Origin of the sequence: Cellulosimicrobium composti (assembly GCF_010287905.1) — a bacterium.
GTDB classification, from domain to species: Bacteria; Actinomycetota; Actinomycetes; order Actinomycetales; family Cellulomonadaceae; genus Cellulosimicrobium; species Cellulosimicrobium composti.
On record NZ_JAAFAN010000023.1, the window covers coordinates 1 to 55,301 of the forward strand.

At 75.2% G+C, this 55,301-nt stretch carries 55 protein-coding genes; 18 read left to right on the forward strand and 37 right to left on the reverse strand.

From position 1 onward, the window contains the following. Both GYH36_RS08535 and GYH36_RS08540 read right to left on the reverse strand, forming a co-directional pair. Window positions 1-283 (reverse strand): hypothetical protein (locus GYH36_RS08535; RefSeq protein WP_203231707.1); only part of this gene is annotated, 283 nt, incomplete at its 3' end. Window positions 284-370: 87 nt separating this feature from the next. Continuing rightward, a complete protein-coding gene (locus tag GYH36_RS08540) occupies window positions 371-976 on the reverse strand; it encodes a TetR/AcrR family transcriptional regulator (RefSeq protein WP_024839929.1) in 606 nt (201 codons plus the stop codon). Window positions 977-1,092: 116 nt separating this feature from the next. Here GYH36_RS08540 and GYH36_RS08545 point away from each other — a divergent pair, with 116 nt between their 5' ends. Then, entirely contained in the window at window positions 1,093-1,944 is an 852-nt protein-coding gene (locus GYH36_RS08545) for an SDR family NAD(P)-dependent oxidoreductase (protein WP_162289637.1), read from the forward strand. A 19-nt stretch (window positions 1,945-1,963) separates the two neighbouring features. On the opposite strand, the gene GYH36_RS08550 is transcribed toward GYH36_RS08545, so the two are convergent. Further along, window positions 1,964-2,851 (reverse strand): ketopantoate reductase family protein, encoded by an 888-nt coding sequence (locus GYH36_RS08550; protein ID WP_034603699.1) that lies wholly within the window; start codon window positions 2,849-2,851, stop codon window positions 1,964-1,966. 37 nt (window positions 2,852-2,888) lie between these two features. Then, on the reverse strand, window positions 2,889-4,142 hold the full coding sequence (locus GYH36_RS08555) for a YibE/F family protein (RefSeq protein ID WP_312028565.1): 1,254 nt from the start codon (window positions 4,140-4,142) through the stop codon (window positions 2,889-2,891). A gap of 118 nt (window positions 4,143-4,260) precedes the next feature. On the opposite strand from GYH36_RS08555, the gene GYH36_RS08560 reads away from it, so the two are divergent. Next, window positions 4,261-4,632, forward strand: a complete 372-nt coding sequence (locus GYH36_RS08560) for a hypothetical protein (protein WP_115941677.1) — start codon at window positions 4,261-4,263, stop codon at window positions 4,630-4,632. A 104-nt stretch (window positions 4,633-4,736) separates the two neighbouring features. On the opposite strand, the gene GYH36_RS08565 is transcribed toward GYH36_RS08560, so the two are convergent. From GYH36_RS08565 to rpmG, 5 genes are all read right to left on the reverse strand, one after another. Then, on the reverse strand, window positions 4,737-5,018 hold the full coding sequence (locus GYH36_RS08565; RefSeq protein WP_021482680.1) for an HU family DNA-binding protein: 282 nt from the start codon (window positions 5,016-5,018) through the stop codon (window positions 4,737-4,739). 155 nt (window positions 5,019-5,173) lie between these two features. Then, window positions 5,174-6,547 (reverse strand): zinc metallochaperone AztD, encoded by a 1,374-nt coding sequence (gene aztD / locus GYH36_RS08570; protein ID WP_115941676.1) that lies wholly within the window; start codon window positions 6,545-6,547, stop codon window positions 5,174-5,176. Window positions 6,548-6,765: 218 nt separating this feature from the next. Next, complete coding sequence (rpmJ, locus tag GYH36_RS08575; RefSeq protein ID WP_024839935.1) at window positions 6,766-6,888, reverse strand: 50S ribosomal protein L36; 123 nt, start codon at window positions 6,886-6,888, stop codon at window positions 6,766-6,768. After that, entirely contained in the window at window positions 6,885-7,181 is a 297-nt protein-coding gene (locus GYH36_RS08580) for a type B 50S ribosomal protein L31 (RefSeq protein WP_162289638.1), read from the reverse strand. The genes rpmJ and GYH36_RS08580 overlap by 4 nt, the downstream gene beginning before the upstream one ends. Before the next feature lie 113 nt (window positions 7,182-7,294). Beyond that, on the reverse strand, window positions 7,295-7,462 hold the full coding sequence (rpmG, locus tag GYH36_RS08585; protein WP_024839937.1) for a 50S ribosomal protein L33: 168 nt from the start codon (window positions 7,460-7,462) through the stop codon (window positions 7,295-7,297). Window positions 7,463-7,745: 283 nt separating this feature from the next. Here rpmG and GYH36_RS08590 point away from each other — a divergent pair, with 283 nt between their 5' ends. Together GYH36_RS08590 and GYH36_RS08595 are read left to right on the forward strand one after the other, a co-directional pair. Next, window positions 7,746-9,902 carry a right-handed parallel beta-helix repeat-containing protein gene (locus GYH36_RS08590; protein ID WP_162289639.1) on the forward strand — a complete coding sequence of 719 codons (2,157 nt, stop codon included), beginning with the start codon at window positions 7,746-7,748 and terminating at the stop codon, window positions 9,900-9,902. Next, the gene (locus GYH36_RS08595; RefSeq protein WP_162289640.1) at window positions 9,899-11,896 is read left to right on the forward strand and encodes a DUF1349 domain-containing protein; all 1,998 of its coding nucleotides are present in this window, start codon (window positions 9,899-9,901) and stop codon (window positions 11,894-11,896) included. Before GYH36_RS08590 ends, GYH36_RS08595 begins: the two co-directional genes overlap by 4 nt. A 238-nt stretch (window positions 11,897-12,134) precedes the next feature. Here GYH36_RS08595 and GYH36_RS08600 read toward each other — a convergent pair whose 3' ends face one another. The 8 genes from GYH36_RS08600 to GYH36_RS08635 all read right to left on the reverse strand — a co-directional run bounded on the left by GYH36_RS08600 (window position 12,135) and on the right by GYH36_RS08635 (window position 18,562). Then, window positions 12,135-12,764, reverse strand: a complete 630-nt coding sequence (locus GYH36_RS08600; RefSeq protein WP_115941674.1) for a DUF1775 domain-containing protein — start codon at window positions 12,762-12,764, stop codon at window positions 12,135-12,137. Continuing rightward, window positions 12,761-14,464: a copper resistance CopC/CopD family protein gene (locus GYH36_RS08605; protein WP_162289641.1), complete on the reverse strand. Its 1,704-nt coding sequence runs from the start codon at window positions 14,462-14,464 to the stop codon at window positions 12,761-12,763. The genes GYH36_RS08600 and GYH36_RS08605 overlap by 4 nt, the downstream gene beginning before the upstream one ends. Window positions 14,465-14,467: 3 nt before the next feature. Then, the gene (locus GYH36_RS08610) at window positions 14,468-15,214 is read right to left on the reverse strand and encodes a YcnI family copper-binding membrane protein (protein WP_115941672.1); all 747 of its coding nucleotides are present in this window, start codon (window positions 15,212-15,214) and stop codon (window positions 14,468-14,470) included. A 160-nt stretch (window positions 15,215-15,374) separates the two neighbouring features. Then, window positions 15,375-15,911: a hypothetical protein gene (locus GYH36_RS08615; RefSeq protein WP_162289642.1), complete on the reverse strand. Its 537-nt coding sequence runs from the start codon at window positions 15,909-15,911 to the stop codon at window positions 15,375-15,377. 88 nt (window positions 15,912-15,999) lie between these two features. Then, window positions 16,000-16,695 carry a copper resistance CopC family protein gene (locus GYH36_RS08620; protein WP_024839942.1) on the reverse strand — a complete coding sequence of 232 codons (696 nt, stop codon included), beginning with the start codon at window positions 16,693-16,695 and terminating at the stop codon, window positions 16,000-16,002. An 88-nt stretch (window positions 16,696-16,783) separates the two neighbouring features. Next, complete coding sequence (locus GYH36_RS08625; protein WP_162289643.1) at window positions 16,784-17,479, reverse strand: hypothetical protein; 696 nt, start codon at window positions 17,477-17,479, stop codon at window positions 16,784-16,786. Window positions 17,480-17,489: 10 nt separating this feature from the next. Continuing rightward, on the reverse strand, window positions 17,490-18,179 hold the full coding sequence (locus GYH36_RS08630; RefSeq protein ID WP_024839944.1) for a Pr6Pr family membrane protein: 690 nt from the start codon (window positions 18,177-18,179) through the stop codon (window positions 17,490-17,492). A gap of 179 nt (window positions 18,180-18,358) precedes the next feature. Continuing rightward, a complete protein-coding gene (locus tag GYH36_RS08635; RefSeq protein ID WP_024839945.1) occupies window positions 18,359-18,562 on the reverse strand; it encodes a cold-shock protein in 204 nt (67 codons plus the stop codon). A 583-nt stretch (window positions 18,563-19,145) separates the two neighbouring features. Between GYH36_RS08635 and GYH36_RS08640 the strand changes: the two genes are divergently transcribed. After that, window positions 19,146-20,420, forward strand: coding sequence for an amidohydrolase (locus GYH36_RS08640; protein ID WP_162289644.1), 1,275 nt, complete (start codon window positions 19,146-19,148; stop codon window positions 20,418-20,420). Between the two features lie 68 nt (window positions 20,421-20,488). Then, window positions 20,489-20,905, forward strand: a complete 417-nt coding sequence (locus GYH36_RS08645; protein ID WP_115941667.1) for a hypothetical protein — start codon at window positions 20,489-20,491, stop codon at window positions 20,903-20,905. A 17-nt stretch (window positions 20,906-20,922) separates the two neighbouring features. Here the strand turns inward: GYH36_RS08645 and GYH36_RS08650 are convergent, their stop codons facing one another. After that, window positions 20,923-21,330 (reverse strand): TraR/DksA family transcriptional regulator, encoded by a 408-nt coding sequence (locus GYH36_RS08650; protein ID WP_081772243.1) that lies wholly within the window; start codon window positions 21,328-21,330, stop codon window positions 20,923-20,925. A 189-nt stretch (window positions 21,331-21,519) separates the two neighbouring features. Between GYH36_RS08650 and GYH36_RS08655 the strand changes: the two genes are divergently transcribed. From GYH36_RS08655 to GYH36_RS08665, 3 genes are all read left to right on the forward strand, one after another. Beyond that, on the forward strand, window positions 21,520-22,449 hold the full coding sequence (locus tag GYH36_RS08655; RefSeq protein WP_115941666.1) for a quinone oxidoreductase family protein: 930 nt from the start codon (window positions 21,520-21,522) through the stop codon (window positions 22,447-22,449). Between the two features lie 134 nt (window positions 22,450-22,583). Further along, on the forward strand, window positions 22,584-23,045 hold the full coding sequence (locus GYH36_RS08660; protein WP_162289645.1) for a hypothetical protein: 462 nt from the start codon (window positions 22,584-22,586) through the stop codon (window positions 23,043-23,045). Window positions 23,046-23,155: 110 nt separating this feature from the next. After that, window positions 23,156-23,638, forward strand: coding sequence for an SRPBCC family protein (locus tag GYH36_RS08665; RefSeq protein WP_155098783.1), 483 nt, complete (start codon window positions 23,156-23,158; stop codon window positions 23,636-23,638). 18 nt (window positions 23,639-23,656) lie between these two features. Here GYH36_RS08665 and GYH36_RS08670 read toward each other — a convergent pair whose 3' ends face one another. Continuing rightward, window positions 23,657-24,529, reverse strand: a complete 873-nt coding sequence (locus tag GYH36_RS08670; protein ID WP_024839952.1) for an RNA polymerase sigma-70 factor — start codon at window positions 24,527-24,529, stop codon at window positions 23,657-23,659. Beyond that, window positions 24,526-25,116: a carboxymuconolactone decarboxylase family protein gene (locus GYH36_RS08675; RefSeq protein WP_115941664.1), complete on the reverse strand. Its 591-nt coding sequence runs from the start codon at window positions 25,114-25,116 to the stop codon at window positions 24,526-24,528. The genes GYH36_RS08670 and GYH36_RS08675 overlap by 4 nt, the downstream gene beginning before the upstream one ends. A 139-nt stretch (window positions 25,117-25,255) precedes the next feature. On the opposite strand from GYH36_RS08675, the gene GYH36_RS08680 reads away from it, so the two are divergent. Both GYH36_RS08680 and GYH36_RS08685 read left to right on the forward strand, forming a co-directional pair. Continuing rightward, on the forward strand, window positions 25,256-26,494 hold the full coding sequence (locus GYH36_RS08680) for a sensor histidine kinase (protein WP_162289646.1): 1,239 nt from the start codon (window positions 25,256-25,258) through the stop codon (window positions 26,492-26,494). Further along, window positions 26,491-27,156, forward strand: a complete 666-nt coding sequence (locus GYH36_RS08685) for a response regulator (protein WP_024839955.1) — start codon at window positions 26,491-26,493, stop codon at window positions 27,154-27,156. Before GYH36_RS08680 ends, GYH36_RS08685 begins: the two co-directional genes overlap by 4 nt. 19 nt (window positions 27,157-27,175) lie before the next feature. On the opposite strand, the gene GYH36_RS08690 is transcribed toward GYH36_RS08685, so the two are convergent. After that, the gene (locus GYH36_RS08690) at window positions 27,176-27,919 is read right to left on the reverse strand and encodes an alpha/beta fold hydrolase (protein ID WP_162289647.1); all 744 of its coding nucleotides are present in this window, start codon (window positions 27,917-27,919) and stop codon (window positions 27,176-27,178) included. A 19-nt stretch (window positions 27,920-27,938) separates the two neighbouring features. After that, on the reverse strand, window positions 27,939-28,949 hold the full coding sequence (locus tag GYH36_RS08695; protein ID WP_162289648.1) for an SDR family NAD(P)-dependent oxidoreductase: 1,011 nt from the start codon (window positions 28,947-28,949) through the stop codon (window positions 27,939-27,941). A gap of 94 nt (window positions 28,950-29,043) precedes the next feature. Between GYH36_RS08695 and GYH36_RS08700 the strand changes: the two genes are divergently transcribed. Together GYH36_RS08700 and GYH36_RS08705 are read left to right on the forward strand one after the other, a co-directional pair. After that, window positions 29,044-29,550: a winged helix-turn-helix transcriptional regulator gene (locus GYH36_RS08700; protein WP_162289649.1), complete on the forward strand. Its 507-nt coding sequence runs from the start codon at window positions 29,044-29,046 to the stop codon at window positions 29,548-29,550. A gap of 92 nt (window positions 29,551-29,642) precedes the next feature. Further along, window positions 29,643-29,954 (forward strand): SHOCT domain-containing protein, encoded by a 312-nt coding sequence (locus GYH36_RS08705; protein WP_115941661.1) that lies wholly within the window; start codon window positions 29,643-29,645, stop codon window positions 29,952-29,954. Window positions 29,955-30,034: 80 nt separating this feature from the next. Here the strand turns inward: GYH36_RS08705 and GYH36_RS08710 are convergent, their stop codons facing one another. The 5 genes from GYH36_RS08710 to GYH36_RS08725 all read right to left on the reverse strand — a co-directional run bounded on the left by GYH36_RS08710 (window position 30,035) and on the right by GYH36_RS08725 (window position 36,306). Then, entirely contained in the window at window positions 30,035-31,384 is a 1,350-nt protein-coding gene (locus GYH36_RS08710) for a dicarboxylate/amino acid:cation symporter (RefSeq protein ID WP_376739816.1), read from the reverse strand. 404 nt (window positions 31,385-31,788) lie between these two features. After that, entirely contained in the window at window positions 31,789-31,941 is a 153-nt protein-coding gene (locus tag GYH36_RS20465; RefSeq protein WP_376739815.1) for a putative leader peptide, read from the reverse strand. An 80-nt stretch (window positions 31,942-32,021) separates the two neighbouring features. Continuing rightward, a complete protein-coding gene (locus tag GYH36_RS08715) occupies window positions 32,022-33,998 on the reverse strand; it encodes a penicillin-binding transpeptidase domain-containing protein (RefSeq protein ID WP_312028566.1) in 1,977 nt (658 codons plus the stop codon). 134 nt (window positions 33,999-34,132) lie between these two features. Next, window positions 34,133-34,810 carry a hypothetical protein gene (locus GYH36_RS08720; protein ID WP_115941659.1) on the reverse strand — a complete coding sequence of 226 codons (678 nt, stop codon included), beginning with the start codon at window positions 34,808-34,810 and terminating at the stop codon, window positions 34,133-34,135. Continuing rightward, window positions 34,807-36,306: a hypothetical protein gene (locus GYH36_RS08725; protein WP_024839963.1), complete on the reverse strand. Its 1,500-nt coding sequence runs from the start codon at window positions 36,304-36,306 to the stop codon at window positions 34,807-34,809. Before GYH36_RS08725 ends, GYH36_RS08720 begins: the two co-directional genes overlap by 4 nt. Before the next feature lie 187 nt (window positions 36,307-36,493). Here GYH36_RS08725 and GYH36_RS08730 point away from each other — a divergent pair, with 187 nt between their 5' ends. Beyond that, window positions 36,494-37,105 (forward strand): TMEM175 family protein, encoded by a 612-nt coding sequence (locus GYH36_RS08730; RefSeq protein ID WP_024839964.1) that lies wholly within the window; start codon window positions 36,494-36,496, stop codon window positions 37,103-37,105. Window positions 37,106-37,122: 17 nt separating this feature from the next. Here GYH36_RS08730 and GYH36_RS08735 read toward each other — a convergent pair whose 3' ends face one another. From GYH36_RS08735 to GYH36_RS08775, 9 genes are all read right to left on the reverse strand, one after another. Beyond that, entirely contained in the window at window positions 37,123-38,337 is a 1,215-nt protein-coding gene (locus GYH36_RS08735; protein WP_162289650.1) for a MalY/PatB family protein, read from the reverse strand. A gap of 105 nt (window positions 38,338-38,442) precedes the next feature. Beyond that, window positions 38,443-39,075 carry a DedA family protein gene (locus GYH36_RS08740; protein ID WP_203231713.1) on the reverse strand — a complete coding sequence of 211 codons (633 nt, stop codon included), beginning with the start codon at window positions 39,073-39,075 and terminating at the stop codon, window positions 38,443-38,445. Window positions 39,076-39,286: 211 nt separating this feature from the next. Continuing rightward, window positions 39,287-42,205 (reverse strand): carbohydrate-binding protein, encoded by a 2,919-nt coding sequence (locus GYH36_RS08745; protein ID WP_179151486.1) that lies wholly within the window; start codon window positions 42,203-42,205, stop codon window positions 39,287-39,289. Between the two features lie 164 nt (window positions 42,206-42,369). Next, a complete protein-coding gene (locus GYH36_RS08750) occupies window positions 42,370-43,710 on the reverse strand; it encodes an ABC transporter substrate-binding protein (RefSeq protein WP_162289652.1) in 1,341 nt (446 codons plus the stop codon). 94 nt (window positions 43,711-43,804) lie between these two features. Then, window positions 43,805-44,758 (reverse strand): carbohydrate ABC transporter permease, encoded by a 954-nt coding sequence (locus GYH36_RS08755; RefSeq protein WP_162289653.1) that lies wholly within the window; start codon window positions 44,756-44,758, stop codon window positions 43,805-43,807. A gap of 7 nt (window positions 44,759-44,765) precedes the next feature. After that, entirely contained in the window at window positions 44,766-45,701 is a 936-nt protein-coding gene (locus tag GYH36_RS08760) for a carbohydrate ABC transporter permease (RefSeq protein ID WP_024839970.1), read from the reverse strand. Further along, window positions 45,698-47,884 (reverse strand): alpha-galactosidase, encoded by a 2,187-nt coding sequence (locus GYH36_RS08765; protein WP_312028567.1) that lies wholly within the window; start codon window positions 47,882-47,884, stop codon window positions 45,698-45,700. Before GYH36_RS08765 ends, GYH36_RS08760 begins: the two co-directional genes overlap by 4 nt. Window positions 47,885-48,032: 148 nt before the next feature. Next, a complete protein-coding gene (locus GYH36_RS08770; RefSeq protein WP_034603702.1) occupies window positions 48,033-49,049 on the reverse strand; it encodes a LacI family DNA-binding transcriptional regulator in 1,017 nt (338 codons plus the stop codon). 68 nt (window positions 49,050-49,117) lie between these two features. After that, window positions 49,118-50,302: a serine hydrolase domain-containing protein gene (locus GYH36_RS08775; protein ID WP_162289655.1), complete on the reverse strand. Its 1,185-nt coding sequence runs from the start codon at window positions 50,300-50,302 to the stop codon at window positions 49,118-49,120. Between the two features lie 123 nt (window positions 50,303-50,425). Here GYH36_RS08775 and GYH36_RS08780 point away from each other — a divergent pair, with 123 nt between their 5' ends. After that, window positions 50,426-51,448 carry an LLM class flavin-dependent oxidoreductase gene (locus GYH36_RS08780; RefSeq protein ID WP_024839974.1) on the forward strand — a complete coding sequence of 341 codons (1,023 nt, stop codon included), beginning with the start codon at window positions 50,426-50,428 and terminating at the stop codon, window positions 51,446-51,448. A 69-nt stretch (window positions 51,449-51,517) separates the two neighbouring features. On the opposite strand, the gene GYH36_RS08785 is transcribed toward GYH36_RS08780, so the two are convergent. Continuing rightward, window positions 51,518-52,504, reverse strand: coding sequence for a hypothetical protein (locus GYH36_RS08785; protein ID WP_162289656.1), 987 nt, complete (start codon window positions 52,502-52,504; stop codon window positions 51,518-51,520). 165 nt (window positions 52,505-52,669) lie between these two features. On the opposite strand from GYH36_RS08785, the gene GYH36_RS08790 reads away from it, so the two are divergent. From GYH36_RS08790 to GYH36_RS08800, 3 genes are all read left to right on the forward strand, one after another. Beyond that, window positions 52,670-52,903 carry a hypothetical protein gene (locus GYH36_RS08790; protein ID WP_024839976.1) on the forward strand — a complete coding sequence of 78 codons (234 nt, stop codon included), beginning with the start codon at window positions 52,670-52,672 and terminating at the stop codon, window positions 52,901-52,903. A 97-nt stretch (window positions 52,904-53,000) separates the two neighbouring features. Beyond that, on the forward strand, window positions 53,001-53,417 hold the full coding sequence (locus GYH36_RS08795; RefSeq protein WP_162289657.1) for a VOC family protein: 417 nt from the start codon (window positions 53,001-53,003) through the stop codon (window positions 53,415-53,417). 44 nt (window positions 53,418-53,461) lie between these two features. Further along, window positions 53,462-55,207 (forward strand): SpoIIE family protein phosphatase, encoded by a 1,746-nt coding sequence (locus tag GYH36_RS08800; RefSeq protein ID WP_162289658.1) that lies wholly within the window; start codon window positions 53,462-53,464, stop codon window positions 55,205-55,207. Window positions 55,208-55,301 lie beyond the last annotated feature (94 nt).

A 55,301-nucleotide genomic window follows, 5' to 3' on the forward strand; every position in this document is an offset into this window, starting at 1 on the left:
GTCGCCGCCCGGGGGTGACGGGCGGAGCTCCCGGCGCCGCGGCGCGCGCGGCCCACGCGGCGGCGGCCGGCTGGCTCGCGCGCAGGGCGTCGAGCGCGACCTGGCGGCGGGCGAGCGCGTCGGCGGCGTCGTTCGACGCGGCGGCGACCTCGAACGCGAGGGGCCCGGTGAGGTCGAGCAGGCACCGGTCGCAGCGCGAGGACCGCAGCGGTGCGGCGCACGCGGGGCAGGAACGCGTCTCGGGCAGCCGCGCCAGCGCGACGTCGACCCACGGCTCTCTCATGCCGCACATCCTGGCGAACCTGTGAGCCCGCTGGGGACGCGTCCCCCGGGGGTCGCGTGGCGGTCCGGTGAAGGTCGCGGGCGGCGGTCAGCGGCCGGGGCGCGCGCGCAGGCCGTCGAGCGCCGCGTCGAGGACCTGGTCCGCGAACTCCTCGGTCAGCGGTCCGCTGCGGTGGAGCCACCGGCTGAGCACGGGCCCCCAGACGAGGTCGACCGCGACGTCGAGGTCGACGTCCGCCGCGAGCTGTCCGGCCTCCTGCGCGCTCCGCAGCCGCTGCCGCTTGGCGTCCCGGAGGGGTCCGTCGAGGCGGTCGCGGTACAGCTCGGCCACCGTCGCGTCGTGCACGGCCTCCGCGGCGAGCGCCCGCATCGGGGCGTCGAGCCGCGGGTCGGTGAGCTCCGCGACGGTCGCGCGCAGGACGAGGCGGAGGTCCGCGACGAGGTCGCCGGTGTCCGGCAGCACGGGGGCCTGGCCGTCGTCCCCCTCGCTCAGGGCGAGGAACGCGTCGAGGAGGATCGCGGCCTTCGAGGGCCACCACCGGTAGATGGTCTGCTTGCCGACGCGCGCGCGGGCGGCGATGCCCTCGATGCTGAGCCGCGCGTAGGGGACCTCCTGGACGAGCTCGAGCGCGGCGTCGAGGACGGCGCGCCGCGAGGCCGCACTGCGCCGCGAGGGGTCGGGGGTAGGAGCCATGGGCGCCACCCTACCGCGACGAGACGGACCGTTCCGTCTTGACGCTGGGCCGCGGCTTGCCCTATGGTCATCACAACGAGACGAACCGTCTCGTCTCATCAACGAGAGGTCTCACCGTGCGACACACCCCCGGAACCCCCCGCACCTGGTTCGTCACCGGCGCGAGCCGCGGCATCGGCCACGCGATCGCGGTCGCGGCGCTCGACCGCGGCGACGTCGTGGTCGCCGCGTCGCGCACCGCGTCCGTCGAGGCGTTCGCCCCGGAGCACCGCGACCGCGTGCTCGCGCTCCCCCTCGACGTCACCGACCGCGACGCCGTCGTGGCCGCCGTCGACACGGCCGTCGAGCGGGTCGGGCGGCTCGACGTCGTCGTGAACAACGCCGGCACCCTGTCCATGGGCATGGTCGAGGAGTTCACCGAGGCCGAGGCGCGGGCCCAGCTCGAGGTCAACGTCTTCGGCGCGCTGTGGGTCAGCCAGGCGGTCCTGCCGCACCTGCGGCGCCAGGGCTCGGGCCACCTGCTCCAGATGTCGAGCGTCGCCGCGCTCGCCGGCTTCCCCGGCACCGGCCTGTACAGCGCGAGCAAGTTCGCGCTCGAGGGCATGAGCGAGGCCCTCGCGACGGAGGCCGCGACCTTCGGCGTCAGGGTGACCGTCGTCCAGCCCGGCGGGTACTGGACCGACCTCTACACGAGCATGGCGAGCACGACCCCGCTCGACGCGTACGCGCCCCTGCGCGCGGAGCTCGAGAAGCAGTGGGCGGACGGCTCGGTCGACAGCGACCCGCGCCTCGCCGCCCAGGCCGTGCTCACGCTCGTCGACAGCGACGACCCGCCCCTGCGCCTCCTGCTCGGCAGCATGGTCTACGACCTCGCGCACGACGTCACGGCGCAGCGCCGGGCGACGTGGGCGGCGTGGGAGGGCGTGAGCCGGGCGGCCGAGCACGCCGTTCCCGCCCCGGAAGCCTGACCGTGCCGGTCCGGTGCCGTCAGCCGCCGAGGCGCTCGACGAGCGCGCGCGTCAGCGGGGCGTCGACCCCAGCGCGATCGGCGGCGCGGACGACGGCTCCGCCGATCGCGTCGGTCTCCAGCGGCCGACCCGCCTCGGCGTCGCGCAGCATCGACGACTTCGCCTCGGGCCCGAAGCGGTCGTAGAAGGCGAGCGTCCGCTCCGGGTCCGACGGCGCCCCGCTCGCCGTCGCGACGGCCGCGACCTCGCGCACGAGCGCCTCGAGCTCGGCGCGGTGGGTCGTGCGCACCTCCCCGATCGTGGCCCGGTGCGCCGTCGTGAGGAGCGCGAACGGGGCGAGGAAGGCGAGCTTGGACCACAGGAGCGCGGTCTCGTCCGCGTGGACGGTGGTGCGCACGCCGGCGTCCTCCAGGAGGGCGCGCACCGCCTCGACGCGCTCCGGCGCGACGCCGCCCGGGGCGAGGTCGACGTCGACGAACGTGCTCGTGTGCTCGATCTCCCCGGGCGCGACGCGCGTGGACTCGACCCGGATCGTCGCGGGCAGGACGCGCTGCGTCCCGTAGCGCGCGCGCAGCGTGCCCAGGTGGTCGAGCCCGTTGAGGAACGGGACGACGACGCCGTCGCCGAGCGTCTCGGGCGGCACCCGGTCCAGCGCCTCGTCGAGCGTCGTCTGCTTGACCGCGACGAGGACGACGTCGACGGGGGCGTCGAGGCGCGTGGCCGCGCGGGCCGGGACGTGGAGGTCGCCGACCTGCCGGCTGCGCACGTGGACGCCGTGCTCGGCGAGCGCGGCGGCCGTCGCGTCGCTCGCGAGGAAGGTCACCGCGGCACCGGACCGCACGAGGAGCGCGCCGACCAGGCCGCCCACGCCCCCGGGTCCCAGCACCGCCACGTCGCTCGGAGTCACCGTCGTCGTCCTCTCGTCGTGCCGTCGCCCGCGCTGGTCAGCGCGCGGCGACCTCGACCCTACCCACGGCGACCGACCCCGCCGCTCCCGCCCCGGGCACGGTGAGCGCCGCGATGCCGGTGGTGACGGGGATGGCGAGCACGAGGCCGATCGACCCGACGAGCGTGCGCACGACCTCCTCCGCGATCTCGCCCGAGGTGAGGCTCGTCGCGAGGCCCTGGTCGGACAGGTAGACCGCCATGAGCAGCGGCAGGGCCGCGCCGACGTACGCGAACGCGATGGTGTAGACGGTCGAGGCGATGTGGTCGCGCCCGATGCGCATCGCGCGCGCGAACAGCTCGCGCCGGGTCGCGAGCGGCGCGACGGCGCGCAGCTCCCACACCGCGGACGCCTGGGTGATCGTCACGTCGTTGAGCACGCCCATGCCGGCGAGCACGATCCCGCACAGCACGACGCCCTGGATGTCGAGCGACGGCGCGTACTGCGGGACCCACAGCGACTCCTCCGACGTGAGGCCCGTGATGTTCGCCGCGCCAGACCCCCACCACCCCAGCAGGGCGGTGATCGCGAGCCCCACGAGCGTGCCGAGCAGCGCGGTCGACGTGCGTGCGGTGAAACCGTGGGCGACGTACAGCACGACGAACATGACGAGCGACGACGTCACGAGCGCGACGCCCAGCGCGTTCTGCCCGGTGAGGAGCGCGGGGAGCGTGAACGCCGTGATGACGACGAACGCACCCGCGAGGCCCGCGAGCGCCGCGAGCCCGCGCCAGCGGGCGACGGCGAGCACGACGACGGCGTACGCGGCCGCGAGGAGGCCGATGGGCAGGCCGCGCTCGAAGTCGAGGAACACGTACGGGCTGCCGCCCGCGCCCGCGGCCTCGGCGATGTACAGGACGCGGAGCCGGTCTCCCTCGTCGAACCCGTAGGCGACGTACTCCGGCGGGGCGTTGACGGTGATCTCCTCGCCGCCCACGTCCTCGCCCGCCGCCCGCGAGCCCGCGTCGAGGCGCGCCGGCACGAGGCTCGCCGCCTCGTCGACGGGCCCGACGACCGTCGCGCGCAGGATCGTGCTGCCCTCGGCGGCGACGGGCACGCGGTCCGGGACGTCGGACGCGGCGGGCCACAGCGCGGCCAGACCGGCGAGCGTCGCGAGGAGCGCGGGCACGAGGAGCGCCGCGAGGACGAGGCGCACGCGCCGCGTCGCCGGCGCCGCCGGGCCGTGGCCGTGCGCGGGGGCGTCCCGGCGGGAGGTCCGGTGCTCGGGGGCGACGTCGGTGCTCTCGCTCACGCGGAGGATGCTGCCACGGCGAGGGCGCGGGACCGGGCGGCACGCGCCGTCGCGGCCGGTAGCATCCCGCAGGGCCGGGCGTCCGCCTCGCCGCCGCCACGACGCACGAGGAGCCACCATGGCCACGGTCGACTACTTCCTCTCGGGTGACCCGGAGGTCGCCAAGCAGCACCTGCACGCCGCGCTCCAGGAGCAGGGCTTCGCCGTCACCGTCCGCCCCACGGGCCAGTGGGCCGCGGAGCGCGGCTCGAGGACGAAGACGTTCTGGCTCGGCGCGTTCGCCGGCAAGGCCCAGCACCTCGTCTTCACGGTGGACTTCATGGTCCACGGCGACCAGCTCGTCGCGCGCATCGACCGCCCCACGGGCCACGGCGCGATGGCCGGCGCGATCGGCATCGCCCGCTCGAACACGGCGTTCGCCGAGGTCGACCAGGCGATCGGCACGCGCCTGACGAGCCACGGCGTGCTCGCGCACGTCGTCCACGCCTGAGCACGACCGCAGCACGACCCCGAGCACGACGAAGGCCCGGGACCCTCAGGGGTCCCGGGCCTTCGTGCCGCTGACCGCGCCGACGACGGGCGGTCAGCGGGACGTCACTTGGCGACGGCCTTCTTGAGCAGGCTGCCGGCGCTGATCTTCACGCCGTAACCGGCCGGGATCGAGATCTCCTCGCCCGTACGGGGGTTGCGGCCCGTGCGGGCGGCACGCTCGACGCGCTCGACGGACAGGAGGCCCGTGACCTTGACGGCCTCGCCCTTGCCGAGCGACTCGATGAGCACCTCCTGGAAGGCGTTGAGGGCCTTCTCGGCGTCCGCCTTCGACAGGTCGGCCTTGCTGGCGATGGCCGAGACGAGCTCGGACTTGTTGAGCGACATGCGAATCCCTTCTTCGGTTCACGACGCGCGGTGGTCACCACCCGTCGTCACGGTCTCAGTGTGCCAGCCGCGAGGCCGTGCACCGGGGACAACACTAGGGAACACGCGGAGTTTCACGCGACTTCTCGCGGCTCTCGGCGCCCGCGTGTCTGCGCTCAGCCCTCCGCGGGGTCGTGGTCGTGACCCGCGTGCGCGTCGCCGTCGTGCTCGTCGGGCGCGTGCTCGCCGTGGTCGTGGCCGTCGTGCGCGCCCGGGTCGGCCGCCCGGCCGGTGACGCCCTGGAGCTCGTTCGGGACGACGTCGAGCACCGCGCTCCTCCACACCTCGCCCGCGACGTAGTCGACCGCGTGGACCGCCCGGCCGGCGGGGTCGGTGACGTACGCGAGGCCGTCCTGGACGAGCAGCGCGGGGCGCGGGGCCTGCCACTCCGCGGGCTCCTCCCACGCGTCGAGCACCGGGATCGACCGCACGAGCGTGCCCGTCCCCGGGTCGACGACGTGCAGCGACCCGTCGGTGCCGAGCACGAGCGCCTCGCCCGCGTCGCCGCGGCCGAGCGAGCGGAACGTGTAGCTCGCGGGCAGGTCGACGAGGCGCAGGCTCGCGTCGCGCGTGTCGACGAGCGAGACCCGCGTCGGCCGCTCCAGGTCCGCGTCCGGGTCCGACTTGTAGTCGCCCAGGACGACCGGCGACGCCTCGCTGCCCGCCTGGTTGCCGATGCGCCCGTAGGCGTCCGGGCTCGCGACCTTGGTGATCGTGCCGTCCGCGACGACGAGCACGCCGTCCTCGCAGCCGACCACGACGGCCTCGTCCGCGGCGACGGCCTCGCCGTGCACGCCGGGGCACTCGTCGCTCGACGCGACCTCCTCGCCCGCGGCGTCGAGGAGGCGCACGCCCGTGCGCGCATCCTCGGTGCCCTCGGAGACGACGAGCGAGCCGTCGCCGAGCTCGACGGCGACGCCGTGGTGCGGGCTCGGGGTGGTGAGCGTGCGCGCGTCGTCGAGGCCGTGCGGGTCGGCCACCGCGGCGGAGTCGAGCACGGTCACGTCCCCGGTGCCGTCGTCGAACAGCGCGGTGCGGCCGTCGTGGACCACGACGTGCCCCGGCTTCTCGGCCGCGTAGGTCACGTCCGTGAGGGCCGGGTCGGCGGTGTAGTGGTGCGCGTGGTCGCCGTGGGGCTCGGCCCACGTGCCGGCGTCGAGCACCCGGAAGCCGCCCGTCGTCGAGACGAGCAGGTGCCGCCCGTCGCCCGCGGGGTTGAGGCGGGCGAAGCCGTCGAGCGCGAGGTCGCCGACGACCTCGAGCGTCGTCGCGTCGAGCACCTGGACGCCGCCGTCGTAGGTGACGGCGAGGCGCGGGACGGCCGTCGCCTCCTCGCGGGGCGCGGCCGCGGGCTCCTCGGCGGCGGCCGCGTCGCCGGAACCGGGCTGCGCGTCGGTGCCGCCGGTCGAGCAGGCGGCCAGGAGCGCGAGCGGGAGGACGAGTCCGACGGCGGCGAGGGACCGCGTGCGGTGTCGTGCGGTGAGCGTCATGGGCGTGTCGGTCGGCGCGGGCCTGGGCGCGCGCCGACCACTCCTTTCCAGGCAGGGAGGGGCGGACGGTCCGCCTGGGGGCACAGTAACAGTAATGCGACTCATTCTCATTTAGCGTCCCGCCGCCCTCCCCGGCCGAGGCGGCGTCCGGGCCCCGGGCGCGACAGAGGGAGGGCCCGCGACGGACCCTCCCTCTGCTCCTGCCGCTGTGCGGCGGCTCAGCCCTGGCGCGACTTCCCGCGCGGGTCGAGCTTGTTGACGACGAGCACCCTGCCGTGCCGGCGCACGACCTTCGCGCCGGGCCGGGACTTCAGCGAGCGCACGGACGCACGGACCTTCATCGCGCACCCCCGCCCTGCGCACCGCGGGCGCCGTAGCGCTGGCGGAACTTCTCCACGCGACCGGCGGTGTCCACGACGCGCTGGTTGCCCGTGTAGAACGGGTGGCTCGCGCTCGAGATCTCGACGTCGACGACGGGGTACGTGTTGCCGTCGGTCCACGCGATCGTCTCGCGCGGGACGCCCGGGCCCTGCGGGTGGTCGCCCGCGAGGGTCGAGCGGGTCAGGAAGGCGAGGTCGGCGGACTTGTCGCGGTAGACGACGGGCCCGTAGACGGGGTGGATGGTCTTCTTCATGGTGGTCTCCTTGCTGCGCCGGGACGCGCCGCGCGGGGCGGCCGCGGTCACCGGCTCGGGGTCGTGCCTCCGGGGGCCCGCCGCGGGCTCGCGGACGGGTGTCGGGCGCGGGGTCAGCGCGCCTCGCGGAAGTCGACGTGGCGGCGCACGACGGGGTCGAACTTGCGCAGGACGATCCGGTCGGGGTCGTTGCGGCGGTTCTTGCGGGTCGTGTACGTGAACCCGGTCCCGGCGGTGGACCGGAGCGTGATCACGGGACGGAGTTCGGTGCGGGTGGCCATCGGTGCTTCTCCCCTCGGACGAGGACCTGCGCCGCGGACGGCGGCGGCCCCCTGGTGGTGGTGAGGTGTCCCGGGTGGGGCGGGCGGCGGGAGCGGCACCGGTCGGTGCCGTCCTTCCCGTCGGGACGCTCGTCGAGACCCGCTGTCGAGAACAGTTCTCAGGTCTCGGTTGTTCCCGCCGCTCCGGACGGGCGTGGGACACCGTCGAAGGATGGCGTATCATCCGACGAATCACCGTCGCCTGCTGGCACAGGCGCACCCAGATCTCGGCGAGGAGAGTCTGATGCGCCCGTCCACGTCCCGGGGGGTCGGCCGCGCGCGCGGCGCGGCCTCCGCCCTGCTCGCGTCCCTGCTGGCGCTCGTCCTCGTCACGGGCCCGGCCGCCGCGAGCCCCGCCGTCGCGAGCCCCGCCGTCGTCCCCGCCGCGACCCCCGCCGCCGGGGACGGCGCACGCGCCGTCGTCGACGTCACCGACTTCGGCGCCGACCCGTCGGGCGCGCTGGACTCGACGCCCGCGGTCGCCGCGGCGCTCGACCACGCGAAGGACCTGGGCGGCCCGACGCGCGTCGTCTTCCCGACGGGCACGTACCAGCTCTACCCGGACCGCGCCCCGGTGCGCGAGCTCTACGTGTCGAACACCGTCGGCGCCGACCAGCGCTACAAGGACAAGCGGATCGCGATCCTCGTCGAGGACATGGACGACGTCGTCGTCGACGGCGAGGGGTCGCGCCTCGTGATGCACGGCGAGCAGACGATCTTCGCGTCGATCCGCTCGCGCGACGTCGTGTTCGAGGACTTCACGACGGAGTGGGTGGCGCCGCGCACGCTCGACCTCACCGTGGTCGCAGCCGGGACGACTAATGGTCAGACGTATCGCGACCTCCGCGTGCCCGACGGCTACGGCTACGCCGTCGACGGGACGACGGTCCGCTGGTCGGGCGAGAGCAGCCCGTACACGGGCGCCCCGTACTGGACGGACCAGGGCGCGTTCGGGTACCAGCAGGTCGTGGACCTCGCGACCGGGCGCAGCTCGCGCGGCTCGTGGGACGGCGCGTCGACGAACCCGTTCGCCGGGGTGTCCGCGATCACCGACCTCGGCGACGCGCGGCTGCGGTTCGTCTACGCGGCGTCGGCCGCGCCCGCCCCGGTCGGGCGCGTGTTCCAGATGCGCCGCACGCACCGCGACACGCCCGCGGGGTTCGTCTGGGAGAGCGAGCGCATGACCGTGCGCGACGCGACGTTCGGCCACCTGCACGGGTTCGGCATCGTCGCGCAGCTCACCGAGGACCTCACGATCGACCGCGTGCGGTTCCGCGCCGCGGCCGACTCGTGGCGCACGAGCGCCGCGTCGGCCGACCTCGTGCAGGTCTCGGGCGGGCGCGGCACCGTGACGATCACGGACAGCGACTTCGGGTTCGCGCACGACGACCCGATCAACGTCCACGGGACGTACGTCGAGCTCGTGTCCGTCGACGGCCCGCGCACCGCGACGTTCGCCTACCGCCACGGCGAGACCGCGGGCTTCCCCCAGTTCTACGCCGGTGACGAGCTCGCGCTCGTCGACAAGGCGACGATGACCGACGTCCCCGGCGGCACCGCGACGGTCGTCGCCGTGGACGGCCCGACCGGCACGGACACGTCGCACGACCTCACGCGCATGACCGTCACGCTCGACCGCGACCTCCCGGCCGGGATCGCGCCGGGCGCGGTCGTGGCGGAGAACGTCACGTACACGCCCGCGGTGGAGATCCGCGGCAACCACTTCGAGTCCGTGCCGACGCGCGGCATCCTCGTCACGACGCGCAAGCCGGTCCTCGTCGAGGACAACACGTTCGACCAGATGGGCATGGCGAGCATCTACGTCTCGGCGGACGCCCGGTCCTGGTACGAGTCGAGCGTCGTGCGCGACCTGACGATCCGGGGGAACACGTTCACGCGCGCGCAGTCGCCGGTGATCTGGTTCGACCCGACGTCCGGGGGCGGCGACTCGGCCGTGACCGCGCACGCGGGCGTCGTCGTCGAGGACAACACGTTCGTCGTGGGCGACGTGACGCTCCTCCAGGCGAAGTCCGTCGCGGGGCTCGACGTCCGCGGCAACACGGTCGTGCGCGACGACGCCGCGCGCTCGCTCGCGCTGACGGTCGACCGGACGACGCTCGCGGTCGGCGAGAGCGCCGTCGCGAGCGCGACGGGGACCGCGACGACGGCCTCGGCACCGCTCTTCCGCCTCCAGGGGTCGCGCGACGTGCGCCTGCACGACAACCGGTACGACACCGGCTTCAACCGCCGCGTCGACGTCTCGGGGATGCGCGCGGGCGACGTGACGGTCGAGGACGCCGGCTTCCGCGTCGGGGCGGACGCCCGCACCGACGGGCTCGGGACGGTCGGCTTCACGTCGTCGCGACGAGCGAGACGGGCGCGACGGAGTCCGCCCCGGTGACGGTCACGGTCGAGGGCGCGGGGGCGCCCGCGCCGACGATCGCCCTCGAGCCCGCGCACGCCGCGCTCGCCCTGCCCGGCGCGACGCTCGCGCTGCACGCGACGACGGACGCCGACGCGGTGACGTGGGGCGTCGTCGACGTCGCGACGGACGCGCCCGCGACCACCGCCGCGGTGTCCCCCGACGGCGTCCTCACCGCGACCGCGCCCGGCGTCTACGAGGTCACGGCGCGCGCCGGCGCGGCGGTCGCGACGTCGCTCGTGAGCGTGGACCGCGAACGGGTCCCCGGCCCGCACGGCCTGCGCGTCGTGCGCCCCGAGCCGAGCCGCACGACGGCGGTCGGCGCGTCGCTGCGCCTCAACCCCGCGGGCGGGTCGCTGTGGGCGACGGGCAACGGCGCGCGGAACATCCACCTCGTCCCGGGCGGCACGCTCGACGTCGGGGAGTCCGCGACGGTCCGGATGGTCGGCCGCACGGGCACGGGGTACGAGGAGGCGGGCCTCATCCTCTACACCGGCGACGACGACTACGTGGCCGTCCAGCGCAAGCACGCGAACGGCAGCCCGGCGCTGCGGGTCGTCACGGAGATCGGGGGCGCGTCGGACGAGTCCCGCTCCGCCCCGGACCCGGCGGGCGACGTCGTGTGGCTGCGCCTCACGCGCACGGCCGACGCGCTCGTCGCCGCGCACTCGACCGACGGCACCACGTGGACGACGATCGGCTCGCCCGTCCCCGGCACGGCCGCGGCGTCGACCGGCGTCGTGGGCGTGCTCGCCGCGGGCAGCGTGACGGACCGCGCGTTCGACTTCTCGGAGCTGCGCGTCGCGGACCGCGACGTGCCGCTCGTGCGCGACGCGACGCCTCCCGTCGCGTCGGGAGCGGTCGCGACGGCGACGCCCGGCGCCGTCGAGGCTACGTGGTCGTACACCGACGCCGACGGTGACGCCCAGGACGGCTCCGTCGTCCGCTGGTACGTCGCGGCCGGCGACGCGTGGGAGCCGTTCGCGACCGGGGCGCGCGTCGACGTCCCGGCCGCGGTGACGGGCCGCGCGGTGCGCGCGGTCGTCGTGCCGCGCGACGCGAGCGGGTCGCTCGGGGCGTCCGTCGCGTCCGCCCCGGTCGCGGCCGTGGGCGCTCCCGTGGCCGACGACGACGCCTCGCTGAGCACGCTGGCGCTGGGCAACGCCGTCCCCGTCGCGGAGGGGACGTGGGCGGTCGGCCCGTCCGCGACGGCGGTCGCGGTCCACGCCGCGGCGACCCACCCGGACGCCGAGGTCGCGGTCGTGGGGGGCGAGCCGCTGCCGGGTGGCGGGGCCGTGGTCCCGCTCGCCGAGGGCGGGACGACGGTCGAGGTCCGCGTGACCGCGCCGTCGGGCGCCGTGCGCACCTGGACGGCCGTCGTCGAGCGGCGCGGGGACCGCGACGCGGGGCTCGCGGAGGCCGCGTTCTCCGTGGGGCTGCCGGGCGTCGGCTCCGGCGCCTTCCACGTCACGCCCGTCGCGGACGACGTCGACCGGTACACGGCGCGCCTCGTGCCGTCGTCCCCGGGCGCGACCGTGTCCGCGCGTCTCGACGGGCGCGAGCTCGCCCCGGGCCCCGACGGCTCGGTCCTCGTGCCCGTGCACCGCGGCGCGACCGTGCTCGAGGTCCGCGTCACGGCGGGCGACGGCGCGACGACGCGCGTCCACCGCTGGGTGACGCTCTCCGAGCGCGCGGCCGCGCCGTTCGTCGCGGTGGACGCGCAGAGCCGGTGCCTCGCGGGCCGCGCGCACGTCGCCGTCCGGGCGGACAACCACGGCACGTCCCCGCTCGACGTGACGCTCACGACCGACCTCGGGTCTCGCGCGGTCACGGGTCTCACGCCCGGCCGGTCGGCGTACCAGTCCTTCCCGGCGCGCGCGGCGAGCACGAGCGGAGGTGTCGCGGTGGTCGAGGTCGTCGTCGACGGGGAACGGCACCTGGTCACGGTCGCGTACCCGGCGCTCGACTGCTGAGGGCGCGGCCCGCGCACGTGCCCGGAGACGGAGGAACCGGTGGCGATCCGCCGCGAGAGCTCCCCCCAGCGAAGCTCTCGTCGCGGACCGCCACCGGTCCAGGTGTCGCCGCGTGACCCGTCGCGGCGACGTCCCCCACCAGAGCAAGAGGCGCCGCGCGCCTGTTCGGGACGCTCACATAGCGTGATGTGGATCACACTACGATGGCCCTCGCCGTCGCGCTCGTCCGCGTCGGTCGCTACGTCCGCCGTGCGTGCCGCTGCGCCGCCCACCCGCCGGCACCCCCGACGGCGACCACACCCAGCGCGACCGCTGCGAGGAGCGGGCCCGTCCGCGTCGGCGACCCGTCGACCGCCGGGCCCGAGGGGACCGCGGGAGCGAGGGACGCCGCCGTCGCGACGAACGTGGGCGCGGGACGCGCGCCGGACGGGTCGGTGTCCGTCCACGCGTAGGACGCACCCGACGGGCACTCCTGGACGGCCGGGAAGACGAACGCCTGCCCCACCGCGCCCGTGACCCGGACGTCGAGCGTGAAGGCGGCCCGCTCGCCGTCGGGCACGGGCTCGCCCGTCCACACCACCGCGTCGTCGGACACGTCGGAGACCCAGCCGTCGGGCTGGCCGGCGGCGAGCGCCTCGACGCCCTCGGGCAGCGTGAGCCGCAGGGCGTCGGTCGGCTCGCCGTCGCACCCGTGGTCGAACGTGAACGTGAGCGTCGACGTCCCGTCGCCGTGGGGGTCCACCGTCTCGATGAGGACGTGCGCCGCCGCGGGGACGGCCGTCAGCGCGGCGAGCGCGCCGACGGCGACGCCCGCGAGGGTGGCGCGCGTGCCGAACCGGGCCCTGCGGGCCCGCCGGGGACCGGTCATGAGGACACCTCCACGGGGATCTCGGCGATCGGGTTCTCGTACTTGGACGTCCGGACGCTCACGTGGAGGGTCCAGTCGCCGGCCATCGGCAGGTCGAGCGTCGCCTCGTAGGTGCCCGTCCCGGTCCGCGTGAGCGGTCGGGCGAACGGACCGAGCGCCGGGTCGGCGAGGGTCGTCGTCAGCTCGGGCACGGCGACGGGCTCGAGGGGCTGCCCGTCGGCGTCGAGCAGCTCGATCTCGAGCGCGTTGACGCCGACCTGCCCGGGGGTGACCCGCGCACGGAGCGTCCCGTCACCGAGCTCGTCGACCACCTCGACGGCCGGTGCCGCAGGCTCTCCGGTGTCCGCGTCCGTCACGACGACGGGGCTGCGCGAGACGAGGAGACCGGTGACGGCGAGCACGACCGCGAGCAGCACGGCCTCGGCAGTGACCGTCCGGCCGAGACGACGGCGCGCGGTCGCGCCGGTCGGCCCGCCCGCCGGTCCGCGTCCCCGGACCGCCGGCACGAGCCGGTAGCGGTTCCAGGCGGCCACGCCGACGAGGCACACCGCGAGACCGACCTTGACGAGCAGGGACCGGCCGTACGCCGTCGACACGAGCGCGTCGAGCGAGCCGAGGACGCGCCACCCGAGGACCGTCCCGGTCACGGCCAGCGCGAGGACGACCCACCCGCCGAGCGCCGAGAACCGGGCGACGGTGATCGCCGCGCGCCGGGGGTCGACGTGCGCGGACGGCGCGAGGACGAGCGCGAGACCGAGCACGCCCCCGAGCCACACCGCCCCGGCCACGACGTGGAGCGCGTCCGCCGTGACGACGAGCCACGGCGGACCGTACGTGCGCGTGTGCCCGACGAGCACGAGCGAGGCGAGCGCGAGCGCGGACGCGCCGAGCACGACGCCGGCGGGCCACGCAGCCCGGGTCTCGCGCGCCGCACGCGGGGCGAGCAGCGTCGCGGCGAGGAGGCCGGTGAGGCCGAGCGCGCCGGCGAGCGTCGAGTCGGTCGCGAGCCCCGCCGCCCACGTCGCCGGGTCGGCGAGCGCGCCCAGTCCGGCGCCTGCCTGCCACGCCGGGGTGAGCGGGACCGCGAGGACGAGCCCCATCGCCGCGACCGCGGACGCCCCGCCCCGCACGCGCTGCAGCCGGCGCCGCAGCACGGGGGCCGCGCCCGGGGAGACGTGCAGCACGAGGAGCTCGAACGCGGCGAGCCCCGCGACGAGGAACGTCCCGGCGTAGACCGCCGCCTGGTCGAGCGCGCGCACGGCGACGAGCGCCGCCGTCGGCTCGGCCACACGTGCCTCGACGGACGTCGCGCTCGGCGCGCCGACCGAGAACGTGAAGGCGCCCGCCACGGGGTGGGTGTCGAGGGACACCACGCGCCAGCTCACGACGTAGGTGCCGTCGTCGAGCGTCGCGGCCGGGGTGACGACGAGCGCGTCGTCCACCGCGGCGACGTCCACGTCGACGGGCGAGCCGTCGGCCGCGAGCACGGTCGTGCCGCCGGGGACGACCTGGACCGGCTCGTTGAAGGTGATGGTCAGCGCGTCGGGGGGCGCGTCGAGGACGATGCCGTCCTGCGGGTCGGTGCCCACGAGGACGGCGTGGGCCGCGGCCGGGCCGCTCGCGAGGATCGCGAGCAGGACCGCGGCCGCGGCACCGACGACGACGGCCACCACCCGGCGCAGCACCGAGGGGCGGCCCACGGGTCAGGCCCGCGGGCGCGAGCGCACGAACCCGAGCGCGCCGAGCACGAGGCCGGCCGCCGCGAGCACGAGCGCCGTCCACGTGAGCGCCGGGGCCGGGCCGGCGGCCGCGCCCGCGGACACGGCGTCACCCGACGCACCCGCGGCGGCGTCCTCCGACCCGTCCGAGCCAGATCCGTCCGCGACGGGCTCGGCCGCGTCGTCGGGCCCGTCGCCCTCGGCGGCCGTCAGCGTGAACAGCGGCGCGGGGAGCTCGAGGTCGTGCCCGTCCTCGCCGTCCGCCGGGACCTGCACCCAGGCGCTCTCGCCCTCGGCGCACTCCTGGACGGTCGGGAACACGAGGGTCTCGCCCGCCGCGTCGGGCAGCTTGAGCGAGAGCACGAGGGCGTCGCGGTAGCCGTCGGGCAGCGGGGTCCTCGCCGTGTAGACGACCTCGGCGACGCGCTCGGTGTACTGGCCGCCGTGCCCGTCGTCCACGGGCTCGGCGAGGTCCTCCATGACCTTCTCGACGTCCCAGCCCGGGTTGACCGTCGGGGTCACGGTGACGACCTGCTCGGGGACCTGGATCGAGACCGTGGTGGTCGGCGAGTCGCCGCACCCGTGCGGGACGCCGAAGGTGAGCAGGGCGTAGGCGCCCGCCTCGGTCGTGTCCGGGGTGACGGTCACGTGGGCGCTCGCGGCGCCCGCGCCGACGACGACGAGTCCGGCGGTCAGGGAGGCGGCGCCGACGGCGCGCAGGGTCTTTCGCATGGTGGTGCCTTTCGGGGAGAAGGAGGTCGGGGCTCCGGCCGCGGGCACGACGGCGTGCCGCGCCGCGGTGTCGGCGGAGCCGGCCGGCGGCGAGGAGGCACGGGCGCGCGGGCGCGCCGGAGCGGGACGCCGCGGAGGTGTCCGGGAGGGCGTCGAGGGGTCAGGCCGCGAGCGGGGGACCTCGCCCGGGCGCGGCGCCGCGCACGAGCAGGTCGCGCACCGCAGGCAGCACGCCGACGACCGGTGCGGCCGTGCGGACGACGACGCTCCGCGGGCGGCCGGGGACCCGGCACCCGGTGAGCCATGTCCACAGGCGCCACAGGACGGCGTCGCCGTAGCGCAGGACGACCGCGACGGCGAGCGTGGCCACCGCGTGCGCGCCGAGCATCGTCAGGGGCGACGCGGCGTGCGCGTGCACGGCCGCACCGGACGGGGACAGCGCGGCGCAGCGCTCGAACACGACGTGCAGCACGAGCTGGCCCGCACCGAGCAGTCCCAGCAGCCGCGGCAGCCCGACCTGGCGCCGCGTGAGGGGTCGCACCGCGACGGCGGTGAGGACGGCGAGCACGCCCAGCGGGACCGCTCCGGGGTCCGCCCCTCCGGCCAGGCCGTGCGCGACGACGGACAGCCCGACGACCGCGGCGGCGAGCAGCAGCACCCGCACGCCGCGGAGCACCCCCGCTCCGGGCGACGTCACGGACGCACCCTAGCGGGAGCCCGCTGCGTCGCGACAGGGTCCGGCGCCGCCCTCCCCGTGCGGGGGCGGGCGGCGTGCGCCGGCACCGTCAGTCCTCGGGGTCGTGCGCCGCGTCGTCGGTCCCGGCGCCCCGACGGCGCAGGACGAGCACGACGACCACGGCCGCCGCGACGACGAGCGCCCCGAGCCCCACGAGCACGGGGACGAGCGAGGACGAGCCGTCGCCCTCGGACGCCGTGTCCTCGGTGGGCGTGTCGGACCCGGCGGAGGCGTCGGCGTCGCTCGCGTCCGTGGAGGGCTCGGCGGTCGCGGTCTCCTCGGGCGTCGCGTCGTCGGTCGCGGGCTCCTCGGTCGCGGGCGCCTCCGGCTGGGCCGCGACGGTGAACGCGAACGTGCCCTCGATCGGGTGGCCGTCGGACGACACGACGCGCCACGCGACCGAGTACGTGTCGCCGCCGAGCGCGACGGCCGGGTCGAGCGCGAGCGTCGCCGTCGTGCCGTCGATCGCCGGTGCGCCCTGCGTGACGACCGTCCCCGCGGAGTCCGTGACCACGACCTGCGGCTCGACGGGGAGCGGCTCGGTGTTGAACGTCAGGGTGATCGCCGTCGGGGGCGTCGCGAGCTGCGCGCCGTCGGCGGGGTCGGACGTGAGGAGCCGGTCGTGGGCGGACGCCGGGCCGGCGGTGAGCGTCGTGAGCACGGCGGTCAGTCCGAGGGCCAGCGCGGCGACGAGGGCGAGCAGGGCGGGCAGGGCCGACGTGGGTCGGCGCAGGGAGAGCGTCATGAGGTTCTTCCGTCCGAGGCGCGGCGGTGCCGCGCGGGTGGTGCCCAGCGTCCCGGCCGTCGCCGGGTCGGCCTCGTCGGGTGCCGCGTCAGGACGCGGCGAGGGGGCGCAGCAGCAGTGCTCCCGACGGGCCGGCGGGCGACGGCGGCCCACGCGTCGGGGCGGTGCGGGGCTGCCACGCGGCGGGCGGGCGCGGCGCGTCCTCGGGGACCGCGCGGCGCGGCCCCGTCGGCGCGAGGACCGGGACGGGGGCGGGCGCGGTGCGCGGCGTCACCCAGGCGAGGAACCGCTCGAGCGCTCGCTCCCCGTGCGCGAGCACGAGGGCCAGGACGACGGTCGCGACCGCGTGCGCGGCCACCATCCACGCGCCCGCGGTGCCCGACGTCGCGAGGTGCTCCGGGTGCGCGACCGCGGACCCCGCGCCCAGGCCCGGCACCGCGGCGGGAGCCGCGCACACGACCTCGCCGACCGCAGCGACGTGCCCGCCGTGACCCGACGTGGCCGTCGACGGCGTGCACGACGACCCGGGCGCGAGGACGGCGAGCGCCTCATGCAGCGCGAGCTGGGCGCCGCCGAGGAGCGCGACGAGCCGGGCGGGCGTGAAGCGCACGCGCGCGGCCGCCGTCGTGCCCGCGAGCGTGAACGCGGCGAGCGCGGCGAGGACGAGCGGGTCCGGGAGGGCGCCGCCGGCGACGCGGTGCGCGAGCGCGCTCAGCGCGAGGACGAGGGTCGCCGCGAGCGCGGCGCGGGCGACGCGCAGCGGACCGACGACCGGGGAGAGCACGTCGGCCACCCTAGCGCGACGCGTCGGCGCCCCCTGCGCCCGCCGCCTCGGGCGTCTCGGACCGGGCGGCGGGCGAGCGCTCCGGGTACCGGCCGATCAGGGGGCCGGTGGGCAGGAGCCGGTCGATCCCGACGATCAGCAGCCCGAGGACGAAGAAGCCCGCCCCGTAGAGCACGACGTTGACGAGCAGCCCCGTCCACCCGAGCGCGTCGAGGTCGACGAACCCGTACGGGTACGCGCTGCCGGGGCTGACGAACCCGCGGATCGTGGTGAACGCGAAGTACGCGAGCGGGTACAGCAGCCAGCGCGCGGCGTCGAGTCCGCGGAGGCGGCGGTGCGCGTCGAGCAGCAGGAAGTCGACGAAGACGGCGACGGGCAGGAGCTCGTGCTCGATCTGGCCGTCCGTGAGGCCGAGGAAGACGGCCGGGGCGTCGGGGTCCTCGGGCGCGAGCACGAGGTTGGCGACGAGCCCGGTGATCGCCGCGAACAGGGTGACGGCGCCCTTGAACCACCCGGGCGGCTGCCGCCGGCGCAGGAGCGACGCGACACCCGCCCACGCGAACACGATCGCGATGAGGAACCCGGTCTGGTTGGTGAAGTAGACGAGGCCCTCGATGTCGCCGTCACGCCAGATGGCGCGCGTCCCGACGAGGGCGAGGACGACGAGGAACAGCCGGAACAGACCGACGACGACGTGCATGCGGGCTCCTTCGCGCGCGGTGCGGTGGTGCGCTCGTGAGCCTAGTGGGCGTGGGAGCCGGTTCCCACAGGACGAGCGGGCGCCGCGCGGCCCGGGGACGCCGAAGGGCCGCGCCGAGGCGCGGCCCTCCAGGGTGTTCCGTCACCCGCGCCGGCGCTGCGCGCCGGGCGGGCGGGAGATCACAGAGCCTGGATGTTCGCGGCCTGCGGGCCCTTGGGGCCCTGCGTGACGTCGAACGAGACGCTCTGGTTCTCCTCGAGCGAGCGGTAACCGCTCGACTGGATCTCGCTGTAGTGGGCGAACACGTCGGCGGTGCCGTCCGAGGGGGCGATGAAGCCGAAGCCCTTCTCGGCGTTGAACCACTTCACGGTGCCAGTAGCCATGGTGCTGTCTTCTCTCGTTGAAACGACGGTCCCGCGAGCGCGGGTCCGGATGCCGCGCCCCGCAGGGCGCCGACGGGTGTGGGGGCCGTCCCGGCGTTCTGCCGGGCGGCCGGGCGGGGCGGCCAGGTGGCGCCGCGCGTGATCGAGGACGGCGACGACGGTCACGGGGCGCGAGAAGCGGTCGTGGACCTGGAAGCCGTCGGGACGCCGGGTGACCAGACCTGCGTACTCGCCGTCCGCCGTCGCGACCCACAGGTCGTCGTCGGCGCGGCGCAGCACGAGGTCGGGTGCGGGGACGGTCGTGACCGCGGAGGCGGTCCCGAGGTCGTCACGCGGCCCGGGATGGACAAGGGTGGAAGAAAGGATGCTGTCTGCTCTCGCTCCGCCACACCGTGGGGCGGAGAATCGTCGGTGGCAGCGTCTGCTGCCCGGTGCGCGCGGTCCGTGCTCCGATGCTGAGGACCGAAGAGGCGTCGTGGAACGGGGTCCTACGACGCGAGCGCGACCTCCAGGGTACACGAGTGCGGGCCGCGCCCCTCACGCGGTGCGCACGGCGACGCTTGCCCGGGGCGATGATGGGCCTATGACGACCTCACCGAACCCCGCCCGCGCCCTCCCCCGCACCTCCCGTCGCAGCGTCGCCGTCGTGAACGGCTACGTCGTGCCCGTGGCCTCCGACCCGATCGAGAACGGGACCGTCCTCGTCGAGGACGGGATCATCACGGCCGTCGGCGCGGACGTCGTCGTGCCCGACGGCGTCCCGACCCTCGACGCGGGCGGCCGCTGGGTGCTGCCCGGGTTCGTCGAGGCGCACGCCCACATGGGCGTCATGGAGGAGGCCGAGGGCTGGGCCGGCAACGACACGAACGAGATGACCGACCCGAACGGCGCGGCGCTGCGCGCGATCGACGCGATCAACGTCGAGGACGAGGGCTTCCGCGACGCGCTCGTCGGCGGCGTGACGAGCGCCGTCGTCAAGCCGGGATCCGGCAACCCGATCGGCGGCCAGACGGTCGCGATCAAGACGTGGGGCGGCCGCACCGTCGACGAGCAGGTGATCCGCGAGTCGGTCTCCGTGAAGTCGGCGCTCGGCGAGAACCCCAAGCGCGTCTACGGGGACCAGAAGAAGACGCCGTCCACGCGCCTCGGGGTCGCGAAGGTCATCCGCGCCGCGTTCGTCGAGGCGCAGAACTACGCCGCCAAGCGCGACGCGGCCGAGGCCAAGGGCGAGCCGTTCGACCGCGACCTCGCCAAGGAGACCCTCGCGCGCGTCCTCGCGGGCGAGCTCTACTGGGACCAGCACACGCACCGCGCGGACGACATCGCCACGGCGCTGCGCCTCGCGGACGAGTTCGGCTACAAGCTGGTCGTCAACCACGGGACGGACGGCGCCGCCGTCGCGGACGTGCTCGCCGAGCGCGACGTCCCGGTGATCTTCGGCCCGCTGTTCACGTCGCGCTCCAAGATCGAGCTGCGCAACCGCGACATCGCGAACCTCGGGGCGCTCGCCCGCGCGGGCGTGCGCGTCGCGATCACGACCGACCACCCCGTGGTGCCGATCAACTTCCTCGTGCACCAGGCGTCGCTCGCGGTGAAGGAGGGCCTCGACCGCGACACCGCGCTGCGCGCGCTCACGGTCAACCCGGCCGCGTTCCTCGGCCTCGACGACCGCGTCGGCGCGCTCGCGCCGGGCCTGGACGGCGACGTCGTCGTCTGGTCGGGCGACCCCCTCGACGTCAACGCCCGCGCCGAGCACGTGCTCGTCACGGGCACCGAGGTCTACACGTGGGACCCGGCGGCGGACGGCGGCCGCGGCGCCGGCCGCGTCGTCGAGCGGGGCGAGCGCTTCCGCGACTGACCCACCGCGCGGCCGTCGTCGTCCCGGCTCGCGTGGCGCGATCCGGGACGGCGGCGGACCATCGAGTCATGCGCACCGGACCCTCGACCCGCCGCGCCGTGACCGGCCCGGCCGTCGCCCTCCTCGCCGTCGTCGGCACCGTCGCCGCGTGCTCCGGACCCGGCCCCGGGGAGAAGGACGTCGAGTACGACTCGCTCGACGCGCTCCACGAGGCCGCCACGACCGCGGGCCTGGCCTGCCTGTCCTTCGTGCCCGAGGACTCGGGGACGCCCGACGTCGAGCTCGGCACGTGCGACGACACGACGCTCCTCGCGGTGTTCGCCGGCGGGGTGGAGGAGGCCGAGTTCCTCCGCCTCCTGCCCGTCGAGCCCTCCGAGGAAGAGCAGGCCGCGCTCGCAGGGCCCAACTGGGTCGTCGTGGGCGACACCGGCGACCTGCTCGAGACCAAGGCCGGGATCGGCGGCGACTTCCTCTCCGACCGCTGACGTCGCGCGCGTCGTCGTCACCGCACGGCGGCGCACGCGACGCACGTCAGCGCCGTCGGGCGCGCCTCGAGCCGGCCCTCCGCGATGGGTCGCCCGCACGACGCGCAGACGCCGTAGGTGCCGGCGTCGAGACGCGCGAGCGCGGCGTCGACCTCCTCGACCCGTGCCGCGGCGTCGCGCGCGAGCGCGTCGACCTGGGCGCGCTCGAACGCGATGGTCGCGCCGTCGGGGTCGTGCTCGTCGTCCGCGTTGGAGTCGCGCGAGGCCTCGACGATCCCCTCGACCTCGGCGCGCAGCGCGCGCAGCCGTCCCGTCGCCTCCGCGCGCACCGCGAGCAGGCGCTCGCGCACGGCCGCGTCGCGACCCGCGGCGCCGCGACCTGTCGCGTCACCGGCTCCTGCTGCGTCGTCCGGACCTGCCGTCATGCCGCTCCCCCCGACGTCGTGGACAGGGTGAAACCGCCCCGCGTGGGGACTCCTGCCCGTGCCCGGAGCATGACAGCGACGGGCGCCGGATGGAAGAGTGGAACCCGCCCGGCCGCCCCGGGCCCGCCGCCCGGTCTCGCCCCCGCGGCGCGCGACCGACGTCCCACGGCGAGACCACAGGGGGTCTGCATGAGCACGGTCGTGGTCTTCGAGGCCTTCGGCGGCCCGGAGTCCCTCCGGGTCCAGGACGAGACGGTGGCCGAGCCCGGTCCCGGGCAGGTGCGCGTCGCCAACCGCGTCGTCGGGGTCAACCCGGCGGACGTCAAGAGGCTCGCCGGGGCGTTCGGGGGCCGTGTGCCCGGCGTGCTGGGGTTCGAGGCCGCGGGCGTGGTCGACGCCGTAGGACCCGACGTCCCCGACCTCGCCCCCGGCGACGAGGTCGTCTGGCACGGGACGGGGGCGCAGCGCGAGCTCTCCCTCGTGCGCGCCGACCACGTGCGGCGCACGCCGGCGTCCGTCCCGCCGGAGCAGGCGGCCGTGCTGCCCGTGGCGGCGGCGACGGCGTTCTCCGCGCTCGTCCAGGCCGACGTCGGCGAGGGCGACGTCGTGCTGCTGCACGGCGCGGCCGGCGGGGTCGGCTCGGCGGCGGTGCAGATCGCGACCGCGCTCGGCGCGCGTGTCGTGGGCACCGCGTCGCCCGCGAACCACGACTACCTGCGCGGGCTCGGCGCCACGCCCGTCGCCTACGGACCCGGGCTCGTGGAGGCCGTGCGCGCGCTGCCGGACGGCCTCGACGAGGTGAGCGTCGTCGTCGACCTCGTGGGCACGCCCGAGACGGTCGCCGCGACGGTCGCGCTGCTCGGCGAGGCCCTCGCGCCCGCCTCCCCCGACGACCCGCCGAGCGCGGTGACGATCGTCGGGTCGCAGGAGTCGCGCGCCGCGGGGATCGTGGACAAGGTGGACGCGAAGGGCGCGCTGGACGAGGTGCTCGCGCTCGCGGAGGACGGGCGCCTGCGCGCCGAGATCTCGGCCCGGTACCCGCTCGCGGAGGCCGCGAGCGCGCTGCGCCGCGTCGCCGAGGGCCACGTCCGGGGCAAGGTCGTGCTCGACGTCCCCTGAGCCCGCGGCGGTTCCCGGACGTTGTGACGCTGAGCACAAGGCCTCTGGGTGATCGGCGAGTTCTCGCGGGTCGGGCACCGTGCCCCGCCCTATTTTCTTGCGCCGCCCGTGCGGGACGGTGTGCAATCGTTAGCATGCGTAAGTTTCTTGCCGCTACCGCGGCGCTCTCCTGTGCCCTCCTGCTGGCGTCCTGCGCCTCGCCGACCGACCCGGCGAGCGACGACGCGGCGACCCCCGAGACCACGACCACGACCGAGGCGGCCCCCGAGGTGACGCCCACCGTCGTCGCCGTGACGACCACGTGCAACACGTTCTACAGCGGCGAGTACTCCACCGAGCGCCTCGTCGCCGAGACGACGCCGCTCCTCCAGACCCCCGAGGACGAGGAGGCCGCCGCCGCGATCTACACGACGCGCGAGCGCCTCGTCGCCGTCCAGAACTTCGCGGACCCCGAGCTCCAGGAGAACCTCAACGGCATCAAGGCGCCGTTCGAGGCCGCCGTCCAGGGTGAGACCATCTCCACCGCCGGTCTCCAGGAGTCCCTCGACGCCTTCCGCGCGCAGTGCGAGGAGGCCGGGTACGCGTTCGCGTCCTGAGCCCCGCGCCGCGGTCCGGGCGGCCCGTCCCTCGTCGAGGGACGGGCCGCTCGCGCGTTCCCGGAGGTCTCGTGCGCGCGGGGCGAGGCGGCGCGTGGGAGCATCCGACCATGCCCGTCGTCGAGTCCTCGCTCGTGGTCCCCGTCGACCCCGCGACCGCGTTCGCGGTCTCGCAGACGACCGGTGACGTCCGGCTGCGCTGGGACCCGTTCGTGCGGCACCAGCGCTTCCTGGACGGCGCGACCGCGCCCGCGAAGGGCGTGCGCACGTTCACCCGGCACCGCAGCGGCCTGTCGATGGTGAGCGAGTACGTCTCCTACAACCCGCCGACCAACGTCGGGATGCGCATGGTGCGCGGCTCGTGGTTCTTCGAGAACCTCGCGGGCGGCTGGCGGTTCGCGCCCGACCCGTCCGGCGGCGGCACGCGCGCGACGTGGCGGTACAGCTTCCGCTGCCGACCCCGCTGGCTCGCCCCGGTCGCCGAGCGCGTCGGGTCGTGGGTGCTCGGCCGGGACATCGACCGGCGCATCGCCGGGTTCGCGCGCGGCTGCGCGGACCCGGTCGTGCTCGCGGCGGCGCGCGGCGACGCCTAGGCACGACGGCCGGGCCGCTCACCGCGCCAGCGCGGCCGCCTCCTCGACCCCGCCGAGCTTGTGCGGGTTCGCCACCGCGAACAGGCGCGTGATCCGGCCGTCCTCGACCGTCACCGCGACCGCGGTCGCCAGCTCGCCGTCGAGCGCGAGGCGCAACCCGGGCGAGCCGTTGATCCACACGGGCTCGACCGTGACCGCGCCCGGGGACGTGCGCAGCCCGGCCAGGAGTGCCGTCGCGACGCGCCGGGCACCCACGACGGGCCTGCGTGCCGCCCGGGCCAGACCGCCGCCGTCGGCGACGGCGACGACGTCGGGTGCGAGCACGTCGAGGAGCCCCTGGAGGTCGCCCGAGAGGACCGCGTCGAGGAACCGCTCGACGACGCGCTGCTGCTCCGTGCGGTCGACCGCGACGCGGGGGCGGCGCGCGGCGACGTGGCCCCGCGCCCGGTGCGCGACCTGCCGCACCGCAGCCGGCGACTTGCCGACGGCCTCGGCGATCTCGTCGAACGGCACGTCGAACACCTCGCGCAGGACGAACACCGCGCGCTCCGTGGGCCCGAGCGTCTCGAGCACGGTGAGCATCGCCATCGAGACGCTCTCGGCGAGCTCGACGTCCTCCGCGACGTCCGGCGTCGTGAGCAGGGGCTCCGGCAGCCACTCCCCCACGTAGTCCTCGCGGCGGCGCGCGAGGGTCCGGAGCCGGTTGAGCGACTGCCGCGTGACGATCCGCACGAGGTACGCGCGCGGGTCGCGCACCTCGGCGTGGTCGACGTCCGCCCACCGCAGCCACGTCTCCTGCACGACGTCCTCCGCGTCGGCCGCCGAGCCGAGCAGCTCGTAGGCGACGGTGAAGAGCAGGCTGCGGTGGCGGACGAACGGGTCGTCCGTCATGCGTCCGACCCTACGGCGCCCGCGGAGCGGGCGGGCAGCGGCGGCAGGCCGCAGGACGCGGCGAACTGCTCGGACCGGATGCCGAGAGCGACGTTGGACCGCGCCGTGGCGTTCATCAGCCCGACGCGCGCGGAGAGCTCGACGAGTCCCGCCGGACCGAGGTCCGCGAGCAGCGCCTCCGACAGCTCGTCCGTGACCGCGGGCGGGGTCTGGCTCATCGCCTCCGCGTACTCCATGACGCGTCGCTCGACGGGCGTGAACACGGCGGACTCGCGCCAGCGCGGGACCTCGCGGGCCTTGACCTCGTCGAGACCCTCGTTGTGCGACCGGAAGTAGTGCAGGTCGAGGCAGAACTCGCACCCGACCGTCGCGGCCGACGCCATCACCGCGTACGTCGCGAGGTCCGGGTCCAGGCGGTCCCACTTCTCCGACCTCCGCCCCACGCCCATGAGGTCCTTGAAGACCGCGGGGTGGTGCCACAGCACGCCGATCGAGTCGGGTACGTGCCCGAGCATCGCGCGGGTCGCACGCTTGACCACGGAGCCGTACAGCCCGGTGACCTCGGTGGGCGGCACTCGTGTCGTCATGTCTCCTCCTGATGGGTCCGTGTGGGGTGGTGGACGCGCATGAGACACCGGCCGGCGGACGCGTGTGACACCTGAGGACGACGACGGACGGCACCCCGGTCGGACGCGGCCCGGCCCGCCGCGGCGTAGCGTGCGTCGCATGGGCCCGCTCGACCGTCGCCGCCCCCGGGTGTTCCTCGCCGTGGTGCTCGCGGTGGTCTCGCTCGTCGGGACGGTCGGCGCGACGCACGGGCAGCCGTCGGCGCGACCGCTCGACCTCGCCGCGGTCGGTCTGCTCCTCGTGTCCCCGCTCGCGCTCGTGCTCCTCGTCCCGCGTCCGGCGGTCGCCGTCGTCGTGTCGGTCGGTGCGGCCGGGGTCTTCCTCGTCGCCGGGTACGCGTGGGGGCCGGTCCTCGCGGGGCCGGTCGGCGTGCTCGTGGGCGTGCTCCTCACCGGACCGGCGGAGCGCGCGCGGCGCGTGGCATGGGGCGGCGCCGTGCTGCTCGCGGGCGCCGTCGTCGCGGCGGCGGCCCTGCGCCCGGACTCGCCACCGCGCGCGACGCTGCTCGGCGGGACGGCGTGGACCGTCGTCGTGCTCCTCGTCGCCGGGGCGGTCCGCGACCGGGCGGCCCGCATCGCGGCGGCGCGCGAGGCCGACCGGGTCGCGCGCGCCGAGCGGGAGCGCACCGCCGTCGCGGACGAGCGGCTGCGGATCGCGCGCGAGGTCCACGACGTGCTCGCGCACTCGCTTTCGGCGATCACCGTGCAGGCCGGCGTCGGGCTGCACCTGCTGGACCGCGACCCCGACCAGGCGCGCAGCGCGCTCTCGGCGATCCGCACGACGAGCGCCGAGGCGCTCGACGAGGTGCGCGCGGTGCTCGGCGTGGTGCGGGGCGACGGCGGGGACGGCGCCCCGCTCGCCCCGACGTGGGACCTCGCGGCCCTGCCGCGGCTCGTGCAGCAGGCGGAGGCGGGCGGCGTCGCGGTCGTGCTCGACGTGGACGACGCCGCAGCCGACCTGCCCGACCGGCTCGCGGGCGTCGTCTACCGCGTCGTGCAGGAGTCGCTGACGAACGTGCGGCGCCATGCGCTCGACGCGACGCGCGCGGAGGTCCGGGTGCGGGCGCGGCCCGGCCCGGAGGGCGCCGTGACGGTGACCGTGACGGACGACGGCGCCGCCGCGTCGTCCGGCGCCGAGCCGGGGTACGGGCTGCGCGGCATGCGCGAACGGGTCGAGAGCGTGCGCGGCACGCTCGACGCCGGGCCCGTGCCGGACGCGGCAGGGTCTGGACGCGGCTTCCGGGTGCGGGCAGTCTTTCCCTGGCCGGGCACGACGCCCGCGCCGGGCACGACCGGACGGCCCGAGGAGGCGCCGCACCGGGCCGAGGAGGCACCATGATCGACGTCGTGCTGGCCGACGACCAGGCGCTCGTGCGCGGCGGGTTCCGTGCGCTCATCGACTCCGAGGACGACATGCGCGTCGTCGCCGAGGCCGCGACCGGCGACGACGCCGTCCGCCTCGCGCTCGAGCACCTGCCCGACGTGGTGCTCATGGACATCCGCATGCCCGGGCTCGACGGGCTGGAGGCGACCCGGCGCATCGTCGCCGACCGCGCGGCGTCGCACGTGCACGTCGTGGTCGTCACGACGTTCGAGCTCGACGAGTACGTGACGGACGCGATCCGCGGCGGCGCGAGCGGGTTCCTCGTCAAGGACACCGAGCCCGTCGACCTCGTGCGCGCGGTGCGCGTCGCGGCCCGCGGCGACGCGCTGCTGTCGCCCACGGTGACCCGGCGCCTGCTGTCCCGGGTCGCGGACGCGACGCGCACCGTCGGGCCCGTTCCGGGCGTCGGCGACCTCACGCCGCGCGAGCGCGAGGTGCTCGTCGAGGTCGCGGGCGGGCTGTCGAACGAGGAGATCGCCGGGACGCTCTACCTGTCCGAGTCGACCGTGAAGACGCACGTGTCGCGCGTCATGGCGAAGGTCGGCGCGCGCGACCGCGCCCAGCTCGTCGTCGCGGCCTACGAGTCCGGCCTCGTGCGGCCGGGCTGGGCCGGGTGACCCGCCCGCACGAGACCGGTCACCGCGCCCGCGTCACCCAGTCCCACAGCCGTCGCGCGAACCAGTCGGGTCGTTCGAGCGGGATGGTGTGGCCGCACCCGTCGACGACCTCCAGACCGGTGCCCGGGAGCAGGGCGGCGAGGGTGCGGGCGGAGTCCCGCATGACGCGGCGCTCGCGCCCGCCCACCAGCACGAGCGCGTCGCCGGGGAACCGCGCCCACCCGTCCGGCGGGGTGAAGCGGATGTTCTCCCCCACCGCGGTCGACAGCGTCCGCACCGAGACGGCCCGGGAGGTGCGCAGGTAGTCGTCCTGGAGGGAGGGCGGGATCCGCAGCTCGCGGGCCTGCGCCCGGGCGAACCACTCGTACCTGGCCAGGGGCGCCGCCAGCCGGAGGAGGCCCAGGGTCGCTCCGGGAGCCCTCGTCGGCACCGCCTGCGCGCTGACGGCCACGACCTTCTCCACGAGGTCCGGGCGGCGTGAGCCGAGCAGCACCGCGAGCTGCGCCCCGAGCGAGAACCCCACCACGGTGACGGGTCGGTCCGTGGCGGCCTCGACGATCCCGGCCAGGTCGTCGACCGTCCGGGAGTGCGAGACGTAGTCCTCGCCGGAGCTGCGCCCGTGACCGGGGAGGTCGGGCACCAGCAGCCGGACGTCGTCCGGGAGGCGTTCCGTCGTGGGTCCCCACATCCATCCGGCCACCCCGCCGCCGTGCAGGAACAGCAGCGGGCGGGCGTCTCGCTCACCGGAGGCGGTGACGTGCACGGGCGATCTCCTTCGGGCGTCAGGAAGCGGGCGTCGAGCCGGGCGCGGTGATCTCGCCGAGCTGGCCGCCGAGCCACCGCGCAGGCGCCGTGGTGTCCGGGACGTCGGGGGCCGTGTCCGCGGCGCCGGACCCGTCCCCGGGAGAGTCTGCCTCGTGACCGGACCCCTCCGCCGCCGCGACCAGCGCTCGTGTCACGGCGGCCAGCCGATCGGCGTCCGCGGGGTCGAGCGTCCTCAGCGTCAGCGGGAGCCGCCTGCCCCGGTCGATCGCGGTGAGCGCAGCGGTCGGCGGGTCGTCGACCAGCTCGAGGACCGGCGCGACGGCGTCCGCGACGGGTCGTGCGGCGAGCGCGGCCGCGGTCCGGAGGGCGACCCGGGCGGCCCACGGCAGGGGCGTGAGGTCGCCGCTCCGCGTGAACCCGGGGTGGTAGAGCACGTAGCGGACGGGGTTGTCGGGCCGGGCGGCGAAGGCGACGCCGAGCAGGTCGTTGGCCCGCCCCGCCTGCAGCTGCGCGGCGACGGTGCTGTACGAGCGCTCCAGCCGGAGGTCGTCCCACCGGATCCCGCCCGCCGTCGTCCCGACTCCCGCGACGTTCACGATCACGGGCGACGCGCTCCGGGCGAGGAGCGGCGCCAGGCCGTGACCGAGCACGTAGCGGCTGACGTAGTACAGCGCGAACGTGCGCTCCAGCCCTTCCGGCGTCACGACGCGCTGCGGGGACTGCCGGTTGGCGAAGAGGCACAGGGCGTCGACGCGCTCGTGCCTGGCGGCGATCTCGCGGATCACCCGGCGGTTCTCCGCGATGCTGGACAGGTCCGCCCGGACGACGTGCACCCGTCCCCGAGCGCCGGCCTGCTCGGCCTCGGCCACCAGCCGCTGCCCCTTCTCGGGGTTGCTGCCGAGGACGACGACCTCGTCGCCCAGCCGTGCTCGGGCGAGCGCCACCGCGCGGCCCATCCCGTCGGTGCCGCCGCTGACGACGACGACCTTGGGCTTCCCGGTGCTCGGGCGGGGGTGGTTCTCGGACATGGTCCTCCTCGGACGTGGCGGGCATGCTGGGAGCGACGCTCGGTGCGCACTCCATCGTCAGCAGCGACCCACCCGACCGGAAGAAGGCAGTTTGATGTCGGCAACGAACACCGGTGTTCCCTCCGTCGTCCGAGCACGGCTGCCCAGCCCCGTCCCGGCGCACGAGCACGAGAGCTGTGCGGTGACCGACGTGCTGCGCCGCGTGGGCGACAAGTGGTCGGTCCTCGTCATGGTGCTGCTCGGTCGGCGCGCGCACCGGTTCAACGAGCTCCACCGGGGAATCGAGGCGATCAGCCAGCGCATGCTCACCCGGACGCTGCGCACGCTCGAGGAGGACGGCCTCGTCCGTCGGGAGGTCTTCCCGACCAACCCGCCGAGCGTGGAGTACGACCTCACCCCGCTGGGACGCTCCCTGCTCGTCCCGCTCTCCGCGCTCGCGGACTGGGCCGTCGAGCACGGGCCGCAGATCGCGGCCGCCCGGGAGCCGCAGGCCGTGCCGTCGCGCGATGCCGAGCACGAGCGCCGGACGGCGCACGCCGTCCCGCGGCCCGCCGTCGCGGACCGGCACCCCGGGACGAGGCGGGACGGCACGCCGGGTTGACGACGCGACGCCGCGCGCCGGGAAGCCTGGAGGTGCGGCCGGATCGCGGCCGTCCCCGCCCGCGGCGGGGCGCACCGACACCGGAGGTCGTCATGCTCACCGCACTCACCGGAGCCGCCGTGGTCCCCACGGAGGCCGTCGCGCACGTGGCGCACGCCGGCTGGGGGCCCGGGCCGTGGTGGTTCGTCTTCCCCCTGCTGTGGTTCCTGCTCTTCGCGTCCGTGATCGTCCTCGTCGCCCGCCGCGCGCGCCGCGGCTGGGGCCCGGGCGGACCCGGCGCGTGGCGCACCGCCGGCCCCGACCCCGTCGCGGTCCTCGGCGAGCGCTACGCGCGCGGCGAGATCGACGAGCAGGAGTACCGCTCGCGCCTCGCCGTGCTCCGCGAGGGGCGCACCCAGCCCTGACGCCGAGAACGACGTTGCTGCCGTCATCCCGGGGGACGACGGCAGCAACGTCGTTCTCGACGGCGATCGCCGGGTCGGCGTCAGGCGGTGGCGCCCACGGGCTCCTTGGTGCCCGACGGCGTCGCACCGGCGGTCTCGTCCGTCGCCGTGGCCCCGGTGGTCTCCTCGGACGACGCGTCGTCGTCCTCGTCCACGAAGAGGTCCTCCGCGCTGGCGGCCTCGTACTGCTCGACGTCGAGGATGCCCTCGCGCTTGGCGACGATCGTCGGGACGAGCGCCTGGCCCGCGACGTTCACCGCGGTGCGGCCCATGTCGAGGATCGGGTCGATCGCCAGCAGCAGGCCGACGCCCGCGAGCGGCAGGCCCACGGTCGAGAGCGTGAGGGTCAGCATGACGATCGCGCCGGTGAGGCCCGCGGTCGCGGCGGAGCCGACGACGGACACGAACGCGATGAGCAGGTAGTCGGTGACCGACAGGTCGATGCCGAAGATCTGCGCGACGAAGATCGCCGAGATGGCCGGGTAGATCGAGGCGCAGCCGTCCATCTTGGTGGTCGCGGCCAGCGGCACGGCGAACGACGCGTACTCGCTCGGGACGCCGAGGTTGCGCTCGGTGACGCGCTGCGTCACGGGCAGCGTGCCGATCGAGGAGCGCGAGACGAACGCGAGCTGGATCGCGGGCCAGGCGCCCTTGAAGTAGCTCGAGATCTTCAGGCCGTTGGTGCGCAGCAGGACCGGGTAGACGACGAACAGCACGACCGCGAGGCCGACGTAGATCGCGACGGCGAACCACGCGAGCGACGCGAGCGACGTCCACCCGTACGCCGCGATGGCGTAGCCGATGAGGCCGGCGGTGCCGATCGGCGCGAGGCGGATGATCCACCACAGCACCTTCTGCACGATCGCGAGCGCGGAGCGGTTGAAGGCGAGGAACGGGTCGGCCTTCTTGCCCGACTTCAGGGCCGCGATGCCGATGACGAGCGCGACGACGAGGATCTGCAGCACGTTGAAGCTCACCGACGTGCTCGCGGACGCGCCGCCGTCGGTCACCTCGACCTGCGTGCTCGCGCCGAGACCCAGCACGTTGCCCGGGATGAGGCCGTTGAGGAAGTCGAGCCACGTGCCGGTGCGGCCCGGCTCGGACGCGGCGTCGAGCGAGACGGACGCGCGGTTGCCCGGCTGGAAGAGCAGGCCCAGCCCGATGCCGACAGCCACGGAGATCGCGGCGGTGATGGCGAACCACAGGAGCGTCTGGCCGGCGAGGCGCGCGGCGTTGGTGACGGTCCGCAGGTTCGCGATCGACGCGACGATCGCGGTGAAGATCAGCGGCGGCACGACGGCCTTGAGCAGCGTGACGAACGACGAGCCGATCGTGTCGAGGGTCGTCGTCAGGCCGTTCGGGACCTCGCCGTCCGCGTCCTGCGGGCCCATCGCGAGCGCGACGGCGCCGAGGGCGACGCCGACCGCGAGGCCGAGCAGGATCTGGACGCTGAACGACGGGAACCGGCGCTTCTTCTTCGCGGGCGCCGCGGCCGGGGCCTGGCTCACCTGCTGCTGGTCGGCCGACGAGGGGGCCGACGAGGGGGTCGAGGACACGGGGGACCTTTCGGGGTGACGCGGGCGCACGAGCGCCCGCTCTCGGGAGAGGGGCTCGGGACGTCGTCGCGAGGTGTGCCCGGCGGTGGCGCGCACCCGGGCCGGCCGTCAGGTCACACGGGTGAGCTGCGGTCGTGTCGGTGCGGGTGCGCCACGCGCGTCAGCGGCTCGGGTCGGCGAGCGACCCGGGGAACGGTGACGGGGTGCGGAGGCGGGAGGGCGTCAGCGGCGACGTGGGGTCAGCGACACAGCGCGCTGGCGACTCGACGGAGGTCGACGTCGCGGCGCTGGGTGAGCTGCCAGGCAGGCACGCTGACGAGCACGAAGGCTTCTCCCGGAACGGTGGGTTCTCGCTGGACGCGGGCAGACGGACGCCCGCGGCAACCGATCATACCCGCTGATGCACAACCTGCCGTCCCCGCCGCCTATTCCCCGGCCCGGCGCGCGGGTCCGGGCGCCGCGTCCGCGGCCGTCAGGAGTTCGGCATGTCGAGGAACGCGTGCATGAGCGGGCCGGCCGTGACCGCGCCGCCCTCGCCCGTCTCGACGAACACCGCGACCGCGAGGTCGCCCTGGATCGCGATCATCCACGCGTGCGACTGGCTCCCGTCGCCGTACTGCGCGGTCCCCGTCTTGGCTCCGACCTCGCCCGGGAGGTCGGCGAGGATCGCGGCGGATCCGTCGGTGACGACGGCGCGCATGAGCCCGCGCAGCGTCGCGGCCTCCTCCTCCGTGAGCGTCCCGGCGGGCTCCTCGTCGGCGACGGTCTGCACGTCCGGGTGCACGAGGACCGGCGAGACCGTGCGCCCGGCCGCGACGCTCGCCGCGACCGTCGCCATCGCGAGCGGCGACGCCTGGACCTTGCCCTGGCCGATCATCGACGCGGCGTGCTCCGTCCCCTGCGAGTCGGTGGGGACGTCGCCGAAGAACACGGGCGCCCCCAGGTCGGCCTCGACGCCCAGCCCGAGCGACGCGGCGGCGTCGTGCAGGGCCTGCTGCGTCACGGTGTCGCGCTGCCCGATCATCGCGGTGTTGCACGAGTTCGCGAACGCGGTCCGCAGCGGGACGTCGCCCAGCGCGGCCGTCGGGTAGCCGGGGACGTTCTGGAACTCGCGCCCGTCCACCGTGATCGTCGGCGGGCACGCGACGGTCGTCTCGGGCGTGAGCCCGGCACGCAGCATCGCGAGCGTCGTCGCGACCTTGAACGTGGACCCGGGCGCGTACTGGCCGGTCGTCGCGGTGGACAGGCCCTCCCCCGCCGTCGAGCTCGCCGCGGCGAGCACCTCGCCCGTCGACGGCTGGATCGCGACGATCGCGCTCGGCCCCTGCCCGGCGAGCACCGCCTCCGCGGCGACCTGCATGTCGGGCCGCAGGGTCGTGCGCAGCGGCGTGCCGTCCAGGGGGTCGACCGAGAACACCTCGGTCGGCTCCCCCTCCGCGTCGCTCTCGCTCGGCACGATCTCGATCGACAGGCCGGGGACGCCCCGCAGCTGCTCGTCGTACTGGCGCTGGAGGCCCGAGAGCCCCACCTCGTCGCCCGCGGCGATCGCGCCCTCGGACTCCTCGACGATCTCCGCCGTCGCGTCGCCCACGCGCCCGAGGATGGGCCGCGCGAACTCGCGCGTCGGGGCGAGGGGCAGCTCGTCGTCGACCACGCGCACCCCGGCGACGGCGCGCGCCGCCTCGACGTCGATCCCCGCCGTGTCCTGCGTCCGGACCGTGATCGCCTCGACGAACGCCTTCTCCCCCGCGGCCGCGACGCGCTGCGCGTACTCCTCGGGGTCCAGCCCGACGACGGCGGCGAGCTCGCGCGCGGCACGGTCCCACGCGCCGGAGGCGACGAGCGTCTTGTCGACACCGATGCGCAGGACCGGCCGGTCCTGGACGATCGGGACGTCGTCGGCACCGAGGATGCCGGCGCGCTGCGCGGGCACGCGGCTCACCGCGAGCCGGTCACCCTGGCCGAGCTCGGGGACGAGCACGTCCGGCTCCCACACGACGTCCCACGCCCCGGGCCCGTCCTCGCCCTTGCCGGGCTCGGCGAACGTCAGCTCCGCCGTCGTCGTGTACTCCCACGCCTGGTCGCCGCCCACGTCCCAGCGGTAGGCGAGGGTCGCCGTCGCGCGGTCCCCGGCCTCGTCGCCCTCCTCCACGACGTCGACCGTCGTGACCTCGACCGTCCGCTCGTACGCCGAGAGCGGCTCAAGCACCGCCTCGAGGTGGCCCTGCACGTCCTTCGCCGCGCCGTTGCGGAACTCGAGGCCGGTCACGTCACCCGCCTCGATGCCCCGCGCCAGCGCGGCCGCGGCGTCCTGCGCCTCCGGGCGGTCGGGCGTGCACGCCGCGAGGGGCAGGGCCAGGACGGGGGCGAGCGCCGCGGCGGTCGCCCAGCGGGCAGCCCGCCGGCCTCGCCTGGTCGTCCGGCCGTGGTCGTGCGCGCCGATGCTCACTCGCTGCTCCCCTGCTCCGTGCCGTTCGGGACGGGAGGGACGCTACCCGACGCCCCGGACGTGCCGGACGTCCGGGGCGAACCGGCCCCGTTCGTCCCCGGCTTCTTCACGTCCGGCGCCTCCCGGCGGCGGCGTCAGTCCGGGGTGACCGGGCTGACGGCGTACCAGAGGCGGATGCTCTCGTCGCCGCCGGGCCCGGGCTCGTGGCTGATCTGGACGGACGTCACGACGTCGCCGTTCGACCCGTTGATGCCGGTGCGCTCGCGCGTGCCCCCCGCGCGCGAGGCGTCGAGCGACGCGGGCAGCTCGTCGAGCCACCGGTCGACCTGCGAGCGAGGGAAGCCGAGGACCTCGGCGTCGGCGACGAGCTGGTCGTGCACCGCCTGCGCGCCGGAGAGGGTGCGGAACACGTTGATCGTGCTCACGTAGCCGCGGCGGGGCTGGATCGTCAGCTCCTCGGCCGTCGTCGTCCACGTGCCGTCGGGGAGGACCAGCTCGACCTCGGCGGCGCCGCCGGGCACCTGCACGACGGCCATCGACTCGCCCAGCCCCACCGACTCCGCGGTGATCGGCCTGCTCACGTCCCAGCGCACGGTCTCGCCCCTCTCGATGTCGTCGATCGTCGTCCCGGTCCCGCCGCCGCCCGACGGCGTCCCGCCCGTCGCCGTGCTCGTCCCACCCGTGGCCGGGTCGTCCGGGCCGCCGAACGAGACCGAGCACGCGGTCAGCGCGAGCGACCCGGCGAGCAGGAGGGGGACGACGGCGGCCCGCGCCGCCGCCCGTCGTCGCCCGCGCCCACCGGCCGGGCTCACTGGTCCACGTCCACGTCCCACTCGGTCAGTCTGTCAAGGATGCGCCCGATGCGTGCGGGGTTGGTGAGGCGGTACTCGTCGATCCGCTCCGACACGTCCGTGCCGATGATCTCCGCCGCCCGGTCCGGCTGCTGGGTGATGAGCTCCTGGTACGCGGGGAGCGTGTCGTTCGCGATGTAGTCCCAGCGCGTCGCCTGGTCGGCGATGTTGCCCCCGGGGAACGGCGTCTCGACCGTCACGGTGCCCTGCACGGGGTTGTCGAACGAGATGCCGGTGAACGGGATACCGATGCTCTCGGGGCCGGGCGTCTCCACGCGCACCGTGAACGGGTCGTGCTGCGCGTACGTCCCCGCGCCCTCGATGGACGGCTCGCCCACGAGCGTCATGAGGTACGTGAATGCCTCGCCCGTGACCGGGTGGTCGCGCATGGTCTGCCAGTCGTCGGCGATGATCTGGTTCTGCTCGCGCCACAGCAGGGCGGTGTTGCCGTCCGCGAGCGCCTGCGCGTCGCCCGCGCGGCCGGCCTCGACGTCGGCCCACGCCTGGTAGGCGGCGTCGTCGATGACGCCCGCCTCGAGCAGCCGCTCCATCTCCTCCAGGCCGCCGGACAGGTACGCCTCGTGCATGACGGCCTGGTCGACGAAGATCTCGCGCTGCATCGACAGGAACTGGTTCTCGTAGAACGCGAGCTCGGCGTCGGACATCTCCGCGATCGCCTCGAGCGCCGCCCGGTCGACGCCCGGCGGGAGGTGCTCCGCCCCGGCGGCGACGGCCTGTGCGACCTGCCGCATCTGGTCGAGGTCGAAGAACCCGGCGGCGAAGGACGGCCCGATCATCGCGGCCATCCCCGCCCACTGCATCCACGGGTTGTCGAGGTAGAGCTCGCCGTAGTACGTGTAGACGTCCTCGATGATCTCCCGGTTGGCCGACGCCCCGGCGGACGGGTCCCAGTCGGCGAAGTCGAACCCCGCCTCCCCCGCGGCGACGCGCGTCCAGTGCGCGACGGCGAGGTCGGCGAATCCCGGCGAGTCCGGGTCGACGCCGAGGCGCACCATCTGCGCGTAGAGCGCCGCGACCTGCGCGTCGCTCGCGTTCGCGAGCCACTCGGCGCGCTCGGCGGCGTCCATCGCCCCCCACTCGCCGGGCGTGGGCGTCGCGACGGGCGACGGCGCACCACCGCCGGGACCGGCCCCGGGCCCCCCGGTGCCGCCGGGGCCGCCGCCCGTGTCGTTGCTCGCGGACTCCTGCTGGTCGGCGTCGGCGGCGAGCTGGTCGGCCGCCGCGTCGAGGAGGCTCGCGGTGCTCGCGAGCGACGGGCCGAGGGTCGAGGCCCACTCGCGGCGGAACTCCGCGGCGTCGGGGCCCTCCCACCGGGTGGCCGCGTCGACGACGGACGTCACCTGCGCGCGGTGGGTCCGCAGCGTGTCGGCGCCGGCCCGCAGCCCGGAGGCGAGCGCGCGCAGGGCTCGGACGTCGGCGCCCCACATCCCGCTCATGCCGCCTCCTCTCGCAGCCGCGCGTCCCCTCGCGCGCGCGTCGACAGCCTCGTCACGGACGGTCGCACGCCGACGCTACGCGGCACCCGCGCGTGCCGCGATGGGGAGCGCTGCCCATGCCCGGCAGGTGCGGGGCGGGTCTTCCGCGTAGCCTCGTCGGAGACGTTCCGGACGAGATCCCCGAGCGATGACGACCACGCGGACGCAACGAGGACTGGACCGCGTCGTGAGCTTCACCGACGCGGCGGTGGCGATCGCCATCACGCTGCTCGTCCTGCCGCTCGTCGACCTCGCGGCGACCGAGGACGTCTCGTCCGTGCGCGAGGTGTTCGCGGAGCACTGGTCGTCGTTCCTCGCGTTCGCCGTCACGTTCGCGGTGATCGGCCGGTTCTGGGTCGTGCACCACCGGCTGTTCGAGTCGCTGCAGGACTACTCGCCCGCGCTCCTCGTCGTGAACCTCGTGTGGATCGCCGGCATCGCGTTCTTCCCGTTCTCCGCGCAGCTCGTCGCCGACGTGTCGGACGACGACCCGACGTCCGTGGCGGTCTACGTCGGGACCATGGTCGTGGTGTCGACGTGCCTCGGGACGATGGCGTGGATCGTGTCACGGCACCCCGGGCTGGAGCGGGCCGACGTCCGCGGCTCCGTCCGGGTGCGCCACTCGCTCGTGCCGACCGGGCTCCTCGTCGTCGCGCTGCTGCTCGCCCTGCTCGTCCCCGCGGGCGGGCTGCTCTGGCTCCTGCTGCTCCTCCTCACCGGCCCCGTGGGCCGCCTGGTCGACCGGGCGCTCGACCGCTGACCGGCCGGACCGGCGCGCTACCCGCGCAGGGACGCGCCCATGCGCGCGACGGCCTCGGTGAGGACGTCGACGTTCGTCGCCAGGTTGAGCCGCACGTGCCCCTCCCCTCCCGACCCGAACCGACGCCCGTCCTCCAGGGCGACGCGCGCCCGGTCGAGGAACCAGGCGCGCGGGTCGCGGCCCGCGTCGCCGGGGAGGCCGCGCGCGTCGATCCACGCGAGGTACGTCGCGTCGCCGGGGTGGTACCGGGCGTCGGGCAGGTGCTCGGCGAGCAGGTCCGTGAGCAGCCACGCGTTGCGCTCGACGCCCGCGAGCACGGCGTCGAGCCACGCCTCGCCGTGGTCGAGCGCCGCGACGTGCGCCAGCACGGCGACGTGCTGGACGCCGTGGCTCGCCTCCTCGGGGATCCGGCGCAGGTCGTCCACGGCCCCCGGCCCGGCGACGGCCGCAGCAGCCTTGAGACCCGGGAGGTTCCACGCCTTGGACGCCGAGACGATCGCGACGGCGGTCTCCGCGCCCGGGACGGCGAGGAGCGGCGTGTGGGTCGTCGTAGGTCGGCCGTCGAGCCCGGGCCGGGTGAGCGGCGCGTGGATCTCGTCGGCGACGACGCGCACCCCGTAGCGCCCCGCGAGCGCGAGCCCCGCCTCGAGCTCGGCGGGCGCGTGCGTCGTGCCGGTGGGGTTCTGCGGGTTGCACACGAGCCAGACGGCGCGGCGCCCGCTGCCGGGTCCGCGACCGTTCGCGGCGACGCCGGTCGCGTCGGCGAACGCGCGCTCGAGCGCGTCGAGGTCGAGCCGCCCGTCGGCGCCGAGCGGCGCCTCGACGACGCGGCGCCCCTCGTTCCACGTGAAACCGTAGAACGGCGGGTAGACGGGCGGGTTCACGACGACGGCGTCACCCGGCCCGGTGAGCACGCGCAGCACCTCGACGACGGCGACCATGACGTCGGGCAGCGTGCGCGACGTCGCCGCGTCGAGGGCCCAGCCCCACCGGCGCTCGGCGAACCGCGCGTACGCCTCGGCGTACGTCGTGCCGACGTCGTACCCGGTGTCGCCCGCGCGCAGGGCCGCGGTCACGGCGTCCACCACCGCCTCGCACGGCGCGACGTCCATCTCCGCGACGAAGAGCGGCAGCACGTCCGGGTCGAACGCGCGCCACTTCACCGACGTGCGGCGGCGCAGCGCGTCGAGCGTGTGGACGTCCAGCGGCGTGTCGCGGGGGCTCAGGTCCATCTCGTCAGGCTACGAACCCGCACACCGCCCCTCCGTCAGCGCCACGTCGCCGGGCGTGTCCACCGACGTGCGGGCGCGGGGTCACCGGGACGACGACGCCGGGTCTCAGCCCTCGTCGCGAGCCGACGCCCCGCGGCCCGTGCGCGCGTGGGCCGGGCCGGCGTCGTCGTCGACCCAGCGCCACACGCGCGTCACGACGAACCACACGACCGCCGCGGCGACGACCGCGATCACGACCTTCTGCAGGACGCCCGCGTACTGCTCCACGACGTGCCAGCGCTCGCCGAGCGCGTACCCGGCGTAGACGAAGATCGTGTTCCACACGGCGCTGCCCGCGGCGGACAGCGCGGCGAACTTCCACAGCGGCATGCGCTCGACCCCGGCCGGGATCGAGATGAGGCTGCGGAAGATGGGGATGAAGCGGCCGAAGAAGACCGTCGCGCCGCCGTGGCGGAGGAAGAACTGCTCGGTGCGGTCCACGTCCTCGACCTTGACGAGCGGGAGCCGCTCCGCGATCCAGCGCGTGCGCTCGCGCCCGACGACGGCGCCGACCACGTAGAGCGCGAGCGCGCCGACGACCGACCCCGCCGTCGTCCACAGGATCGCCTCGACGAGGCCGAAGCTGCCCTGGCTCGCGGTGAAGCCCGCGAGCGGCAGGATGATCTCGCTCGGCAGCGGTGGGAACAGGTTCTCGAGCGCGATCGCGATCGCGGCGCCGACGGGGCCCAGCGTCTCCATGAGGCCGACCGCCCACCCGGCGACGCCGTCGAGCGCGGGCTCCGCGGTCGCGGCAGCGGGGAGGGCGAGAAGTCCGGCGGGCACGGTCACCGACCCTACGTGAGCGCTCGGCCCGCGAGGCGTCCGGCCGATCGAGACCCTGTGGAGGTGTGGTGAACGGGGTGGCCGCACGGCGCCACGCGCCCGCACCGGCCGCGGCGGGGGCGCGCGGTCAGGCGCAGTCGAGCGCGTCGAACGCGACGTCCTGCGACCCGCTGCCGCCGTCGGCGGTGCCCGTCACCGTCACCGATCCCGCGTCGAGACCGGTCGACCGGGCCGAGAACGACTGGTACGCCGCAGCCCCCGGGGCGACCCCCGCGAACTCCCGGCCGCCGAAGGGCGTGTCGACCGCGACGTCGACCGGCGCGTCCCCGCCGTTCGTCGCCCGGACCGCGAGGTACGCCGTGCCCGCGAGGCACCGCGGCTGCACCGTGACGTCCAGCGCCACGCCGGTCTGCGGGTCCTCGTTCGACACGTCGAGCACGAGCGGCGCCAGCGCCAGCGTGTCGAGGTTCGGCGCCCAGCCCGTCGCGTTGCCCAGCGTCAGCGCACCGTCGTCCGTGGCGAGGTCCAGCGCGATCGTGTGCGTCCAGAAGCCCTTCCACGAGTAGTTGTGCCGGAACGCGCCGCGCGTCGTGGACCCGCCCTCCTCGGTCACGTCCAGGAACCGGCTCACCACGTCCGTGTTGTACGCGTGACCGGTGTTCTTCTCCGCGTTGGCGTACCGGACGACCAGGTCGTACTGACCGGCGCCGAGCCCCTCGGGGCGCTCCCACACGGCGACGCTCTCGGCGCTGCCGCCGAGCCACGCCACCTGGAGGCCCGACACGTCCGTCGGCTGCGACACGGACTCGAGGCGCGCCCCGCCCGCGAGCGCCAGGACGTCCTCCGCCTCGACCGGTGCCGCGGCGTCGTCCGCGTCGGCGGCACGCACCGTGGTGAGCGACGTCAACCGCACGCCGTCGGGCGACGACACGGTGAGCTCGGTGATCCCCTTCGCGAGGTGGACCCGCGCGGTCGACGTCCGCTCGCCCGGCGCGTCGGCGCCGAGACCGGCGACCTCGCGACCGTTGAGCAGCAGCCCCACCGACGCCGGGGCGTCCGCCGCGTAGTCGAGCGTCACGTCGTAGTACCCCGTGTCGCGGGCCGCGACGTAGAACGTCGCCGTCGCGTCGCCGTGGAGCTCGACGCTCCCGGGACGCTCGCCGTCGTACGACGGGACGGTGCCGTCGAGCCGGGCGAGGTGCGCCGGGTACACCGTGGTGTCGGGGCCGTCGACCCGCTCGAGGTCGAGGCGGTCGAGCGCGACGTTCGCGCCCGGCAGGAGCGTGCTGCCGTCGGCGCTCGCGCGCACCGACAGCTCGCGCGTGCCCGCCTCGAGGTCCACCAGGACCTCGGCCTTGCCCCGGTACGCGTCGGAGAAGCCCGCCTCGTAGCGGATCGTGCCGGCCTGCTCGCCGTCCACGAACAGCGCGTGCGACCCCGGCCCGACGCTCGGCCCGTTCACCGCGGCGATCACGGAGAGCCGGTAGGTCCCCGTCGTCGGGACGTCCACCGACCACGTCAGGGACGAGGACGCCGAGGTGAAGCCGCGGACGTCCTTGGCGCCCGACGCCGCGAACGTCCAGGCGTCACCGGCCGGGCGGTCCACGACCGTCAGACCGGACAGCTGCGTCGCCTCCGCCTGGACCTGCGCGGTCCACGTGGGGTCGACCACGGGCTGCTCGTCGAGCGCGGGCGTGAGGACCACCTGGTACGCGGAGTGGCGGTCGCCGTTCGGGACGTCGACCGTGACCGTGCCGTCGACCACGTCGACGCGCTCGGCGACGACCACGGGCGGGGCCAGCGCCTCGCCCTCCTGGCCGGAGAACGCCGCGCGCCGGACCTGCACGTCGACCGTCTCGCCGAGCAGGTCCGTGTCGACGCCCTCGATCTCGACCCGCACGTCGCGCGAGCCGCCGCCGAACAGGACGGTCGCCCGGCGCGCGTCGGCGTCGAGCGCGGCGATGCCCTGCAGCGTGTCCACGACGTCGAGCGCCGGCGGCGTCAGCTCGACGGTCTCGCCCGTGAGGTCGCCGTACCACTTCAGCAGCCACCACGCGCCGTTCGCGCTGTTGTTCTTGGCCATGTTGTCGTTGAGGTTGCCGGCGTACGTCCAGTAGGCGGTCTGGGCGTCGACCTTCTCGTCCTCGAACATCGCCAGCCACTGCACCAGCTGGCCCGGCACCCCCATGTCACGACGCATCGCGTACTCGGTGATGTTCACGGGCAGCGGGCCGACTCCCACCTCCTGCTCGATCTGCCGGAACTCGGCGAGGTGGCTGCGGAACGTCGCCAGGTTCTCGACGCCGAGCTCGTGCCACGTCCAGATGTCGGGCAGCACGTCGTTCGCCTTGGCGAACGTGAGGATGTCCCGGGTGCTCTCGCCGTGCCACCACGCGTCCCCCGGACCGGCGATCCTCGCCTCGGGGTAGATCTCCTTGATCGTCGTGTAGGCGGCCTCCCAGTCGGCGAGGAACGTGTCGCCCATCGTGCCCCAGCCGCTGTACCAGTTGATCCCGTCCGGCTCGTTGAACGGCGTGAACACGTACCGCTCCGGGTGGTCGGACTCCTCGACGATGCTCGTCACGACCGTGCGGACGATGTCGAGGTAGCTGTCGAAGTCCTCGGGCCGCTGGCCGCCGTTGTAGGGCCAGTCCGGGTAGTAGTCCTGGATGTTGACCATGAGGTAGTCGCCGCCGTTCTCGAACAGCGACCGCTCCACGTCCAGCGGGTCGCCGTTCGGGTGCTGCGCACCGTGCGGCGCCTTCTGCGTGACGTTCGTCGGGTGGGCGCCCGCGACGATCGGGTCCGTCGGCACGCCGTCGTCACCGAGACCGTAGAGCATGCCGCTGGCCCCGCCCTGCACCGCGCCCGTGGACGCGGACAGGTCGACCTGCAGCACCTCGACGTCCTCCGCGGCGACGGACGTGACGGACGGGGTCACCAGCGCCCCGGCCGTCAGCGCGACCAGGCCGACGGAGGCGGCCGCCCTGCGCAGGCGGTGAGCCCTCGTCCCTCTCGGGTCCGGGGCGGGGAACGGCTGTCTCATCGAACTCACACTCCTTCGTGCTCGTTGGCGCCGCCCCGGCCGGGACGGCTCTCGGGACCCGTCGCCCGGCGTGCGCCGCGGCGAACGGGGTGGTGCTGCGTGCAGCGCCCGGCCCGCGGACGGCGTCGCGCAGGACGCGGCACCGGCGCCGGCCTCGGGCGAGGTCAGTCCTCCAGCACCGCGTTGATCTGCTCGTTCGCGGCGGTGAGCGACGACGAGTCGGCGTTGCCGAGCGCGATGTCCTCGAACGCGACGGACGCGATCGCGTTGACCTCGCCGGCGCGGACGGTGATCGGCGGGAGGAACGTGCGCCCCTCCTCGCGGTAGCTGAAGAACGCGGACACGTCCCAGCCCTTCGCGTCGAACGCGGCGAGAGCCTTGTCCGCCGAGCTCGGGATCGCGGGGAAGACGACGGCGTGCTCGGCGACGATGTCCTGGCACTCGGTGGACCCGAGGAACGCGACCCACTCCCACGCGGCGTCCTGCTTCTGGGACGACGCGCTGATCGAGTCCGCGACCCCGTTGAACAGGGACGCGCGCTCGCCCGTGGGACCGACCGGCCCGGGCGCGATGCCGACCTTGATGCCGTCGAGGGACTTGAACGACCCCGTCGCCCAGGAGCCGTTGGTGCCCATGGCGACCCTGCCGGAGCCGATCTGGGTGAGCGTCTCCTCCGAGAACACGCCCGCTGCGGGGGCGAAGCCCTTGTCCGCCAGCCCGTAGAACCAGTCCACGGCCTTCTGGAACTCCGGGTCGTCGAAGTTGTAGCGCGTCCCCCACGGGTTCTCGTCCAGGTAGTCCCACTCGAGCGTGCCGGTGAAGTTGGCCCACTGCATCTGACCCGTCTCCTCGAAGTTCGGGTTGATGCCGAGGCCGTACACGGCGACGTCCGACGCGTCGAACCCGGGCTCGTCCCCGCGCACGCCGTGGGCGTCGACCGTCAGGTGGGCCACGATCTCCTCGAACGTCCCGCCGTCGTCGGGGTTCCAGTCGGCGGCCCACAGGTCCTCCGCCGTGTACCCCGCGTCGGCCACGAGCTGCTCGTCGTAGAAGAACGCCGTCGTGTCCCAGTCCTTGGGGAGCCCGTACAGCGAGCCGTCGGCGTACCGCCACGGGTCGACGAGCCCGTCCGCGTACACGGACGTGTCCACCGCGTCCCGCTCGACGAGGTCGTCGAGCGGGACGATCTGCCCCTGCGCGGCGAACTCGCCGTACTTCGACAGGTGGTCGACGAACACGTCCGGACCCGAGCCGCCCACGAACGACGCCGTGAGCTTGGTCCAGTAGTCGTCCCAGGCGAACTGCTCGATCTTCACCGAGACGTCCGGGTTCTTCGCGGTGAACGCGTCGGCACACGCCTGGTACGCCGGCACCTGGTTGGAGTCCCAGAGCCAGTAGGAGATCTCGTCGGCCGAGGCGCCCGAGCCCGAGCCGCCGCCCGAGGAACAGGCGCCGAGCGCCAGGACGAGGGACCCTGCCACGGCGACGTGGACGGACTTTCGCATCGTTGTTCCCTTTCGCAGACATCCGCGTCGATGGTGCGGAATGGTTGTCGGGTCCGACGGCCGCCGTACCCGCACGCCCCCTGCCGCCGAGCGGCTACTTGATTCCGGTGAAGCCGATCGAGTTGACGATCCTCTTCGCGAACGCGAGGAAGAGCAGGAGCATCGGCAGCGCCGCGAGGAGCGTCGCCGCCATCAGGCCGGCCCAGTCCGGGGCGGACTGCGGGGCCTGCGCCCGGAAGATCCCGAGCGCGAGGGTGAGGACTCGTGAACCGTCGGACTGGCTCACGAGCAGCGGCCACAGGTAGTCGTTCCAGGCCGTGATGTAGGTGAGCACGGCGAGCGTCGCCACCGCGGGGGACGCCATGGGCAGGACGACCGTGAAGAAGGTCCGGAACCGCCCGGCACCGTCGAGCTTCGCGGCTTCCTCGACCTCGACGCTGATGCCGGCGAAGAACTGCCGCAGGAAGAACACCGCGAACGGCGTCATGAGCATCGTGGGCAGCGCGATGCCCGGCAGGGTGTCGAGCAGCCCCAGGTCGCGCACGAGGAGGAAGTTCGGCAGCAGGGTGAAGACGGTCGGCACCATGAGGCCCGCCAGGAACACCGCGTAGACGGCGTCGCGCCCGGGCCAGCGCAGCCGCGCGAACGCGTAGGCCGCCATCGCCGAGAAGAACACCTGGCAGACGGTCACCAGGGTCGCGACCACGACCGAGTTGAGCAGGTAGCGCGGGAAGTCCATCGAGGCTCCGGAGCCGCCGTCCGCGAGCGACTCCTCGACGCTCGCGAGGCCCAGCGCGCGGCGGAACCCCTCCGCGCTGAGCCCCACCGGCACCGGGTCCGCGGCACCGCCCGGCAGCGCGGCGTTCGTCGACAGCGCGGTGCGCAGCATCCAGTAGAACGGGAAGAGCGTCGCCAGCACGAGCACGGCGAGGACGGCCCAGCCGAGGACGCGGCCCGCGGTGGGGCGTCGGCGACGACGGCGGGCCGGCGGCGGCGGGGGCGTCGGGTCCGCGACGGGGGCGGCGGGCGCTGGTGCGGTGGTGGTCATCGGTGCCTCACGCCATGTCGTTCTGGTTGGCCCGGGTGAGCCGGAACTGGACGATGGAGATCGCGGCGAGCACGACGAGCAGCGCGACCGACATCGCCGACGCGTACCCGAAGTCGTAGCCGCGGCTGAACGCGACCTCGTAGATGTAGTACTGGATGACGTTCGAGGCGTTCGCCGGCCCGCCCTGCGTCGCGACGGACACCGTGTCGAACACCTGGAACGAGCCGATCATCGTCACGATGAGCACGAGCCCGAGGTAGGGGCGCAGGAGCGGCATCGTGATCGAGCGGAACATGCGCAGCTCGGACGCGCCGTCGACGCGACCCGCCTCGTAGAGGTTCTCCGGGATGGTCTGCAGCCCCGCGAAGAGCAGGAGCGCCGTGTACCCGAGGTGCCGCCAGACGTTCACGAGCGCGATCGTGGGGATGACGAGCGCCTGGTCGCCGAAGAACATGACGCGGTCCCAGCCGAGCCCCTCGATCACCTCGTTGACGAACCCGAGCCGGTAGTCGAGCAGCATCAGGAAGAGCATCGCCGCGACGACGTTGGAGACGAGGTACGGCGTGAGGATGATGCCGCGCACCACCATCGAGCGCGTGAGCCGGTGCATGAGGACCGCCAGGAGGACGGCGAGGACGGTCTGGAGGCCGATGTTGAGCACGACGTACCAGAGCGTGACCTGGAACGCGTCCCAGAAGACGGGGTCCGCGACCATCCGCTGGTAGTTCTCGAGCCCGACGAACCCGCCGGTGCGGAACGCGGTCGAGTCCGTGAGGCTCAGCCAGACGCCGCGCAGCGAGGGCCACAGGAAGAAGACGACGAAGCCGGTGCCCGCGGGCAGCAGGAAGAGCAGCGCGGCGGGCAGGTCGCGCAGGTCCCGGGAGCGACGCCGGGTGCCGGGAGCCGCCGCACCCGGGCGCGTCGCGGTCGTCGCGTCGCTCATCCCTCCACCTCCACGTGGATCAGCACCGCCTGGTCAGGGTCGAGCGCGGGAACGCTCAGGCCCACCGACCCGAGCACCGCCCCGCTCAGGCGCGTGCCGTGGGCCCACCAGGCCGGGGTCGTGCGCGGGTCGTCGCCCCGGAGCACGGGGGGACCGCCCGGCCGCACGACGTACGTCGCGTCCGGGTCGAGGCCCGGCAGACGCACGCGGCCGGCGGGCCAGGTGACGTGGCGCTCGCGGAGGGTCAGCCCGTACAGCGCCTCGCGCCGGTCCGGGCTGACGGCGCCGTGCAGCCACAGGTCGCCGCCCTCGAGCGAGCGGCGGACCACGCGTCCCGTGTGCACGAGCCCGCGCACGCGCTTGTAGTAGTCGACCCAGAGCGCGAGCTCGCGTCGCTCGTCGTCGCTCGCCTCCGACAGGTCCCACTCGATGCCGAAGTGCCCGAAGAGGGCGGTCGCCGCGCGGAACGACAGGTCGAGCCGTCGGCCCGTGGTGTGCGCGCGGTCGGCGCCGACGTGGCTGCCCACGAGCTCGGGCGGCAGGAGCTGCGCCGTCCAGCGCTGGATCTGCTGGCGCTCGTGGGCGTCGATGCAGTCCGACGCCCACACGCGGTCCGTGCGCTCGAGGATCTCGAGGTCCACGCGCGCGCCTCCGGACGAGCACGACTCGACCTCCAGGCCGGGGCAGCGCGCGCGGACGTCGTCGAGCAGGCGGTAGGCGGCGAGCGTCTGCTCGTGCACCCCCGCTCGACCGGTGCGCGTGGACCCTGCGTCGACGAGGTCGCGGTTGTGGTCCCACTTGACGAAGTCGACGCCGTTCTCGTGGACCACCCGGACGATGCTCGCCAGCACGTGCTCGTAGGCGCCCGGGTGCGACAGGTCGAGCACCTGCTGGTTGCGCGCCTCGACGGGCAGCCGGCCGGCGACCTGGAGGAGCCACTCGGGGTGCCGGCGGGCGAGGTCCGAGTCCAGGTTGACCATCTCGGGCTCGAACCACAGGCCGAACTCCATGCCGAGCCCCTTGACGTGCCGCACCAGGTCGGCGAAGCGCCCGTCGCCCCAGACCTCCTCGGACACGACCCAGTCGCCGAGTCCCGCGGTGTCGTCCCGGCGCCCTCCGAACCACCCGTCGTCGAGCACGAACCGCTCGACGCCGACGCCCGCGGCGAGATCGGCGAGCTCCCGGAGCCGGTCGAGGTCGTGGTCGAAGTAGACGGCCTCCCACACGTTCATGACCACGGGGCGCGGCGAGCGCGGGTGCCCGGGCCGCGCCCGCAGGTGCTCGTGGAACCGGGCGGCGAGGGCGTCCGTGCCGTGCGCGTGGCTCGCGTAGAGCCAGGGCCCGGTGTACGCCTCCTCGGGCGCGAGGACGACCTCGCCGGGGAGCAGGAGCTCACCGCCCAGGAGCAGGCGGCGCCCGTCGAACGTGCGCTCGGCGGCGACCACGTGGTTGCCGCTGAACGCGACGTGGATCCCCCACGTCTCGCCTGCGGCGAATCCGAACCCGGGTTCCCCGGCGACCAGCACGGTCGCGGCGTCGGCGCCGGTCCGTCCGTGGCGCCCCTCGCGCACGTGCGACCCGACGACGAACGGCGCGCGCTGCGGCACGCGCTCCTTGGCCCAGCGTCCCGCGAGGTCGAGCAGCTCGTCCGCGTGCGTCGGGACCGGGAGCGCGAGGCGCAGCGCGTCGAGCGTGTACGGCTCGTCGGCCGTGTTCGTGACGCGGCCCCGTGCCCGCAGCAGGCCGGACGCGAGCATCTCGAGCTCGAGCGTCAGGCGCAGTCCCGCGGCGTCGTCGTGGGCGTCGACCCGCACGCTCCCGCCCTGCTCACGGACGTCGACCTGCACGTCCGACGGCACGAAGCGCGGTGACCAGCTCGCGCCCGCGCGGTGCCCGCTGAGGCCGGGCGTCCCGGTCCAGCCCGTCCACGCCTCGGGGAGGAGCGCCACGCGCACGCCCTGGTCGACGCCGTTCGTCGCGAGCACGGGGCGCGTCGCCCGTTCGAGGTGGTCGAGGTCCTCGGGCCGGTCGCCGGGGTCGGCTCCCCAGTGGAGGACCTCGGGGAGGGCGCCGTCGGGGAGGAGGAGGACGACGGCGGCCCCGGCCGCCGCGAGGCGGACCACCCGCGGCCGTGCGGGCGCGCCGTCCGCGCCCTGGACGTCTTCGGCCACCGTCGTGCTCACCACGTACGCGCACTCCTTCGTCGCCCCGCCACCGTGCGGGCCCTGCAAACGTTGGTCAGAAGTTAGCGCACACATGGACCGCTCTGCAAACGTTGGTCAGAACGCAGCGCACCTGCCGCCGGCGCCCGCGGGCGGGGGGACGGGGACGTCAGCCGCGCGGTGGTGCGGCGCTCTCGCGCACGACGAGGGTCGGCTGCGCGGCGCTGTCCTCCGGGCGCTCGCCCGTCTCGACCCACCGGGCGAGCATCCCGAGCGTCCGGCGCCCCAGGTCCACGAAGTCCTGCGCGACCGTCGTGAGCGGCGGGCTCCACATCCGCGCGAACGGCTGGTCGTCGAACCCGACGACGCTCACGTCCTCGGGCACGCGGCGCCCCCGCTCGGCGAACGCCCGCATGACCCCGATCGCGAGCTCGTCGTTGCCGCACAGCACGGCCGTGACGGACGGGTCGTCGACGAGCGCGAGCCCGGCGGCGTAGCCGGAGTCGGGGTCGTAGCTCGCCTGGACGACCTCGGGCCGCTCGACCCCGGCGCTCTCGAGCGCACGGCGCCAGCCCCACGTGCGCCCGCTGCGGGGCCGCGTCGAGGGGATAGCCACGTGGTGGACGGTGCGGTGACCGAGGCCCAGGAGGTAGCGCGTCGCCTCCTCGCCGCCCGCCTGGTCGTCGAGGAAGGCGTGGGGCCGGGGACCCGGGCGCCGGCGCGCGCCCGCGGCCGCGACGACCGGCAGCGCGTCGGGCAGCGCCTCGAGCGTGCGGACGCCCAGCGAGTCGAACTCGACGACGATCGCGCCGGCGAGCGACTGGGACAGCACGAGGTCCACCGCACGGTCGAGGTCGCGCGGCGCCTCCGACTCGACGACCGCGATCGACACCACGTAGCCCGCGGCGCGCGCCGCCTCCTCGATCCCCTGGAGGGTCGCGGCGTACCCGTACCGCAGCGTGTTGCGCGCGAGCACCGCCACGGTCGAGCGCCGCCCGCTCACGAGCGTCTGCGCCGCCGCGTTGGGCCGGTAGCCGAGCTCCGCGACGGCGGCCTGCACCTTCTCGCGGAGCGCGGCGCTCACGGGGGTGCGGCCGGTGAGCACGCGCGAGACCGTCGAGATGCTGACGCCCGCGAGGGCCGCGACGTCCGACAGCACGGGCGGCTGGTGTCCTCCACTCGTCACGAGGGAAGGGTACGTCCTTGCGGCGACCAACGTTTGCACGCCGGTCGCCACCCGGTGTGGCGGCGTGGTCAGCCGCGCACGAGCGCGTCGATCCACCGGACGGGCGACCAGGCCCCGGACTCGTCGTTCGCCAGGACGGCGACCGTGACGCCCGGCGCGGCGGCGGGCGGCAGCGCCGCCGCGCCGTCGTCCACGCCGCCGGCCACCCCCGCGCCTGCGGCCGGGTAGTGGCGCAGCATCGCGCTCACGCCCGTGTTGATGCCCTCCTTGTACGCGGAGCGCACCGACCCGTCGGCGAGCAGCTCGAACTCGAGCCCGAACCCGTAGTGGACGCTCGCCGCGCGCTCGGCCGACGGCGCGTCCTTGTCGTCGGTCTCGTCGGTGTCGGCGTCGTCGTGCTTGACCTGCGGGGTGAGGAACGCGCGCGTGAGGTCGGGCGGGAGGAGCTCGCCCGCGCGCACCGCAGCCCAGAACCGGGTGAGGTCGCGCGCGGTGACGTGCGCGCCGCCGTCGGGCGAGCCGACGGGCGGGTACGAGTAGATGTTCTGCCGCCACCCGGTGACGCGGCCGGGGTCGGCCGCGTCCGCGCGGACGGGCTCCCAGCCCTCCGCGACGTCCGGCTCGGCCTCGTCCATGCGGAAGAACCCGGAGCGGTCCATGCCGGCGCGGGCGAACACGTGCTCGCGGACGTGGTCGCGGTACGTGGTCCCCGTGACCGCCTCCAGCGCGAGCCCCGCGAGCACGAAGCCGACGTTGCAGTACCGGCAGCCCTCGCCGGGCGGGAAGTTCGGCTCCTTGTGGACGAACCCCGGCAGGAAGTCCGCCGTCCGCGTCACCGAGTAGCTCGGCCGGTCCACCCACAGCGCCTCGTACGACTCGCCCGCCTCCTCGTCCGCGTCGTCGGCGATGCCGGACGTGTGGGTGAGCAGGTGCCGGATCGTCACCTCGCGCGGGATCGTCGTCCCCGCGAGGTCCACGTGGTCGTGGACGCGGTCGTCGAGCCCGAGGCGGCCGTCGCCGACGAGCTGGAGCACCGCGACCGCCGTGAAGAGCTTGGTCACCGAGGCGACGTCGAACCGCGTGCTCGGTCGCACGGGCACGCCCCAGCGTCGCGACGCGAGGCCGTACGCACGCTCGAAGACCTCCGCGCCGTCGCGCTCGATCCGGACGACGCCCGAGAACGCGTCGGCGTCGGCCGCGGCGCGCAGACGCGTGTCGAGGTCGGCGAGGGCGGCGTCGTCCAGGGTGGTCATGCCTCGACCGTAGGTCGCGGCGGCCGCGCCGGGCCACGGCTTTTGCCGCCGGCCCCGCCCCCTCCTCGGCACCCGGCCGCGCCGTCGTGCCTGGTGAGAGCGCTGTCAGGGTACGGTCTCGGCATGGCGACCTCGACCCCCGCGCTCGGCGTGGTCCTCCCGCGCGACCTGCCCGCCGACCGCATCGTGCCGTTCGCGCGCCGTGCCGAGGAGGTGGGTCTCGACGAGCTGTGGGTCGTCGAGGACCTCGCGTTCCACGGCGGGATCGCGCAGGCCGCGACGGTCCTCGCGACGACGCGGCGGCTGACGGTGGGCATCGGGATCCTGCCGGCCGCGACGCGCGCGCCGTCGACCACCGCGATGGAGGCCGCGACGCTCGCGGCCCTGCACCCGGGTCGCCTGCACCTCGGGATCGGTCACGGCATGCCGGCCTGGATGCGGCAGATCGGCATCTGGCCGGCGAGCCCCCTCGCGATGCTCGCGGAGACCACCTCGGCCGTGCGGGCCCTGCTGCACGGCGAGCGCGTCACCGTCGCGGGGCGCTACGTGACGGCCGACGACGTCGCGCTGCACGCCCCGCCCGCGTCGCCGCCGCCCGTGCTCACCGGCGTGCGCGGACCGCGCTCGCTCGAGGTCTCGGGGCGCGTCGCCGACGGGACGATCCTCGACATGCCCGTCACCCCGGAGTACCTCGCCGTCGCGCGCGCCGCGATCGACGCCGGGCGCACGTCGGCCGGTGCCGCCGCCCCGCCCGCGCACCGAGTCGTCGCGTTCTCGACGGGCGCCGTGCACGACGACGCGGCCACGGCGCGCGCCGCCGTCCGGCCGTCGCTCGGCGTCCTGGGCGAGCCCGACTGGGCCGCCCAGATCGACCCGCTGCCGTTCGCCGCCGACTTCCGCGCGCTGCGCGACACGAGCGGATCGCCAGACGCGTTCGGCGCCGCGATGCCCGGCGCGTGGGTCGACGCGCTCGCCGTCGTCGGCACGCCCGACGCCGTGCGCGCGCGGCTCGCCGAGCTGGGTTCGCACGGGGTGTCGAGCGTCGTCCTCGTGCCGACGAGCCCGGACCCCGCGCGACCCGACGACCCGTTCGCGGCGCTCGACGCGCTGGCTGCCGTGACCGCGCCGCCCACGGGCTCGGCGTAGCGCGAAGGACCCCGGGGGCTCGGACCGTCGGCGGCGGTCACGAGGTCACGAGGTCACGAGGTCACGAGGTCACCAGGGCCACGTCGCGACGACGACCACGCTCACCACGACCATGAGGGCTCCGAAGGACAGCAGCGTGATCTTGCGGACGCGCGCCTCGTCGAAGCCCGACCGGAGCCTCGGCAACGACGACAGGGCGCGCCTCGGCTGGCGACGCAGCACCGACCAGACCGGCGACGCGTCGAGCAGGTCGCAGAGCGCCGCGACGTCGGCGAGGGTCCGGCGCCACCGACGGCCCGAGCCGGTCGACACGGGCCACCGCGCGTGCAGGAACATCGCGTCGCCCACGATCTCGATGCAGTACCGGTGGCTCAGGCGCGTGAAGGCTCCGAGCGCGTCCGCCGTGAGCATCCCCCGCACGACGTGCGCGGTCTCGGCGCGTGCGTACACCCGCAGCGCGGTGTCGGGTCCCAGCTCGAGCCGGTCCTCGGGGCGCGGGTGGAAGCCGACCCGCAGACGCAGGACGCTCCTCGACGTCATGACGACGTGCGGGAGCCGGGCCGGCAGCCGGACGGCCACGTAGCCCGGCAGGACGGGGAGCGCTCGGTACGGGGTCACGTAGTACCGCAGGTTGCCGAGCTCGACCGGGTAGCCGTGGACCTCGCCCGTGACCACCATGCGGCGCTCCTGCCGGGTGCCCATCCGGAAGGTGCTCCCGGCGTGACCCGGTGAGGCCTTCAGGGCGTCGAAGGTCCACCCGTTGTCGTCGGCGAACCGGCTGATCCGTGCCGCGGCCGACCGGCTGACCTGCCACAGGGTCACGACGCCCGTGGGCACTCCCACGGCACCCGCGGACACCAGCAGGAAGGTCAGCCTGTTCCAGCCCTGCGGCCCGAGGACCAGCAGCACGACGCCGACGAGCGCGGCGAGCACGCAGCCCACGACCGCGACGAGACGGGTGGAACGCTCCCTCCGCAGCGGGTCGGGCAGGGCGACCCGCGGGAGGTCACGGCGCGCGGAGTCGAAGGCGCTCAGGTCGAGCGGCGCGGCGCTCAACGCGCCGGACCGTCGCATCGGTACGTCACGGACGCACGCTAACCGACGGCGAGGCGGGCACCGACCACGCGCCGACGGCAGGCGGGGCTCCGGGAGCAGGTCCCCGTGCTCGTACCGCAGGCCGGTCGACCTGCGAGACCGCCGCGCAGCGCCGACCATGGGGAGGTGAGCGAGCACGCACCGACGTACACCGAGACCTGGCCGCTGCTGAGCCCGGGCGACCGCCGCCGCCTCGCCGAGCTCGACGACATCGAGACGGACATCCTGCGCCAGCTCGCCGGGGCCTTCGCCGACGAGGTGGACGCGCCGACGCTCGGCGAGCTCCAGGTCGAGCGGTTGCGCGTCTACCGCGACGCGCAGGCCCGGGCCCGCCGCCAGCGGTCGCGGTCCGACCGGTAGCCCGGGGCACCGCGCGGCCCGACCCCGCCCGACCGCTCAGTTCCGCGCGGCCCGACCGTCGTCACAGAGGTCACGTCCCGACGACGAGGAGGCCGTCATGGCCACGCAGCTCAGCCCCTACCTCAACTTCGACGGCGACGCCCGCGAGGCCGTCGAGTTCTACGGGCGCGTGTTCGGCACGACGCCGGACATCAGCACGTACGACTCCGTGGGCCCCGTGGACGACCCGGCGCTCGCGACGAAGGTCCTGCACGCGCAGCTCACGATCGAGGGCGGGGGAACGCTCATGGCCTCGGACGTGCCTCCCGGGACCACGCTCACCGACCGTGCGTCGGTCGCGCTGTCCGGCGAGACCGAGGACCGCGAGCGCCTGCGCGCCTGGTTCGCGGCGCTCTCCGAGGACGCGCAGGAGCTCACCGCGATGGAGACCGCCCCGTGGGGCGACGAGTTCGGCATGCTCCGTGACCGGTTCGGCGTCGGGTGGCTCGTGAACGTCGCCGCGCCGACGCCCTGACCCTCCCAGCGGGCGGGTGACCACGGTTCTTCTACGATGCGCGGATGGACGCGGAGTGGTTCCTCGAGGCGACGGCGCACTGCGCCGTGGGCCGGCAGGCGCGCGAGGTAGCGTGGGAGCAGACGCCGCTCGGCCCGCCCGAGGAGTGGCCGCACGCGCTGCGGCACGTCGTCCGGCTGTGCTTCTCCACGCGCTTCCCGGTCATGCTCGTCTGGGGTCCGGACCTCACGCTGATCTTCAACGACGGCTACGAGGAGATGCTCGGCACGGCCAAGCAGGCCGGCGCGCTCGGGGCGCCTGCGGAGGTCGTCTGGCACGAGATCTGGGACGTCGTCGGACCGCTTTTCGAGAGCGTGCTGTCCACGGGGGAGGTCGCGTCGTACCGCGACCTGCGCCTCGTGATGAACCGCTCGGGCCATGAGGAGGAGACGTTCTTCACGTTCTCCTACAGCCCGCTGCGCGACGACGACGGGCGCATCGTGGGCGTGCTCGACATCTCCACGGAGACGACGCTCGAGGTCGTCAACCAGCGCCGCCTGCGCACGCTCGGCGAGCTCCAGACCGCGCTGCCGACGACGTTCACGGACCTGCGCTCGTTCGCGCGCCCCGTCCTCGAGGTGCTCGACGAGAGCGCGGACGTCGCGCGCGCCGCGTTCTACGACGTGCGCGGCTCGCGCCCGGTCGTGCTCGCCTCGACCGGGCCGGAGGCCGGCGAGACCGAGACCATGCTCGTCGACCGCGTGTTCCGCACGCGGCAGCGCGTCGTCTCGGCGGGGCTCGTCGTCAAGCCGCTGCGCGACGCGGTGCGCGGCGGCGTCGCGGGGATCCTCATCCTCCAGGCGAGCAGCCTGCGGCCCTGGGACCGCGCGTACGCGCGCTACCTCACGGGTCTCGCCTCGACGGTGGGCGCCGCGCTGCGCGACGCGGTCCGCCTGCGGACGACCCTGGACGCGCTGCGCCAGCGCGCGCAGCGCTCGGAGGAGCAGATCGCGCAGATGCGCGAGGTCGCGCTCGCGCTCCAGCAGGCGGTGCTCACCGAGCCGCCCACGCCCGACCACCTCGAGGTCGCGGTGCACTACCAGCCGGCCGCGCTCGACCGGGACATCGGCGGGGACTGGTACGACGCGTTCGTGACGCCCGACGGCGCGACGACGCTCGTCATCGGCGACGTCGTGGGGCACGACCTGTCCGCCGCGGTGACGATGGGCCAGCTCCGCGGGCTCGTGCGCGCGATCGGCTACGACAGCCAGGAGTCGCCGGGGCGCGTGCTCGAGCGCGTCGACGCCGCGGTGCGCGGGCTCGCGCTGGGCGGCGCCGCCGTCGCGACGGTGCTCGTCGCGAGCATCGAGCAGAGCGAGGAGGAGCGGCGCCGCGGCGTGCGGACGGTGCGGTGGTCGAGCGCCGGTCACCTCCCGCCGATGCTCGTGCGGGCCGACGGGAGCGTCGACACCCTGACGCGCCCCAACGACCTCCCGCTCGGCCTCGCGCCTGGCCGTCCGCGCACCGAGCACACCGTCGAGCTCCACGCGGACGACACGCTCGTGCTCTACACGGACGGGCTCGTGGAGCGCCGGGGGCACAACCTGCGCGACGACATCGCCGACCTGGCGCGCGCGCTCGAGGGGTCGCACACCCGCTCGATCGAGCAGGTGGTCGAGGCGGCGCTCGAGCGGATGCTCCCGGGCCCGGGCGAGGACGACGTCGCCCTCGTCGTGCTCCGGACGGGACCCGAGGACCCCGGCCCGGTCGTGCCCGCGCCCGCCGCGGCGGCGCGGGTCGTCACCGCGTGAGGGCCGCCCCGCCGCCCGGGGGGGGGGGGGGGGGCCCCGGGGGGGGGGGGGGCCCCCCCGCCCCCCCGGGGGGGGGGGCGGGGGGCGGCCGGGC

Excerpts from the sequence above, each read along its gene's own strand:
- GYH36_RS08540 (WP_024839929.1), bottom strand. The coding sequence starts at position 976 with ATGGCTCCTACCCCCGACCCCTCGCGGCGCAGTGCGGCCTCGCGGCGC.
- GYH36_RS08560 (WP_115941677.1), top strand. The coding sequence starts at position 4,261 with ATGGCCACGGTCGACTACTTCCTCTCGGGTGACCCGGAGGTCGCCAAG.
- GYH36_RS08565 (WP_021482680.1), bottom strand. The coding sequence starts at position 5,018 with ATGTCGCTCAACAAGTCCGAGCTCGTCTCGGCCATCGCCAGCAAGGCC.
- aztD (WP_115941676.1), bottom strand. The coding sequence starts at position 6,547 with ATGACGCTCACCGCACGACACCGCACGCGGTCCCTCGCCGCCGTCGGA.
- rpmJ (WP_024839935.1), bottom strand. The coding sequence starts at position 6,888 with ATGAAGGTCCGTGCGTCCGTGCGCTCGCTGAAGTCCCGGCCCGGCGCG.
- GYH36_RS08580 (WP_162289638.1), bottom strand. The coding sequence starts at position 7,181 with ATGAAGAAGACCATCCACCCCGTCTACGGGCCCGTCGTCTACCGCGAC.
- rpmG (WP_024839937.1), bottom strand. The coding sequence starts at position 7,462 with ATGGCCACCCGCACCGAACTCCGTCCCGTGATCACGCTCCGGTCCACC.
- GYH36_RS08590 (WP_162289639.1), top strand. The coding sequence starts at position 7,746 with ATGCGCCCGTCCACGTCCCGGGGGGTCGGCCGCGCGCGCGGCGCGGCC.
- GYH36_RS08600 (WP_115941674.1), bottom strand. The coding sequence starts at position 12,764 with ATGACCGGTCCCCGGCGGGCCCGCAGGGCCCGGTTCGGCACGCGCGCC.
- GYH36_RS08610 (WP_115941672.1), bottom strand. The coding sequence starts at position 15,214 with ATGCGAAAGACCCTGCGCGCCGTCGGCGCCGCCTCCCTGACCGCCGGA.
- GYH36_RS08620 (WP_024839942.1), bottom strand. The coding sequence starts at position 16,695 with ATGACGCTCTCCCTGCGCCGACCCACGTCGGCCCTGCCCGCCCTGCTC.
- GYH36_RS08630 (WP_024839944.1), bottom strand. The coding sequence starts at position 18,179 with ATGCACGTCGTCGTCGGTCTGTTCCGGCTGTTCCTCGTCGTCCTCGCC.
- GYH36_RS08635 (WP_024839945.1), bottom strand. The coding sequence starts at position 18,562 with ATGGCTACTGGCACCGTGAAGTGGTTCAACGCCGAGAAGGGCTTCGGC.
- GYH36_RS08640 (WP_162289644.1), top strand. The coding sequence starts at position 19,146 with ATGACGACCTCACCGAACCCCGCCCGCGCCCTCCCCCGCACCTCCCGT.
- GYH36_RS08645 (WP_115941667.1), top strand. The coding sequence starts at position 20,489 with ATGCGCACCGGACCCTCGACCCGCCGCGCCGTGACCGGCCCGGCCGTC.
- GYH36_RS08650 (WP_081772243.1), bottom strand. The coding sequence starts at position 21,330 with ATGACGGCAGGTCCGGACGACGCAGCAGGAGCCGGTGACGCGACAGGT.
- GYH36_RS08655 (WP_115941666.1), top strand. The coding sequence starts at position 21,520 with ATGAGCACGGTCGTGGTCTTCGAGGCCTTCGGCGGCCCGGAGTCCCTC.
- GYH36_RS08660 (WP_162289645.1), top strand. The coding sequence starts at position 22,584 with ATGCGTAAGTTTCTTGCCGCTACCGCGGCGCTCTCCTGTGCCCTCCTG.
- GYH36_RS08665 (WP_155098783.1), top strand. The coding sequence starts at position 23,156 with ATGCCCGTCGTCGAGTCCTCGCTCGTGGTCCCCGTCGACCCCGCGACC.
- GYH36_RS08670 (WP_024839952.1), bottom strand. The coding sequence starts at position 24,529 with ATGACGGACGACCCGTTCGTCCGCCACCGCAGCCTGCTCTTCACCGTC.
- GYH36_RS08675 (WP_115941664.1), bottom strand. The coding sequence starts at position 25,116 with ATGACGACACGAGTGCCGCCCACCGAGGTCACCGGGCTGTACGGCTCC.
- GYH36_RS08680 (WP_162289646.1), top strand. The coding sequence starts at position 25,256 with ATGGGCCCGCTCGACCGTCGCCGCCCCCGGGTGTTCCTCGCCGTGGTG.
- GYH36_RS08685 (WP_024839955.1), top strand. The coding sequence starts at position 26,491 with ATGATCGACGTCGTGCTGGCCGACGACCAGGCGCTCGTGCGCGGCGGG.
- GYH36_RS08695 (WP_162289648.1), bottom strand. The coding sequence starts at position 28,949 with ATGTCCGAGAACCACCCCCGCCCGAGCACCGGGAAGCCCAAGGTCGTC.
- GYH36_RS08700 (WP_162289649.1), top strand. The coding sequence starts at position 29,044 with ATGTCGGCAACGAACACCGGTGTTCCCTCCGTCGTCCGAGCACGGCTG.
- GYH36_RS08705 (WP_115941661.1), top strand. The coding sequence starts at position 29,643 with ATGCTCACCGCACTCACCGGAGCCGCCGTGGTCCCCACGGAGGCCGTC.
- GYH36_RS08710 (WP_376739816.1), bottom strand. The coding sequence starts at position 31,384 with ATGGGCCCGCAGGACGCGGACGGCGAGGTCCCGAACGGCCTGACGACG.
- GYH36_RS20465 (WP_376739815.1), bottom strand. The coding sequence starts at position 31,941 with ATGATCGGTTGCCGCGGGCGTCCGTCTGCCCGCGTCCAGCGAGAACCC.
- GYH36_RS08725 (WP_024839963.1), bottom strand. The coding sequence starts at position 36,306 with ATGAGCGGGATGTGGGGCGCCGACGTCCGAGCCCTGCGCGCGCTCGCC.
- GYH36_RS08730 (WP_024839964.1), top strand. The coding sequence starts at position 36,494 with ATGACGACCACGCGGACGCAACGAGGACTGGACCGCGTCGTGAGCTTC.
- GYH36_RS08735 (WP_162289650.1), bottom strand. The coding sequence starts at position 38,337 with ATGGACCTGAGCCCCCGCGACACGCCGCTGGACGTCCACACGCTCGAC.
- GYH36_RS08740 (WP_203231713.1), bottom strand. The coding sequence starts at position 39,075 with ATGGAGACGCTGGGCCCCGTCGGCGCCGCGATCGCGATCGCGCTCGAG.
- GYH36_RS08745 (WP_179151486.1), bottom strand. The coding sequence starts at position 42,205 with ATGAGACAGCCGTTCCCCGCCCCGGACCCGAGAGGGACGAGGGCTCAC.
- GYH36_RS08750 (WP_162289652.1), bottom strand. The coding sequence starts at position 43,710 with ATGCGAAAGTCCGTCCACGTCGCCGTGGCAGGGTCCCTCGTCCTGGCG.
- GYH36_RS08755 (WP_162289653.1), bottom strand. The coding sequence starts at position 44,758 with ATGACCACCACCGCACCAGCGCCCGCCGCCCCCGTCGCGGACCCGACG.
- GYH36_RS08760 (WP_024839970.1), bottom strand. The coding sequence starts at position 45,701 with ATGAGCGACGCGACGACCGCGACGCGCCCGGGTGCGGCGGCTCCCGGC.
- GYH36_RS08775 (WP_162289655.1), bottom strand. The coding sequence starts at position 50,302 with ATGACCACCCTGGACGACGCCGCCCTCGCCGACCTCGACACGCGTCTG.
- GYH36_RS08780 (WP_024839974.1), top strand. The coding sequence starts at position 50,426 with ATGGCGACCTCGACCCCCGCGCTCGGCGTGGTCCTCCCGCGCGACCTG.
- GYH36_RS08795 (WP_162289657.1), top strand. The coding sequence starts at position 53,001 with ATGGCCACGCAGCTCAGCCCCTACCTCAACTTCGACGGCGACGCCCGC.
- GYH36_RS08800 (WP_162289658.1), top strand. The coding sequence starts at position 53,462 with ATGGACGCGGAGTGGTTCCTCGAGGCGACGGCGCACTGCGCCGTGGGC.